Raw genomic sequence first — 55,243 nt, 5'->3', positions numbered from 1 at the left:
GCTTGTGGCGCCGGCCGCTTCGGTCTAACCGTCCTCCCCTCGCGGGCGCCCCGTGCTGCCCGCCAACCCCCGACAACCCGGCCGGACGAGAGCCATGGTCGCCCATACCCGCGCCGATTCGGCGCCGAAGCCTCAGGACCCGGCGCTCGCCGGGGCCCGCATCCTCGTGGTCGAGGCGCGCTACTACGACGTCATCGCCGATGAGCTCCTGGCCGGTGCCCGCGCGGCGATCGAGGCGGCCGGCGCGCACGCGACCGTGGTGACGGTGGCCGGAGCCCTGGAGATCCCCGCCACCGTGGCGATCCTGCTCGACGCGCACGCCTACGACGCCGTGGTGGCTTTGGGCTGCGTGATCCGCGGCGAGACCGGCCATTATGACATCGTGGCCGGCGAGAGCGCCCGGGCGCTGATGGATCTCTCGGTCGACCGCCGGATCCCCCTCGGCAACGGCATCCTCACCGTCGAGACCGAGGCGCAGGCGCTGGCCCGTGCCCGGGTGGCCGAGATGAACAAGGGTGGCGGCGCGGCCGAGGCGGCGCTCGGCGTGCTCGCCCTCAAGCGCGCCGCCGAGGCCGCCCGCTCGCGATGACGGATAGCCAGATGACCGGGACCCCCGATACGAAGCCCGAGACCAGCGCCGAGCCGGCCGCCAAGGCGATCAGCCTGCGCACCGGGGCGCGCCTCGCCGTCGTGCAGGCGCTCTACGAGATGGATGTCTCCGGCAAGGGCGTCCTCGATGCGCTGGCCGAGTTCGAGGCCTTCTGGATCGGCCAGGAGGTCGACGGGATCGAACATCCCCAGGTCGAGACCGCCTTCTTCCGCGACCTCCTGCGCGGCACCGTCGAGGAGCAGCGGGCGATCGACCCGAAGCTCGATCAGGCTTTGGCCCAGGGCTGGCCGCTGCGGCGGATCGAGATCGTGCTCCGGGCGATCCTGCGGGCCGGCGCCTACGAGCTGATGTTCCGGAAGGACGTGCCGGCAGCGGCCGCCATCTCGGAATATGTCGACGTGGCCCACAGCTTCTATCCCGGCGACGAGCCAGGCCTCGTGAACGCGGTGCTCGACCGGCTCGCCCGGGAGGTTCGCCCCGGCGAGGTCGGGGCGCCCAAGGGCTCGAACAAGCCGGGTTCGTCCAAGCCGCTCCCCAACAAGCCGGCGCCCGGTAAGGCCTGACCCATGGCCGGGCCGGTCCGCGCCTCCGAGGAGGGGCTGATCGCCCGCTACTTCGCCCCGCTCGCCGGTCCCGGCGCCGACGGGCTCCGGGACGACGCCGCGACCCTCACGCCCTCGCCCGGCCACGACCTCGTCCTCACCACCGACGCCATCGTGGCGGGGGTGCACTACTTCCCGGACGATCCGCCGGCCTCGATCGCCCGCAAGGCGCTCGGCGTGAATCTGTCCGACATCGCCGCCAAGGGCGCGGTGCCGCGCGGTTTTCTTTTGACCCTGGCGCTGCCCGACGACTGGACCGAGGACTGGCTCGCCGGTTTCTCGTCTGGGCTCGGCGCGGCCGCCGCGGAGGCTTCCTGCCCGCTGCTCGGCGGCGACACGGTGCGCTCCGGCGGGCCGGCGCTGATCGGCGTGACGCTGATGGGCGAGGTGCCGGCCGGCGCGATCGTCCGCCGCAACACCGCGCGGATCGGCGACCGGATCTGTGTAACCGGCACGATCGGCGATGCGGCGCTCGGCTTGCGGCTGCGCCTTGAACCTGACGCCTCCTGGGCGGGCGGCCTCGATCCGGCTTTGCGGGCCGTGCTGGCCGACCGCTACCTGCACCCGCGTCCGCGCCTCGCCGCAGCCCCCGCGGTGCGCCGCCATGCGACCGCGTCTATGGATGTGTCGGATGGGCTCGCGGGCGATCTTGCCAAGATGCTGGGCGCGGGCCGCTCCGCCCGGATCGACGTGGCGGCCGTACCGCTCTCGGAGGCCGCGCGGCGTGCCTGCGCGGCGGAGCCGGGCCTGATCGAGGCGGTGCTGACCGGCGGCGACGATTACGAGATTCTCTGCACGGTAGCGCCGGAAGCGTTCGAGGCTTTTCGGACTGAGGCGGAGGCGGCCGGGGTGCCGCTGACCGCCATCGGCACCGTCACCGCAGGCGACGCGCCGCCGTGCTTCGCAATGACTGACGGCACAACCCACGTGTTCGTCGCTGGGGCCTTCAGCCACTTCTAAGGCGGTTTCCGGTTGAGACGTTCAGCCCGTCCGCCTGTGCGAGCTGCGCTGCGCTCGCTGCCGCAGCGGGGCGCCATTCAAACGGCCCCGCGCGACTGATCGCCGACACAGCTGTGCAGCCTTTGGAGCGACAGCAGGCCCGCTTCGTTACACGACCATTGAAGGTCAAAATCATGCATAATAATGCGTGATTTTGCTTTGCTACTCATTCCGCGCCGCAATGTATTCGCGCCGCATCGCAAGCGCACGAAAACGCGGCGTTTGCGCTCACCGGCGAAGTTTGGCAATCAAGGTGTTGTTCTGGGAAGGAAAGCCCCGAATCCGAGCACCGCGTCCCATGGCCGTTTCCCGACGGCCAAGCTCGGCAAGCATAAGCCCACGCCAGGCACGATAATAACAAGGACGGTCGCATGATTCCCCTGATTCTGATCATCGTGGGCGGGCTCTGCGCCGTCGCCTACGGCATCGTGACGATCCTCGACGTGATGCGGCGCGACGCCGGCACGCAGCGCATGCAGGAGATCGCCGCCGCGATCGCGGAGGGCGCGCAGGCCTATCTGCGGCGGCAATACACCACCATCGGCCTCGTCGGCGTGGTGCTGTTCGTGTTGCTCGCCGTGTTCCTCGGCATCAAGGTCGCCATCGGCTTCCTGATCGGCGCCGTGCTGTCGGGCGCCGCCGGCTTCATCGGCATGAATGTCTCGGTCCGGGCCAACGTGCGCACCGCCCAGGCCGCCTCGACCTCGCTCGGCGGGGGCCTCGACGTGGCCTTCCGGTCAGGGGCGGTGACCGGGATGCTAGTGGCGGGCCTCGCGCTGCTCGGCGTCGCCCTCTACTACCTCTTCCTCACCCGCGGCGCCCATCTCGACCCGTCGAGCCGCGAGGTGATCGACGCGCTGGTGGCTTTGGGCTTCGGCGCCTCGCTGATCTCGATCTTCGCCCGGCTGGGCGGCGGCATCTTCACCAAGGGGGCGGATGTCGGCGGCGACCTCGTCGGCAAGGTCGAGGCCGGCATCCCGGAGGATGATCCGCGCAACCCCGCCACCATCGCCGACAACGTCGGCGACAATGTCGGCGATTGCGCCGGCATGGCGGCCGACCTGTTCGAGACCTACGCGGTCACGATCGTCGCCACCATGGTGCTGGCCGCGATCTTCTTCTCCGGCCCCACCGGCAGCGGCCGGGACGTGCTGGAGCCGATGATGCTCTATCCGCTCGCCATCGGGGCGGCCTGCATCGTCACCTCGATCGCCGGCACCTACGCGGTGCGGCTCGGCGCCAACCAGTCGATCATGGGGGCGCTCTACAAGGGCCTGATCGCCGCCGGTGTGCTGTCGATCGCGGCGATCGCCATCGTCAACATGACGCTGCTCGGCGGATTCTCGACCACCTTCACCACCTCGACCGGCGTCACCTTCACTTCGGCCGGTCTGTTCGGCTGCGCGGTGATCGGGCTCGCCATCACGGCGCTGATCGTGGTGATCACCGAGTATTACACCGGCACCAATTTCCGTCCGGTGAAGTCGATCGCCGATTCGTCGGTCACCGGCCACGGCACCAACGTAATCCAGGGGCTGGCGATCTCGCTGGAATCGACGGCGCTCCCCGCCATCGTGATCGTGGCCGGCATCATCAGCACCTACGCGCTGGCCGGTCTGTTCGGCATCGCCATCGCGGTCACCGCCATGCTGGCGCTCGCGGGCTTCATCGTGGCGCTGGATGCCTTCGGGCCGGTCACCGACAATGCGGGCGGCATCGCCGAGATGGCGGGGCTGCCCTCGGAGGTGCGCAAGTCGACCGACGCCCTCGACGCGGTCGGCAACACCACCAAGGCGGTGACCAAGGGCTACGCGATCGGCTCGGCGGGCCTCGGCGCGCTGGTTCTGTTTGCCGCCTACACGTCGGACCTGAACTACTTCGTCGCTAATGCGAGCCCGACGCAGTACCGCTTCTTCCAAGGCGTCAGCGTCGATTTCTCGCTCTCCAACCCCTACGTGGTGGTGGGCCTCTTGCTCGGCGGCCTGATCCCGTTCCTGTTCGCCGGCATCGCCATGACGGCGGTGGGGCGCGCGGCGGGGGCGGTGGTGGAGGAGGTGCGGCGCCAGTTCCGGGAGAAGCCCGGGATTATGCAGGGCACCGACCGGCCCGATTACGGCCGGGCGGTCGACATGCTGACCCGCGCGGCCATCAAGGAGATGATCGTCCCCTCGCTGCTGCCGGTGCTGTCGCCGGTGGTGCTGTTCTTCGTCATCCAGCTGATCGCGGGCAAGAGCCAAGCCTTCGCCACGGTGGGGGCGAGCCTGCTGGGGGTGATCCTGACCGGCCTCTACGTGGCGATCTCGATGACCTCGGGCGGCGGCGCCTGGGACAACGCCAAGAAGTACATCGAGGACGGCCACCACGGCGGCAAGGGCTCGGACGCCCACAAGGCGGCGGTGACCGGCGACACGGTGGGCGACCCCTACAAGGACACGGCGGGCCCCGCCGTGAACCCGGCGATCAAGATCACCAACATCATCGCCCTGCTGTTGCTGGCGGTGCTGGCGCATAGCTGAGGGACAGGAGCCGCCGGGATCCGATCCAGGACCCCGACGTTCCGCGCCTCGGTAAATCAAGACGGCGAAGGCCGCCCGCCGGTCGGGCGGCCTATCGCGCGCGCAGGGTCCGTCGCGCCACGAGGCCGAGGGTGGAGCCCTGGACCACGATGGTGAACAGCACCACCGCGTAGGTCGCCGCGAGGATGGCGGGCTTGGCCTCGCTCTCCGGGATCGAGAGCGCCAGCGCCACCGAGATGCCGCCGCGCACGCCCGCCCAAGTCAGGAACGGCACGTTGCCGAGGGAGAGGTTGCCGCCCCACCGGAACAGCAGGACCGGCGCCGAGACCGCGACGAGGCGGGCGACGAGCACGATGGGGACGGCGCACGCGGCCAGCGCCAGGCCGGAGACCTGGAAGCGCAGGACGAGCACCTCCAGGCCGATCAGGAGGAACAGGACCGAGTTCAGCACCTCGTCCACGAGCGTCCACAGGGCGGAGACGTATTTCTGCGTGGTGTCGCTCATGGCGTAGCGCGGCGCGCGCTCACCGATCAGCAGCCCGGCGGCCACCACCGCGAGCGGACCGCTCGCCCCGAGCTTCTGCGCGAGGGCGTAAGTCCCGGTGACGAGGGCCAGCGTGATCAGCACCTCGACGGGGAAATCGTCGATGGCCTTCATCGCGCGATAGGCGATGTAGCCGGTCACGATGCCCAACAGAACGCCGCCCCCGGCCTCGTGGAGGAGAAGCGTCGCCACCCCGCCCGCGCTCGTCGCCGCGCCACCCTTGCCGGCCGCGAAGGCGACGAGCACCGTGAACAGCACGATGCCGATGCCGTCGTTGAACAGCGCCTCGCCCTGCATCTCGACTTCGAGGGCCTCCGGCACCTTCACGTTCTTCAGGGTGGCCAGCACCGCGACCGGGTCGGTCGGGCTGATCAGCGCGCCGAACACGAGGGCCCAGGCCAGAGGCACCGGGCTGCCGAGCGCCTGTCCCGCCGCCCAGAACGCCCCGCCGACCACGGCCGTCGACACGAGCGTCCCGAGCAGCGCCAGGGTCGCCACCGCGACGGCCCGGTCGCGTAGGGCACGGAGGTCGAGGTTCAGGGCGCCGGCGAACAGCAGGAAGGCCAGCATGCCGTTCATCACCACGCCGGTGAAGTCGACTTGGTCGAGGACGCGGGTCAGATCCTCGTAGAGGTGCTGGCCGGGGAAGACGACGTCGGCGAGCACCAGCGCGAGCGAGGCGAGGAGGCCCATCACGAGGAGCCCGATGCTGTGCGGCATCCGCAGGAAGCGGCGGTTCAGCCAACCGAACAGAGCCGACAGCGTCAGCAGCAGGGCAGCAAGGTCGAAGATCGAGATCAAAGGCTGTCCTTCCCGCCCGCGGCCGACCGAACCGCGCCCGGCGGGCCGCCGCGTTCGATGGGCCACGACCGGAACGCCCCTCCATGCCGATCGTTGCCGGCCTCGGGGGTGTCGGTTCGGAACGATGAGCGCGCGCGTCAAAGCCTGGCTGGAGACCCTCGGCGACCTGTTCTGGCTCCGCCCGGCCCTCGTCGTCCTCGGCTGCATCCTGCTGGCGCAGTTCGGAATCTGGCTGGAGATGGCCCACGTCGCCGGCTACGACGCCTCGTCGCCGGATGCGAACTGGGGCTATTCCGGCGGCGCCGAGGGCGCGCGGGCGCTGCTCAGCGCCATCGCCTCCTCGAACATCGGGGTCGCGGGCACGACCTTCTCCATCACGATCGCGGCCCTGACCCTGGCCTCCGGCCAGATGGGTCCCCGCCTCCTGCGCAACTTCATCCGCAATGGCCGAAACCAGACGGTGCTCGGCATCTTCCTCGGGACCTTCGCGTACGCGCTGATGGTCCTGCGCACGGTGCGCACGGTGGAGGAGAACCCGTTCGTCCCGCACCTCGCCATCACCGGCGCCCTCGTCCTGGCGCTGGTCGCGGTCGGCACCCTGGTCTGGTTCGTCCACCACATCGCCACGAGCATCAACATCGAGACCGTGGTCGACGCCGTCCAGCAGGACCTGTGCCGGGCCATCGCGGCCTATACCCGAGACGAACCGGGCGCGGCCCGCCCCGACGATGCGCCGACCGGAAGGGCCCTGGCGGCGACGGGCGGTGGCTACGTGCAGGCCATCGACGAGGATACGCTGGCGGACTGGGCCCAGGCACACCGCATCCGGGTGACCCTGCGGGTGCGGCCGGGCGACTACGTGCCGAGCGGCTTCCCCATCGCGCACCTGTCGATGCACGCCGATGGGGCCGAGGCGGCGATCCGCGATGCGGTGACGCTGGGGCGGCGCCCCGCCGCGCTTCAGGACCCGGAATACTCGATCCGGCAGCTGGTCGAGATCGCGGTCCGGGCGCTCTCGCCGGGCATCAACGACCCGTTCACCGCCGGCAGCGTCGTCGACCATCTCGGCGATGCCCTGTGCCGGATCGCCCCGCGACACCTGCCGGCCGGCGTGGTGCTGCGCGCCGGTCGCCCCGTGCTGGTCCATCCGGTGACGGATTACGACGGGTTGTGCGACGCCATGTTCCACATGATCCGGCAAAACGCGGCCGGGTCGGTCCATGTCCTGGGCCGGATGCTCGACGTGCTCGCCCGTGTTGCCGAGGTCGAGAGGCGGTCGGACCGGGCGGCGGAACTCGCCCGGCACGCCGCTCTCGTCATCGCCGCCGCCCGGCGCGATGTGGCGGACCCGTCCGACCTCGCCGACCTGGAGGACCGCTACCGGCGGTTCCACGACCGCGCGTCGAGCCGCGCGTAGGCAGCCGAGGCCGTGAGAGCTGGCCCCGATCCGAGGGGGCGGCTCAGGCCGGAACGCCGCTGCGGCACGCGCTTTGCCGGCGCCCTGCGGTGTCGCCGGCCGCCATGTGTGCCCCCGCACGCCGCAATCGTTCCGGTTGCGCCGCACCTTGGCATCGCCGCGCCGCAGCGCCACCTCGGCCACGGATTAAACCGGACGCGGCGCCGCCGCCCAGCACGAGGTACCCCATGCCGTCCCTGCTCGACCCGATCCGCATCGGCGCCATCGAGGCGAAGAACCGGATCTTCATGGCCCCGCTCACCCGCGGCCGCGGGACTCGCGAGCACGTGCCGACCCCGATCATGGCCGAGTACTACGCCCAGCGCGCCGGCGCCGGCCTGATCCTCAGCGAGGCCACCGGCATCTCGCAGGAGGGCCTCGGCTGGCCCTACGCGCCGGGCATCTGGTCCGACGCCCAGGTCGACGCATGGCGGCCGATCGTGAAGGCGGTCCACGACAAGGGCGGCAAGATCGTCTGCCAGATCTGGCACATGGGCCGGATGGTCCATCCGGACTTCCTCGGCGGCGCGAAGCCGATCTCGGCCTCCGCCACCACGGCGCCCGATCAGGCCCACACCTACACGGGCAAGAAGCCCTACGGCGAGGCCCGCGCCCTGGAACTCGCCGAGATCCCGCGCCTGCTCGCCGATTACGAGCGCGCCACCGCCAACGCCCTGGCGGCCGGGTTCGACGGCGTGCAGATCCACGCGGCGAACGGCTACCTGATCGACGAGTTCCTGCGCGACGGCACCAACCACCGCACCGACCAGTACGGCGGCGCGATCGAGAACCGCGTGCGGCTGCTGCGCGAGGTGACCGAGGCGGTGGCGAAGGTCGCAGGAGCCGAGCGCACCGGCGTGCGCCTCTCGCCGAACGGCGCGATCCAGGGCTGCAACGATTCGAACCCCGAGCCGCTGTTCGTGGCTGCCGCTCAGGCGCTGGCCGATCTCGACATCGCCTTCCTGGAGATGCGCGAGCCGGGTCCGAACGGGACCTTCGGCAAGGCCGATCATCCGCCGATCGCCCCGGCGATGCGGCGCGTGTTCCGCAACCCGATGATCCTCAACGCCGATTATGACGGGGTCAGCGGACAGAAGGCGCTGGATGCCGGCGCGGCCGACGCCATCGCGTTCGGGCGGACCTTCATCGCCAATCCCGACCTGCCCGAGCGGATCGCCAAGGGTGCGCCGCTCAACAAGGACGATGCGCAGACTTGGTACAGCCAGGGGCCGGAGGGCTACATCGACTATCCGACCCTCGGAGAGGCCCGCGCCGCGTAGGGCTGCGGCTCGATCGGCTGCCGCGCCCGTCGTGGGCGCGGCTTCCTCGCGGGCGCGACCACATGGGGTTGCGCCAAACCCGGGTCGAACCCCTTAGCCGCAACCCTAAGTCCTTACAGTTCCGCAATCTCCGATCCGAATCGGTGTCCACGTCCGCACTGAGCGCCCTAGGCAGCGGAACCCAACAGGCCTATGTGACGGCCGAACCATGGATGTGCCGGCACCTCACGCGCTCGCGGCTTCCGAACCGACCGGCGGCCCCTGGAGCACCGCAGCCCGGATCGCGGAACTGCGCGACCTCGCGATCCTCGATACCGAGTCCGAGCCGCTCTACGACGACCTCGTGCGGGTCGCGGCCTATGTCTGCCGCGCGCCCGTCGCCCTTGTCAGCCTCGTGGATGCCGAGCGGCAATGGTTCAAGTCGGAGGTCGGCCTCGGCAAGCGCGAATTGCCGATCAGCTGCTCGGTCTGCGCCCACACGATCGAAGCGGGGGCGCTGCTCGTCATCCCCGACCTGACCGCGGATCCCCGGACGATCGAGAACCCGCTGGTGAGCGGGCCCGAGGGCTTCCGCTTCTACGCAGGGGCGGTGATCCGGGGCGGACAGGGCATCCCGCTCGGCGCCCTCTGCGTGCTCGACCGGACGCCGCGGCCGGAGGGACTCGATTCGGAGCAGGAGGCCACCCTCCTCGCCCTGGCGCGCCAGATCTCCAGCCTGCTGGAACACCGCCGGACCCTGGCGCAGGTGGCGAGCCGCGAGGCGGAGCTCGCCGCGAGCGAGCGCCGCTTCCGGGTGATGACCGCGGCGATGCCCCAGATGGTCTGGACCACCCGGCCGGACGGGTTCCACGACTACTACAACGACCGCTGGTACGAGTTCACCGGCGTGCCCTACGGCTCCACCGACGGGGAGGGCTGGAACGACATGTTCCATCCCGACGACCAGGAGCGGGCCTGGGCGCGCTGGCGCCACTCCCTGGCCACCGGCGAGCCCTACGAGATCGAATACCGCCTGCGCCACAACAGCGGCGCGTATCGCTGGACGCTGGGCCGCGCCATGCCGATCCGCGATGCCGCGGGGCGGATCGAGCGCTGGTTCGGCACCTGCACCGACATCGACGACCTGAAGCAGGCCGAGACCGAGGCGCGCAAGCTCGCCGCCATCGTGGAGACCTCGAAGGACTTCATCGGCCTCTGTACCCTCGACGGCGCCATCACCCATCTCAACGAAGCCGCGCTGACGCTGGTCGGCCTGCCCGACCTCGCCGCCGCCCGCCGGCACCGGATCCCCGACTTCTTCACCGACGACAGCCGCCGGATCCTGGAGGAGACCGCGATGCCGGCGATGCGCCGGGACGGGTTCTGGGAGGGCGAATTGGCCTTCCGGCACTTCGTCACGGGCGAGCCGGTCGCGGTGCTCTACAACATCTTCCCGGTACGGGATCCGACCGGGGCCGAGATCGGCTACGCCACCGTCACCCGCGACCTGCGGGAGGTCAAGCGCGCCGAGGAGGCCCGCGACCTGCTGATCCGCGAGCTGTCGCACCGGATCAAGAACATCTTCGCGGTGGTCGGCGGTTTGGCAGCGCTCACCGCCCGGAGCGACCCCGCGGCCCAGCCCTTCGCCAAGGCGTTCCGCGAGCGGCTCGGCGCCCTGGCGCGGGCCCACGAATATGTCCGGCCGCATTCCCCCGACAGCGCCCCCGCGGTGGCGGGGCAGACCGTGCTGGGCCTGATGCGCCTGATCATGGCGGCCTACGAGGAGGGCGGGCAGGCTCGGGTCGCGATCTCGGGGGATGATGCCGAGATCGGCGAGCGTACCGCGACTGCGCTGGCGCTGATCATGCACGAGCAGGCCACCAACGCCATGAAGTATGGCGGTCTCTCCACCAAGGAGGGCGGCGTCTCCTTGAGCGGTCTGCGTGAGGCGGGGCGCTACACCCTGACCTGGCAGGAGGCCGGCGGCCCACCGGTCACTGGGACACCGTCGCGGAAGGGATTCGGCACGGTGCTAGCGGAGCGCAGCGTCGCCGGCCAGCTCGACGGCGTGCTGGAGCACGACTGGGCGCCCGGCGGCCTCCTGATGCGGCTCAGCGTACCGATCGAGAATCTCCGGGCCTGAGATGGTCCGTCAGACGGACGGCACCGGGCCGCGCCTCGTCGTGCTCGATTTCGACGGGACCCTCGCCGACAGCTTCGATTGGTTCTGCTCGGTGATGAACGGCGTCGCCGCGCGCTACCGCTTCCGTCAGGTCGAGGCGCATGAGGTCGAAGGCTTACGCCTCCAGGGTGCCCGCGCCATCGTGGCCTATCTCGGCATCCCGCGTTGGAAGCTGCCGTTGATCGCCCGCCATATGCATCGGCTTGCGGCCCGCGACGCGGCGCAGATTGCGCTGTTTCCGGGCGTGCCCGAGATGCTGGCCGGCATCAGGCAGGCCGGCGTACCGATGGCGGTCCTGTCGTCGAATCGCGCCGATACGGTGCGGCGTGTGCTCGGGCCGGACAATGCCGCCCATATCGACGCCTATGCCTGCGGGGCCTCGCTGTTCGGCAAGGCACGGCGCTTGCGGAAGCTTCTGGCGCGCCGGGGTGTGGCGCCGGCGCAGGCCTTGTGCGTCGGCGACGAGATCCGCGACCTGGAAGCGGCGCGAGCCGTGGGCTGCCCGTTCGGCGCGGTGGCCTGGGGCTACACTGACCCGCAGGCGCTGGCGGCGCAGGGCCCCGAGCACCTGTTCTCGAAGCCGCAGGAGATCGCCCGCCTGCTGGCGGGCGCCCCGGCTCACATGCCGCGGTTGGCGCCCGGCACGACGCTGGCGCCGTTGCCGCTGCCGAACGGCTCGTAGCGGGTCAGGCCGCGGAACAGCTGGCTGATGAAGGCCCGGTCGGCGCCGCTCGTCGGCGTGGTGCGCTCGATGAAATCGAACACGCGCCCGTCCTGCAGACCGTAGAGCGCCACACGCTCGACCTTGAAGGCGGGGGTGAAGTAGACGGCCGTGACCTTCTGGTCCTCGACCTGCTCGCCCATGAACATGATCGTGCGGCGGGTGTTCTGGGAGATGTAGTACCAGGACTTGTTGCCGACCGTGGACACCGTGGAGGGCGTGCCGAGGATCTGCAGCACCTGCTCGGGGCTCATGCCGGGCTTGATCGTGGCGAGCGCCGCCTGATCGACTTGATAGCCGTGGCGCAATTCCTCGCCGACGCAGGCGGACAGGCCGACTCCCGCGAGGCCGAGCAGGGCGAGGCGCGCGAAGGACTGGACGAGACGGCGCCGCATCGGGCCCCCAGGAAACGTGTGGACGGACGGGACGCAACCGATGCCGCCGGCACGGATTTCCGGCGACGCTTGCGCCCTGGGCGTGGGTTGCCGTACCGCGGGGTTATGGCTTTGACAAGGCAAGCTTGGCCACACTTCCCGGCGGCTTGGCACCGATGGGCGTGGCACCAATGATCGCGGGACTGTTCCGACGGGCGAATGCGCGGCGGCAGGCCGTCGAGGGCTTGCACGTGGCGCTCAGCATGGCGGCCCGCCGCCCGGGCCTCTACACGCGGCTCGGCGTGCCCGACACCGTGGAGGGCCGGTTCGAGGCCCTGTGCCTGCATGCCATCCTGGTCCTGCGCCGGCTGAACCGTCTGCCGGCCCCGGCCGCCGAGGTGGCGCAGGATCTTGTAAATTCCGTCTTCACCCAGCTCGATGCGTCCCTGCGCGAGCTGGGCGTCGGCGACATGGGCGTGGGGAAGCGGATGAAGAAGCTCGGCGCCGCCTTCTACGGCCGGGCCACCGGCTACGACGCCGCCCTGGACGCGGGCGACACGGAGGCCCTGCGCGCGGTGCTCGTCCGCAACGTGCTCGGTGGCGAGGGGGACGGGGCAGGGCTCGCCGCCTACGTGCAGGTCTCCGACGCGGCGCTCGCGAGCGCGGATCTCGATGCGCTGCTCGGGGCCGGGCCGCCCTTTCCGGAGCCGGACGGCTTCACGCCGATCAGAGAAGAAGGAGCCATCGCATGAGTCGGGACAGCCGCCGGGAGAACCCGCAGGACAGCGGCCCGCTCACGCGCTGGGTCAGTGTCGATCGCCTGCCCCAGGGGCGGGGTGCCGTCACCGTTGAGGCGAGCCCTGCCGAATGCGCGGCTTTGGCCGCCGACTTCAAGATTCCCGGCATCCGCGATCTGGTGGGCCACTTCGCCATTTCGGGCCCCACCAGCCGCCTCACCGTGACCGGCACCGTGGAGGCGCTGGTGACGCAGGTCTGCACCGTCAGCCTCGAACCGTTCGAGGCGCCGGTCCGCGAGCCGGTGGAGGTGGTGTTCACCGACACCGACCAGCTCGCCGGCACCGACGCCGAGGATGCCGATATCCCCGATCCGCTGGTCGGCGGGCGCCTCGATTTCGGCGCGCTCACCGCCGAGTTCCTAGCGCTGGGCCTCGACCCCTATCCGCGCAAGCCCGGCATCGCCTTTGAGCCGGTGGTGGCGGGCGACGATGCGGGTCCGCTCGCCGCGCTGGCCAAGCTGCGCGACGGCGAGGGCTGACCTTTCGCGGGTGTGGCGCGCCGGCCTTTTCCCGGGCGCATGCAGCGCGGAATGGACCCGGGATCCAGCGCACAATGAAGCGAAGCGCCTCTGTGGAGCGATCTGTGCCGCTTGCGCGGCGCTCCGTGTGCTGGATCCCGGATCAGGTTCCGCTAACGCTTCACCTGTCCGGGAAAAGGGTGTGTTTGTGGCAATCGCGCGGCGAGCGTGCGTGACGCCCGCAGCCGAACACCCCGGAAAAGCTGCTTTCACCCCCCTCCGGCGCAGAACGGAACCGTCCCGCGCCCGATTTCATTTGCCCGCCGGGCCGGTATCGCTATGGTCCGCCGCGCCCGGCGGGACCCCTTCCGCCATATCCCCCGCCGAGATCCACGACCCGCTACCGACATGTCCCAACGCGTGTGCATCTCGCTCGACGCCATGGGCGGCGACCACGGGCCCTCCACGGTCGTGCCCGGCGCCGCCCTGGCCCGCGAGCGCCATCCCGACACCACCTTCCTGATGTTCGGCGACGAGGCGGTGATCGCCCCGCTCGTCGCCAAGGAGCCCCGGCTCAAGGATTGCGTCGAGATCCGCCACACCACCGTGGCGGTCGCCATGGACGACAAGCCGAGCCAGGCGGTGCGCCAGGGGCGGGGCAAGTCGTCCATGTGGCAGGCCGTCCAGGCGGTGCGCGACGGGCAGGCCCAGGCCTGCGTGTCGGCCGGCAACACCGGCGCCCTGATGGCCATGTCGAAGATCTGCCTCAAGACCATGTCGGGCATCGAGCGGCCGGCCATCGCCTGCCTGTGGCCGACCGTGCGCGGCGAGAGCATCGTGCTCGATGTCGGTGCCACCATCGGCACCGATGCCGAGCACCTCGTGGAGATGGCCGTGATGGGCTCCGCCATGGCGCGGATCGTGTTCGACCTCGACCGGCCGACCGTCGGTCTGCTCAACGTCGGCACCGAGGAGATGAAGGGCAACGAGGCGGTCAAGGAGGCCGCCCGGATGCTGCGCGAGATGGAGAGCCCGGGGCTGACCTATCACGGCTTCGTCGAGGGCACGGATCTCGGCCGCGGCACGGTCGACGTGGTGGTGACCGAGGGTTTCACGGGCAACATCGCCCTCAAAACCGCCGAGGGCACCGCCAAGCAGATCGGCACCTATCTGCGCGCGGCCATGACCCGGACACTGTCCGCCAAGATCGGCGCGTTCTTCGCCCGGCAGGCCTTCCGGGCGCTCAGGGACAAGATGAACCCGAGCCGGGCCAATGGCGGCGTGTTCCTCGGTCTGGAGGGCATCGTCATCAAGAGCCACGGCTCCGAGAACGCGCAGGGCTTCGCGGCGGCGGTCGATCTGGCGCACGACATGGCCCGCCACGACATGATCCGCACGATCCGCGAGATGCTCGATCAGACGGCGGCCCTGGCGCCGGCGTAACGCCGTTCAGGATGGAAACGGACTGCTCCAGCGCCACACCTGAAGGGGGTGATGTTGGCGCAGTCCGGGAAGGACACAGATGGCAACCCTCCGCACTGACCCCGACCAGAGCCGGCGCGTGCCTCCGTTGCGCTCGGTGGTGGTCGGGACCGGCTCGTGCCTGCCCGAACAGGTGGTGACCAACGCCGATCTCGCCGAGCGGGTCGATACCTCCGACGAATGGATCGTCCAGCGCACGGGAATCCGCCAGCGCCACATCGCGGCGCCCGGCGAGACCACCTCGGTGCTCGGAGCCCGCGCCGCCCGGGCGGCGCTCGACGATGCTGGGCTGACCGGGGACGACATCGACCTCGTGATCTGCGCGACCTCGACGCCGGACCACACCTTCCCGGCGACCGCCACGCAGATCCAGGCGGCCCTCGGCATCGGCCAGGGGGCGGCCTTCGACCTGCAGGCGGTCTGCGCCGGCTTCGTCTTCGGGGTCTCCACCGCCGACAAGTTCCTGACCACCGGGGCGGCCCGCCGGGCGCTGGTGATCGGGGCGGAGACGTTCTCCCGGATCCTCGACTGGGAGGATCGCACCACCTGCGTGCTGTTCGGCGACGGGGCCGGGGCGATCGTGCTGGAGGCGCGGGACGACGCGGAGGGCCAGGGCGTGCTCAGCAGCAGCCTGCGCTCGGACGGGCGGCACCGCGAGAAGCTGTACGTCAACGGCGGCCCGGGCTCCACCGGCACCGTGGGGCACCTGCGCATGGAGGGGCGCGACGTGTTCCGCTTCGCCGTGGGGCAGGTCACCGACGTGATTGTCGAGGCCTTCGCGCAGGCGGGGCTGACGGCCGACGACCTGACGTGGTTCGTGCCCCATCAGGCCAACCGGCGGATCATCGAGGCCTCGGCCGACAAGCTCGGGATCGCCCGCGAGAAGATCGTGCTGACGGTGGATCGCCACGGCAACACCTCGGCGGCCTCGATCCCGCTGGCCCTCGATGTAGCCCGCCGGGACGGGCGCATCCGGAAGGGCGATCTGGTGATGATCGAGGCGATCGGCGGCGGCTTCAGCTGGGGCGCGGCGCTGATCCGCTGGTAACAGGCCCGAAACAATTCGTTGCGCCCGCGCGGTTGACCGGGGACCCAGCGCCGATTAGCGTGCCGGATCATAGGGATACGTCTTCAGCATCCGGTGCGGCCACGTTCGCCGCGCCCGATGCCATGGGACGAGAGACGTGGGCGAGGGGAGACGGCATGGCAGGCAAGACGGTGACGCGCGCCGACTTGAGCGAGGCCGTCTACCATCAGGTGGGCCTGTCACGGACCGAGTCAGCCGCCCTCGTCGAGACGGTGCTGTCGGAGATCTGCAGCTGTCTGGCGAGCGGCGAGACGGTGAAGCTGTCCTCGTTCGGCTCCTTCGTGGTGCGCAGCAAGGGCAAGCGCGTCGGCCGCAATCCCAAGACCGGCGTCGAGGTGGCGATCGAGCCGCGACAGGTGATGGTGTTCAAGCCCTCGAACGTGCTCAAGGCCAAGATCAACGGCCTCAACGGCGCGGACAGCCACGACGACGAGTGAGGGCTGTTTTCGACACGCTGCGACATTCCTGCGCCGGCAAGGCTTGAGCCCGGCCCCGCGACCCGGCAAGATCGCGCCGTCTCGAACCGATCCGCCGGACCATCATGTCGTCAGCCCTCGCCGTCGAACAGCCCGCCGAGACCGGTGAGAAGAGCGCCCACGCGTTCCGGACGATCAGCGAGGTCGCCGAGGAACTCGATGTCCCTCAGCACGTGCTGCGCTTCTGGGAGACCCGGTTCGGTCAGATCCGTCCGGTGAAGCGGGCAGGGGGCCGCCGCTACTACCGGCCGCAGGATGTGGAGCTCGTCGCCGGCATCCGGCAACTCCTGCACGTGCAGCGCTACACGATCGCGGGGGCGCAGCGGGTGCTCAAGGAGAACGGCGTCCGCTTCGTCCAGGCGGTGGGCCGCGGCGAGGCCGTGGCGGCCGCCCCCCTCGCCCAGGAGGGGGAGCCGGAATCCGTCGCCTTCGGGGATCCGGACCGCGCCGCCCTGGCGGCGGCCCTGGCGGAGATGCGCGCCTGCCGCGCCCTGCTGGACAGCCTCAGCGTTCCCCCCGAGCCGGAAGCCTGACGCGCGGGGCCCGGGCGCGCGGCAAAACCCTTGCAAGGGGCAGGCGAACTTTTCGTCCGGACCCCGCGTTGTCGCCCGCATGGCCACGTCCCGATCCAAGCTGTCGCCCAGCCAGGAACTGATGGCCCGTATCATGCGGATCGTCCGCACCTGCCCGGATGCGGCTGGCGAGATCCTCGAACTCATGTTCCTCGTCAGCCAGATCGAGGCCGCCACCACCGTCGATCGCGAATACCGCGACGCGAAGCGCGTCATCAGCCGTCTGCGCAATCCTCTCTGGGACATGGGGCCCGCCGACCGGGAGAAGCTGCTCTCGGCCGCGGAGGCGATTCGCCGGGTCTGCCGCCTCGCCGAGGATGAGATCCCGCCCGTCCCCATTGCCGATGCCGGGGAGCGCGCCCGCGTGGAGGCACGCCTGAGTGCCGCCCTGGCGGGCGAGTTCGACGATGCGCAGATCGCCCGCGTCACCGGGATCGTGGCGGCGGTGCTTCAGAATTAAACACCACCCCATCCGTGTCGCTTGGCCCTCGACGCCTGCGTCGGGCGTCCCCACATGCATTGCACCGACGGAAGGGGCACCCGGAGCGGCCTCCGGAGATCGCGCCCGCCTCGGCACCGGAGAGACGCTGTCATGATCGCCCTTCGTCCGCTCGCCGCGCTGCTCGCAGGGAGTCTGGCCTTGGCCGGGCCGGCGCTGGCCGAAAGTCCGGCGAGCCGATCCAAGACCGTTGCCCCCGGCAAGACGGTGCGGCTTGAGATCGCCCCCAATCTCAAGAAGGATTGCTCGCCCGGCCCGATGCCCGAGTTCAAGATCTCCGGGCCGCCGAAGAACGGCTCGGTGATCACCAAGGTCGGCAAGCTGAAGACCCCGGCAAGCTACCGCTGCCCCAACAAGGAGGCCGCGGTTCAGGCGTTGTTCTACCAGCCCAATGCCGGCTTTACCGGCACCGATGAAGTCACCTTCGAGGTGAAGGCCTCCGACGGGCAAGTCCAGACGCAGACCGTCAAAATCACGGTTGGTGGAAGCGGTGCCAAATCCGGAGACGATGCCAAGAAAGAGGGCACCGATTTGTGAGTCGCGGCGAACATCCGCGGCGTCTGCGCAGTTTTGCAGCTCTCGACATGTGTCTGAGGGCGGCACAGATTCTCGTCTGTGCCGCCCTCAGACGTGGGGAGTGTTGCATGCAATCGACATGCCGGGCGACATGCTCGCCGCACTGCGACAAAAGCGGGCCTGTCGGTTGCATCCAAGCCGAGACAGGATGAAGCTGTCACGGTCTGAGAGGGTTATCGAATGCCGATGCATGCGACGAACGACCTTTTCCAGAGCTTCGCCCGAGGCTATGAGGCTCGCCGCGACACGGAGATGACGCTCTCCGAGTATCTCGAGGCCTGTCGCGACGAACCGCTGATGTACGCCTCGGCTGCCGAGCGCATCCTGGCGGCGATCGGCGAGCCCGAATTCGTCGACACATCCAAGGATTCGCGCCTCGGCCGGATCTTCATGAACCGGACGATCCGGACTTATCCCGCCTTCCGCGAATTCTACGGGATGGAGGAGACGATCGAGCGGATCGTCTCGTTCTTCCGCCACGCCGCGCAGGGCTTGGAGGAACGCAAGCAGATCCTCTATCTGCTCGGCCCCGTGGGCGGCGGCAAGTCGTCGCTCGCCGAGCGGCTGAAGCTCCTGATGGAGGTCCACCCGGTCTACGTCCTGAAGGCCGGGGACGAGGTCTCGCCGGTCTTCGAGAGCCCGCTCGGGTTGTTCGACCCCGACACGATGGGTGAGGAGATCCAGAAGCGCTACGGTGTCCCACGCCGGCGGCTCACCGGCCTGATGAGCCCCTGGGCGCTCAAGCGCCTCGACGAGTTCAACGGCGACATCTCGCGCTTCAAGGTGATCAAGGTCCGGCCTTCGCGCCTGCGCCAGATCGCCATCGCCAAGACCGAGCCGGGCGATGAGAACAACCAGGACATCTCCTCGCTCGTCGGCAAGGTCGATATCCGCCGGCTGGAGACCCTGTCGCAGGCCGATCCCGACGCCTACTCGTATTCGGGCGGCCTGAACCGGGCGAACCAGGGCATCCTCGAATTCGTCGAGATGTTCAAGGCGCCGATCAAGATGCTGCACCCCCTGCTCACTGCGACGCAGGAGGGCAACTACGTCGGCACCGAGAATATCGGCGCGATTCCCTTCACCGGCGTGATCCTGGCCCACTCGAACGAGGCCGAGTGGCAGTCGTTCAAGACCAACAAGAACAACGAGGCCTTCATCGACCGGATCTACGTGATCAAGGTCCCGTACTGCCTGCGCGTCACCGAGGAGCAGCGGATCTACGAGAAGCTGATCTCCGGCTCGGAACTGTCGGATGCGGCTTGCGCGCCCGGCACGCTGGAGATGCTGGCGCGGTTCTCCGTGCTCTCCCGCCTGCGCGAGCACGCGAACTCCAACGCGTTCTCGAAGATGCGGGTCTATGACGGGGAGAGCTTGCGCGAGGTCGATCCCCGCGCCCGCTCGATGCAGGAATACAAGGACACGGCCGGCGTCGATGAGGGCATGGACGGGATCTCGACCCGCTTCGCCTTCAAGGTCCTGGCCGCGACCTTCAACCACGACACCACCGAGGTCTCGGCCGACCCGGTGCACCTGATGTACGTGCTGGAGCAGTCGCTCAAGCGCGAGCAGCTGCCGCCGGAGACCGAGAAGAAGTACCTGGAATTCATCAAGACCGAACTGGCCCCGCGCTACGCGGAGTTCATCGGTCACGAAATCCAGAAGGCCTATCTCGAATCGTACCACGATTACGGGCAGAACCTGTTCGACCGGTACATCGACTACGCCGATGCCTGGATCGAGGATCAGGACTTCAAGGACGCCGAGACCGGCCAGCTCATGAACCGCGAGCTCCTGAACCAGGAGCTGACCAAGATCGAGAAGCCGGCCGGCATCGCCAACCCGAAGGACTTCCGCAACGAGGTGGTGAAGTTCGCCCTGCGCTCCCGGGCGCAGCACGGCGGGCGCAACCCGAGCTGGACCTCCTACGAGAAGCTGCGCGAGGTGATCGAGCGGCGGATGTTCTCCCAGGTGGAGGAACTGCTGCCGGTGATCTCCTTCGGCTCCAAGAAGGACGGCGACACTGAGAAGAAGCACGGCGAGTTCGTCGAGCGCATGGTGGCGCGCGGCTACACCGAGCGGCAGGTCCGCCGCCTGGTGGAATGGTACATGCGGGTGAAGCAGGCCGGCTGAGGGGCGACGGGGTCCGGTTTAACCGGGCCCCGTTCCGACCCTCCGCCGCCACAGTTTCGGACGACCGGCCGGTGAGCATATCGGCCTTGCTGCACAGGAGGGATCCATTCCTTCCGCAACAGCATGGTACGACAAGGGTCGGGACCCGGCCGGCACACGCGGACGAGGGTTTTCGCAGCGGATGCACATCGTCGACCGACGTTTGAACCCGGGCGGCAAGAGCCTCCCCAACCGCCAGCGCTTCCTGCGCCGCGTCAAGGACGTGGCCCAGCGGGCGGTGCGCGAATCCGCCCGCGAGAAGGACATCAAGGATCTAGGCAAGGACGGCCGCGTGACCGTGCCGGCCGACGGCGTGCGCGAGCCGCGCTTCTCCCGCCAGCCCGGCACCGGCCTGCAGGACCACATCCTGCCCGGCAACAAGACCTACGTGGAGGGCGACACGATCGAGCGTCCGCCGGGCGGCGGCGGTGGGCGCGGCTCCGGCGAGGGCGGGGAGGGGGGCGAGAACAGCGAGGACGCGTTCCGCTTCGTGCTCACCCGCGAGGAGTTTCTGGAGCTGTTCCTCGAGGATCTGGAACTGCCGGATCTGGCCAAGCGGCGGCTGGCGGTGGTGGAGACGGAAGGGCTGCGCCGGGCCGGCTACACGGTGACGGGCTCGCCCGCGAACCTCGCGCTCACCCGGACCTTACGCAACTCGATGTCCCGGCGCATCGCCCTCAAACGGCCGAAGCCCGACGAGGTGGCGGCCCTGGAGACCCAGCTCGCGGCGCTGGAGGAGGGGGATCCCGCGCGGCTCGATCTGGAGCAGGCGCTGCTGAAGCTGCGCGAGCGCGCGAAGCGCATCCCCTATGTCGATCCGATCGACCTGCGCTTCCGCCGGTTCGAGCCCTATCCGCGGCCGATCGCGCAGGCCGTGATGTTCTGCCTGATGGACGTGTCCGGCTCGATGACCGAGCACATGAAGGACCTCGCCAAGCGGTTCTACATCCTGCTGCACATCTTCCTGACGCGCCGCTACCGGCACGTCGAGATCGTGTTCATCCGCCATACCGATCGGGCGACCGAGGTGGACGAGGAGACCTTCTTCGGCTCCCGGGAGACCGGTGGCACGCTGGTGTCGTCGGCCCTGGTCGAGATGAAGCGCATCATCGCCGAGCGCTACGATCCGAACGACTGGAACATCTACGCCGCCCAGGCCTCGGACGGCGACAACGTCTCCTCGGACGGGCCGACCTCGACGGAGCTCCTGCGCTCGCACATCCTGCCGGCCTGCCAACACTTCGCCTATCTGGAGGTGGGCGACGAGAACGGCCCGCGCGCCGGCTTCGTGGAGCACCGCACCACCCTGTGGCGGACCTACGAGGCGATCGCCAAGGCGGGTGGGCCTATCGCGATGCGTAAGGTCAATCACCGTCGGGAGATCTATCCGGTCTTCCGCGAGCTGTTCGGCCGCAAGGACGCGCGCGCCGAGGCGGAGGCGTGACGATGACCCGCGCCGCTTCTCCCTCCCCCCTCTGCGGGGGAGGGTACCCTGCGCAGCAGGGGGGGAGAGGGGAACCTGGCTTCCGGAAGGGGCGCGGCCTGCATGGGGCCCTGAGCCTGTTTCTGCACCGTCGCTCCCCTCTCCCGACCCTCGCTAATGCGAGGCCCCCCCTCCCCCGCAGAGGGGGGAGGGGGGTCCCGTCCCGCGGGGATACGCCATACGCTTCGGTCGATCGGGAGGCCGCATGACGCTCGTCAAGGCACGCACACCCCAGATCATCTCCGGCAACCAGAAACCCCTGTTCACCGGCAACGACTGGGATTTCGACACGATCCGCCGCATCCACGACGCCTGCGAGGCGGTGGCGGGGCCGCAGCTCGGCCTGTCGTGGTATCCGAACCAGATCGAGATCATCACGGCCGAGCAGATGCTCGACGCCTACGCGTCGATTGGCATGCCGCTGTTCTACAAGCATTGGTCGTTCGGCAAGCACTTCGCCCAGCACGAGGCCGGCTACCGCCGCGGCCTGATGGGGCTCGCCTACGAGATCGTCATCAACTCCGACCCGTGCATCTCCTACGTGATGGAGGAGAACACGGCGACCATGCAGACGCTGGTCATCGCGCACGCCGCCTTCGGCCACAACCACTTCTTCAAGAACAACTACCTGTTCCGGCAGTGGACCGACGCCGAAGGCATTCTGGACTACCTGGATTTTGCGAAAGGCTTCATCGCCCGCTGCGAGGAGCGCTACGGCCATCAGGCGGTGGAGCAGGTGCTCGACGCCGCCCACGCCCTGATGAGCCAGGGCGTCCACCGCTACCCCCGCAAGAAGCGGCCGGATCTCGCCTCCGAGCAGCGGCGCGAGCGCGAACGGATCGAGCACGGCGAGCAGATCTACAACGACCTCTGGCGCACCCTGCCGCAGAAGACCGGTGCGGCGCGTCCGGATGCGGCCGTCGAGCGGCGCAAGGCCCTGCTCGAACTGCCGCAGGAGAATATCCTGTACTTCCTGGAGAAAGCAGCGCCCCGTCTGCGCCCCTGGCAGCGGGAAATCCTGCGCATCGTCCGCTTGGTGGCGCAGTATTTCTACCCGCAGCGCCAGACCAAGGTGATGAATGAGGGCTGCGCCACCTACTGCCACTACCGGATCATGAACGCCCTGTCGGAATCCGGGCAGATCACCGAGGCGGCCTATCTCGAATTCCTGCAATCGCACACCAACGTCATCCGGCAGCCGAACTACGACGACCGCTCCTATGGTGGCCATAACCCCTACGCGATCGGCTTCGCGATGATGCAGGACATCGCCCGCATCGTGGAGAAGCCGAGCGATGAGGACCGCGCGTGGTTCCCGGAGATTGCCGGCACCGGCGACGCCATGGCGGTGCTGCGCGACTGCTGGGAGAATTATCGGGACGAGAGCTTCATCCAACAATTCCTGTCGCCCAAACTGATGCGCGACCTGCGCCTGTTCCACGTCATCGACGACCCCGAGGAGCCGGAATTGCGGGTCGAGGCAATCCACGACGAGCGCGGCTATCGCAAGCTCCGCCGGGCCTTCGCGCGGCAGTACGATGTGGCGTGGCTCGATCCCGACATCGAAGTCGTGGACGTGGACCTGGAGGGCGATCGGCGCCTGATCCTGCACCACAAGGCGATCAACAAGATCACCCTGCAGAAGGACGACGCCAAGCGGGTGCTCCAGCACCTCGCCGACCTCTGGGGTTACGACGTGATCCTCAAGGAGATCGAGCCGGCCACCGGCACGGTGCTCGGCGAGATCACCGCCAGCGCGCGGCCGATCTTTTTCTGAGCGGGGCGGTGAGACGATCTTCCAACCCACGCCCCTCATCGTGAGGTACCCGCGTCAGCGGGCCTCGGGAGGGCTCCAGAAGACGCGCGATCTCTGGCGGGCTCCTTCGAGGCCTGCGCTGCGGTCCGGCACCTCAGGATGAGGTGGAGGGTGGGATCAGCGTGGTTGCCCCACGGCGTCGATCCTGTTGCAAGCACGCATGACCACGACAGTTCTGACCCTCGCCGAAACGCAGGACTTCCTCGATCGCGAATTCCCGCAGATGCAGGCGGGCGGCCGCGCCTATCATCTTGAGGAGGTCGGTCCGCTCTCGGCGCGGATGCGGCTCGAAGCCCATGAGCGCTTCCTGCGCCCCGGCGCGACCGTCTCGGGGCCGGCCATGATGGCGCTCGCCGACTACGCCCTCTACGCAGCGATCCTCGCCAATATCGGCCCGGTGGCGCTCGCCGTGACCACGAGCCTGACCTTCAACTTCCTGCGCAAGCCCGCCTCGGGCGATCTCCTGGCGGAGTGCCGGCTCTTCAAGCTCGGTCGGCGGCTCGCGGTGGGCGAGGTGCTGATCACCGCTGCGGGCAGCCCGGATCTCGTCTGCCATGCCACCGGGACCTACTCGATCCCGCCGCGCTGAGCGCGATCAGGCCCGCGCCTCGGCGAGCCGGGCGGCGTAGCGGGCGATCAGATCGACCTCCAGGTTGAGCCGGTCCCCCTGTCGCCGCTCGCCCCAGGTGGTGACCTGCAGCGTGTGCGGGATCAGCAGCACCGAGAACAGGTCGTCCTCGACCGCATTCACGGTGAGCGAGGTGCCATCGAGGCAGACCGAGCCCTTCTCGGCGATGAATTTTTTCAGTGCGGACGGCGCCCGCAGGGTGAAGCGCTCGCTGGCGCCCCAGGCATCCGCCGTGACGCTCGTGCGCTCCACGATCTCGGCGAGGCCGTCGACGTGACCGGTCACCAGATGGCCGCCGAGTTCGTCGCCGATCTTGAGCGAGCGTTCGAGGTTGATCCGCGTGCCGGTCGTCCACGCGCCGACTGTGGTGCGCGCCAGGGTCTCGGCGGCGGCATCCACCGCGAAGACGCAGCCATCCTCGGCCGGCTCGATCGACACCGCCGTGAGGCACGGACCGGAACAGGCGATCGAGGCGCCGAGCGCGATGCTGGCGGGATCGTAGGAGGCGCGAATGGCGATCCGGCGCAGATCGCCGTCCCCCGCGACTGAGACCACCGTACCGACGTCGCTGACCAACCCCGTGAACATCGCTCAGATCCTGTTGCGTTCGTAGGTCACAGCCTCGTCGGGGCCGAGCTGCGACCGCTCGGCCTCACGGAAGCGATCACCCGCCAGGGCTTGCATCAGGGCTGGCCCCAGCGCCGGAAGGCCACCCGCCGATCCCAGTTCGACCGGCCCGGTGACCAGCGTGCAGGTATCGATCAGATCGGCCTGCGCTAGCGCCTCTGCAAGGCGGGGGCCGCCCTCGCTGCACAGGCGGGTCAGGCCGCGCTCGCCCAGATGCGCCAGGGCGGCGGGCAGATCGATGCTGCCGGCCGCATCCACCGGAACGGTCGCGACCTCGACGCCCAAGGCCTCCAGGGCCCGGCGGGCATGGGCCGGGGCGGAGCGGGTGGTGAGCACCAGGGTCGGCGTGTCGCGGGCGGTCCGGGCCAGCACGCTGGCGGGCGAGAGCCGCAGATGCGTGTCGAGCACGATCCGCAGGGGCGAACGGCCGGAGAGCCCCGGCAGCCGCACCGTCAGCGACGGATCGTCGGCCCGGGCGGTGCCGATGCCGATCAGGATCGCGTCGGCATGGGCGCGCCAGAGATGGACCGCCCCGTCCGCCACCGGTCCGGTGATCCGCAGGCGCTCCGGGCCGGCGGACGCGCAGAAGCCGTCGCGGGTGCGGGCGAGCTTGAGGTGGACGGCCGGGCGGCCCCGGGTCACCCGGGTGACGTGGCCAATATGGTCGCGCGCCGCCTGATCCTGCAGCAGCCCGGTCTCGACTGCCACGCCCCCCTGGCGCAGCAGATCGTAGCCGCGGCCGGCCACCCGTGGGTCGGGATCCTCCAGGGCGCTAACCACCCGGGCGATCCCGGCCGCCAGGATCGCGTTGGTGCAGGGCGGCGTCCGGCCGTGATGCGAGCAGGGTTCGAGCGTGACGTAGAGGGTCGCGCCCCGGGCAGCCTCCCCGGCGGCGGCGAGCGCCAGGGGCTCCCCGTGCGGACGGCCGCCGGGCGCTGTCGCCCCGGTCCCGAGGATGCGCCCCGTGCCGGGCTCGACCACGACGGCGCCCACCGATGGGTTCGGCCAGGTGGTGCCGAGGCCCCGCCGGCCCAGCGCCAAAGCGAGGCGCATGAAATTCGGGTCGTCGCTCATGCGCGTCCGGCGCGGCGGCGTGGTGGCTCGGGCTCCGGCTCGCCCTCCGGATCCGGTGTGGCCGCCGTCAGCAGGGGGCCCTCGCCGAGGGTCCCGAGCAGGTCCTCGAAATCCTTGGCCTCACGGAAATTCTTGTAGACCGAGGCGAAGCGCACATAGGCGACGTCGTCGAGGCCCTTGAGCGCCGCCATCACCAGCTCGCCGATCGCCTCGGAGGTCACCTCCGGCTCACCCGCGCTCTCGAGCTGCCGGGTGATGCCGCTGATCAGCCGCTCGACCCGTTCCGGATCGACGGAGCGCTTGCGCAGGGCCACGTCGATCGAGCGCTGGAGCTTGTCCCGGTCGAAGGGCACGCGCTTGCCCGAGCGCTTGAGCACCACGACCTCGCGCAGCTGCACCCGCTCGAAGGTGGTGAAGCGTCCGGCACAGTCCGGGCAGACCCGGCGGCGCCGGATCGCGGCGCCGTCCTCGGAGGGCCGCGAGTCCTTCACCTGGGTCTCGGAGCCGCCGCAATAGGGACACCGCATGGTTGGGGTACTCGGACATGGAAACGGCCGCGGATCGATCCGCGGCCGTTTCCTAGACTACGCATGGCCGGGCCGGAAGGCCGGCCCCTTCAGGTCTCAGCCGTAGATCGGGAACCGGTCGGTCAGCGCGTGGACGCGGGTCTTGACGTCGGCCTCGACTGCGCTGTCGCCCGCCTCTCCCTTGGCCACGAGCCCGTCCAGCACCTCGACGATGAAGCCGCCGATCTGCTTGAACTCGGCGACGCCGAAGCCGCGCGACGTGCCGGCCGGGGTGCCGAGCCGGATGCCCGACGTGATGGTCGGCTTCTGCGTGTCGAACGGCACGCCGTTCTTGTTGCAGGTGATGTCGGCCCGCGAAAGCGCGGCTTCCGCCGCCTTGCCGGTCAGGCCCTTCCGCTGGAGATCGACCAGCATCAGGTGGTTGTCGGTGCCGCCCGAGGTGATGTCGTAGCCGCCCGACATCAGCGTGTCGGCGAGCGCCTTGGCGTTCTCTACCACCTGACGGGCGTAGATCTTGAACTCGGGCTTCAGCGCCTCGCCGAAGGCCACGGCCTTGCCGGCGATGACGTGCATCAGCGGGCCACCCTGGAGGCCGGGGAAGATCGCCGAGTTGAACTTCTTGGCGAGCGCCTCGTCGTTGGTGAGGATCATGCCGCCGCGCGGGCCGCGGAGCGTCTTGTGCGTCGTGGTGGTCACGACATGGGCGTGCGGGAACGGCGACGGATGCACGCCGGCCGCGATCAGCCCGGCGAAGTGGGCGGCATCGACCATGAAGTAGGCGCCGACCGAGTCGGCGATCTCCCGGAACTTGGCGAAGTCCCAGTGGCGCGGGTAGCCCGAGCCGCCGGCGATGATCACCTTCGGCTTGTGCTCCTGTGCGAGCTGGGCGACCTGCTCCATGTCGATCCGCTGGTCGTCGCGGCGCACCGTGTAGGAGACCGGCTTGAACCACTTGCCCGAGACGTTCGGCGGGGCGCCGTGCGTCAGGTGGCCGCCGGCCGCGAGGTCGAGGCCGAGGAAGGTGTCGCCGGGCTGCATCAGGGCCAGGAACACGCCCTGGTTGGCCTGGGAGCCGGAATTCGGCTGCACGTTGGCGAAGCCGCAATCGAACAGGCGCTTGGCGCGCTCGATGGCGAGATCCTCGGCGATGTCCACGAACTGGCAGCCGCCGTAGTAGCGCCGGCCCGGATAACCCTCGGCGTACTTGTTGGTCAGCACCGAGCCCTGGGCCTCCAGCACGGCGCGGGAGACGATGTTCTCCGAGGCGATCAGCTCGATCTCGTGCTGCTGCCGGCCGAGCTCCTTGGCCACCGCCTCGGCGATCTCGGGATCGGCCTCGGTCAGCGGGGCGGCGAAGAAGCTGTTGGAGAAGTGCTTGTCGGCGGCGGTACCGGCGCTCATGGTCTGCCTCTGTTCTGGTAGGGGCGATGCCCGGCCTTTCGTCGGCGTGCACGGGCGGGCGTTCGAACGCGGATTTCTACACGGGCCTAACCCTCAGGCCAAGCGCAGGCATTTTGGACCGCGCCCAAGAATAATTTGTCGCAGGTCAGAGGCCTGAAGCCGCCGGCTGATGATCGGCTGATCGTCCTAGCAACGTGCCGAATCGCTTGACATAAGGAAAAAAATCATAAAATAAAAGGTGAACAAAATGGTCGGCGAGGCTGCTATGCCCAGTCATGATCGCGATCTGGCTTTGAACTACGCTATTGCCGAAGTCAGGCTTAGTCTCGCCTTCATTGCTTTGCGCTTTTTGGAGATCAAGGCTGGGTTCAGGCAGGATCAGCCACGGGGCTGTGATGGCCGGTGGTGCGGCGGCAGTGGAAGTGTCGTCGTTACCCAGAAGGATCAGACGGGCGATCCGCGGGTCGATGGCAAGACTGAAGAGATTCTCGATGTTTTAAAAGAAGTTATCGAGAGCAGTGATTCTGGTCGGGGTGCCCTCTACGGAATCGAGATTCACGCAAAGGTTGCTGCACGGTTACGTGAACTAGACCTGCCCGGCATTGGAAAGCACGGCATTGAGCAAAGTTTCAGCGCTGGGGACCTCGTACGCTACGGTCTGGATGGCAGCGTTCGCACTGACGTGATCCTGCGTGACGGCCGGACAGCTGCCGCGCCCATTAGAGCAATTTGGGATATCAAAACCGGCAATGCACGATTGACGCCTGCCCGTACGCGCGAGTTACGCGAAGCGGCTGGCGTAGACGATAGTGTTCCAGTGATAGAAATTCACGTGAGTCGTGGAATTTCGGTGAAAAACTTTCACAGATTAATGGTCACTCTTAAGGTTGTTGTCCCATGACAATGGAAGCTTACGCACTTTGTGGGCGGCAGATGTCGGACCTCGCCGAATGGCAGGCCGCCATCAACGCGCTCGGTTTCGCTCTGACGCTCGAAGCCGAACAAATTCCACCGGCTACGCAGGGTTACCTGCCGGCGACCTGGCAGGGCCGCCAAGCGGGTTTCGAGTGCTCGGTGATCCCACTCTCGGATCTGACAGAAACTTACCCCGAGATAGAGTTCGGCGGTCCATGGGCGTGCGTCTACGCGTTCTACTTTGCCACGTTTGCAGGTTGCGCCGGGACTTGGATGGCGGTTGCTGCGTGTGCAAAGCAATTGGAGGGCATCGCCTACGACCCACAGGAAGGCAACCTACTCGCCGCCGAGGACGCGGTCCGCTACGCTCACGATACACTGGCCAGCGTCGCGAGGCTGGAGGCGTCATTAGGTGGCCCGTCGGTCGGCTGAGTCCGGTCGTGTAGACCTCTTTCAGCTCCGCGCCACGAAATTCGTCTCAATCAAAACGGTCTCCGTCTCGAATGCGGCGGCGTGCCACGCCCCGGCCGGGAAGTGAAAAACGCTACCGGCGGTGAACGGTTTGCGGCCCTGCTCGGTCTCGAGCATCCCGGAGCCTGAGATCACCTGCACGAACTGCTCGTGCTCGTGGCTATGGCGCGATGCCGAGACGCCCGCCGGCACCACGACACGCACGAGGCTCGCGCCTGAGCCCGGGATCGCGCGCTTGGTGACGCCGTTGGCTGCGACGCTCTCCTCCCGGTCATCCCAGGAGGTCAGGTGGTCGGTCATCGCTGTCTTTCCCGGCAGCAGGACGAGGGCGGTCGGATGTCGGTGACGAGAAATGCGCCCCGGATTCGCCGGGTCAACGGAGGCGGGGGCTTCGTCCCTGCGTCACCCGGTCCCGCCCTGAGGCGGCCGCCCGCCGCGCTTGGCCCGCGCGGCCTGCGGCTCGTGCGGCGGCGCGGCAGCCTGCGCCCCCCGAGGACCGTCAGGGGGCGTCCCTTTCGTCGGCCAGAAAGTCTCGAACAGATCCTGCATCGCCCGAATGTTGTTGCCCTGTACCTCGGCCCCGGTGCGCAGCATCTGCTGGAGCATGTCCGAGCCGGCCTCGCCCGGCTTCGCCTGCGTCGGTTTGGGTGCTGGTTTGGGCGCGGGCGGCTCGGCGGGCAGGAACGCCTTGGCCATCTCGGCCCAGGCCGGACCGAAGGGGAAGGGCACCGGCGGGGGCGGCGCGCTCGCCCGCGTCGGGGCGGGCGCGGCCTGCGGCTGGTTCAGCAAGACGTGGACGATGCTGGCCACCACGGCGCCCGCCATCATCGGCAGCATCTGGCGCAGCACCTGCGCGCCGACGCCGCTCGTGGCCGAGGCCTGCTGCAGCACCCCCTGCAGCAACTGGGCCGAGCCGAACATCTGGCTGAGGGCATCGAGCCCCTGCGGCGCCGCGGGGCGCGCCGCGTCGGGCAGGCCGAACATCCGGGAGAGGCCGCTCGGATCCATGCCGACGCTGCGCTGGAGGCCGAGGGTCAGGGCCGGCATGAGGGCCTCGAAGGCGCGGGCCGTCTGCTCGGTCGTCAGGCCGAATTGCTGACCCAAAGCCTGGAACCCGGCTTCGCCCTGGGCCTGGAACATCTCGAGCGGGTTGAACATGACGCCTTGATCCTGGCCCGGTCGGACCGGCCGGGGCGGACATCGTGACCCGTCGCGCGGCGAAATACCAGTTCCCACCCGTTTTACTTGTGCTCGGTGCCGCCCGACCGTCGCCCTCAGCTCGCCGGGCCGGGATGGGCGTGGCCCACCGGCAGGGGCGCGGCGCGGTGGGGCGCCTCCGGCGTGCCCGGGGTCGGCAGGAGGTTCGGTCCGGCGCCCTCAAGCCGATCGACGGTGCGGCGCGCGAGCAGGAATCCCAGCGCTCCGAACACCAGCGAGCCGAAGCCCATGCCGGCGACGACCCCCCGCGGGCCGTAGAGCGCTGCCCCGATCAGGCCGGGTGGGATCGTGCCGAGCGTCGCCCGCCCCCAGTTCAGCAGCGTCGAACGTAGGGGGAAACCGAGGTTGTTGAAGGCGGCGTTGCCCAGGAACAGAAGGCCGTTGCAGAACCAGATCGCGCCGCCGACCTGGCAGAAGAAGCCGAACAGATCGGCCGCGACCCCGTGCAGCCCGAACAGGGCGGCGATCGGGCCGCGGGCGAGCGCCAGGACGAGCCAGACCAGACTCACGTAGGCGAGCGTCACCCCGGCGGCGGCGCGCAGGACGCCGCGCATCCGGTCGAACCGGCCCGCCCCCCAGTTCTGCGCGAGGATCGGCCCGATCGCCCCCGACAGGGCGAACAGGCCGCAGAAGGCCACCGGCGTCAGGCGGTCGATCACCGAGGCGGCCGCGACAGCCTCGGTGCCGTATCCAGCAAACAGGCGCGCCAGGAAGGCGCTCGCCGCCGAGGGTGCGAGGTTGGTGAGGATGGCGGGTCCGGCGACCACCGCTAGGGCGACCGCGTCGGCCCGGAGGTCGGCGCGACGCGGCGGGCCGAGCAGGCCGCTCTGGAGGACGCCGCGCAGGCCCACCGCCACGAAGGTCAGCCGCGCCACGCAGACGGTGATGGCCGCGCCCTCCACGCCGAGCCCGGCCGCGAAGATCAGCAGCGGATCGAGGATTGCGGTGACGATCGCGCCGGCCAGCGTGACCAGCATGGCCTGCCGCGCTGCGCCAACCGCCCGGAGCAGGCCGGTGAACAGCATGCCGGCGGCGAGCAGCGGGTTCGACAGCAGGGTGATGTGCAGGAACAGCGCGCCCACCCGCAGGGCTTCGCCGCGTGCGCCGATCAGGGTCAGCAGCGGGTTGGCCAGCAGCGCGATCAGCAGCGCGATCAGGGCGGATACGAGCGTGCCGAGCGTCAGCGCCGAAGTCGCGAGGCGTCGTGCCGAGGCCCGGTCGCGCGCACCCGCGGCCCGGCCAACCAGGGCGCCGGCGGCAATCATCAGGCCGATATTCACCGCCGTGGCGAAGAACTGCACGATCCCCGCGAAGCCGACCGCCGCGGTGAGGTTCGGGTCGCCGAGCGTCGAGACGTAGAGCAGCGACAGCAGGTCGACGGCGAAGATCGCCATCAACCCCACCGAGCCCGTGGCCGCCATCACCACCACGTGCCGGAGGATCGAGCCCGTGACGAAGCGGCCCGTCTCCGGTGGGCTTGCGGATTTACGCATCTCGGGTGCGGAGTACAGGCGCGAACGGCCCGCGTCTCCCCCTCCCCCCGCAGAGGGGGGAAGGGAGGGCGTGGCGGTCATGCATCCCGGATGCCGCCTTCCGTCTCCAGTTCCGCCTCCGGATCGCCCTCGACCTCTGCGGCGTCCACCTCCTGTGGGGCGAGCGCCGGCTTCTCGAGCACGCGCTCGGCCGCCTCGCGCCGGTCGCTGCCCACGAGGTCGCGGGTCTCCGTGCTGAGCGCCCGGGCGGGCCGGATCGGGACGGTCAGAGGCTCGGGCTTCAGGCCCGCCGCGGCGCCGCGCATCCAGCTGGACCCGTCCGGCAGAGCGCCCGCCTGCTGGAGGACGAGGCGGGCGATGTCGCGCTTGCGCACGTCCTCGGTCCGCGCGGCCGCGGCCTCCGGCGACAGGCCGAGCGCCTCCAGCGCCGCGCGCCCGAAGGCGAGCGCCGATTCCGCGGTCTCGCGGATCTGGAAGTCGACATCCCGGTTCATCAGCTCCACCGCGTGCAGGCGGTCGTAGGCGCGCACGAAGGTGCGCACCTCGGAGAATTCCTCGTGCACGATGTCGACGATCTTGAGGGCGCCTTCCCGATCGTCGACGCAGATGCAGACCAGCTCGACCCGGCCGATCCCGGCGGCGCGCAGCACGTCGAGCCGCGTGCCGTCGCCGTAATAGATGCGGAAGCCGAAGCGCGAGGCGGCGCGCAGCTGTTCCACGTCCTTGTCGATCACCGTGGCGTTGATGCCCTCGGCGAGCAGCACCTGCGTCAGGAGCTGCCCGAACCGGCCGAAGCCGATCACCAGGACCCGGGCGTCGCCGCTCTCGGACAGCTCGGCGGAGGGCTCCTCAAGCGCCAGAGTGCTGCGGGCGTTGCGCCGCTCCACGAGCTTGTCGAGGCCCTTGGCGGCGATCGGCCCGATCAGCATGGTCAGCGCGGCAAGCGCCACCGCGAAGCGCGTCGCGGTGGCGCCGGTGAGGCCGAGATCCGCCGCCTGCGGCAGCAGCACGAAGGCGAACTCGCCCGCCGGCGCCAGGACGGCCGCGCCGCGCAGGGCTCCCAGCGTGTCGGAGCCGAACAGCCGGAACAGGCCGGCCACCAGGGCGACCTTCACAAGGATGGCGGCGAGCGTCGCCCCGAACAGGGCCGGCCAGACCTCGCGCACGAGATTGCCGTCGATCGACATGCCGACGCTCATGAAGAACAGGCCGAGCAGCATGCCGCGGAACGGCTCGATATCGGCCTCCAGCTGGTGGCGGAAATTCGACTCGGCGAGCAGGATCCCGGCGAGGAATGCGCCCATCGCCATCGAGAGGCCGACCTGCTCCATCAGCAGGGCGGTGCCGAGCACGACGAGGAGCGCCGCCGCGGTCATCACCTCGCGGGCACCGCTCGCCGCCAGCAGCCGGAAGAACGGGTTCAGGCCGTAGCGTCCGACGAGGACCACGGCCAGGATCGCGGCGAGCGCCTTGCTGGTGGAGGTCGCCGCCTCCCCGAGCCAGGACGCGTCGCTCCCCCCGCCCGCCGAGGCCAGCAGCGGCATCAGGGCTAGGATGCCCACCACCGAGAGATCCTGAAAGAGCAGCACCGCGAAGGCGCGCGCCCCGTAGGCGCTGTTGAGGTCGCCCCGCTCCTCCAGCAGTTGCAGCGCCACCGCGGTGGCCGAGAGGGCGAGCGCGAGGCCGATCACCGCGGCCGCGCCGAAGCTCAGGCCGGCCAGCATGCCGGCGCCGCCGAGCACCAGGGCGCAGACGACGAGCTGCGCGGTGCCCAGGCCGAAGATGTCGCGCCGCATCGAGACGAGCTGCGACAGGTGCAGCTCCAGCCCGACGATGAACAGCAGCAGCACCACGCCGATCTCGGCAACGCTGGCGGCGGTCTCGGGCTCGGCGATCAGCGACAGGCCGGAGGGCCCGATCAGCACCCCGGCCACGAGGTAGCCCAGCACGGCGCTCTGGCCGATCAGCCGGAAGATCGGCACGCCGATCACCGCCGCCGACAGGAAGGTCAGGACCGGCGGCAGGAAGCTCGCATGTTCGACGGGGCTCGCCATGAAGATCGTCCCGGCGCTTCGTCTACGGTTCGCACGCGCAGCATCCGCTTAGCGCGAGCGGCGCCGGGATGCGAGCCGGAACCGGGTGCCGTTCGGCACCGCGGGGGGCCTTGCCGGCCGGATCAGCGCAGCAGCCGAGGCCGGGCGGGGCGCGAGCCGTCGATGAATTCCAGGCCGCCCGCCGCGCTCAGCATGTGCAGGCGGGAGCCCGGCCAGGCCGCCCCGGGGCCGAGGCGGGTCTCGACCCGCTGGGCGTAGCCCTCCTCGTCGAGCCGCAGGATCCGGGCGAGGCCGAGCGCCGCGCCGTAGCCGCCGCGGCAATCCTGCACTGGCCGGATCAGGGCGCCGCCCCGCGCCACGACCGGCCCGGCGGCCCGGGCCGAGCCGACATCGATCAGCACCGGGTTGCGCCGGTGCGGCGTCCAGGGTCCCCGGAAATGCGGGGCGTGCCAGAGGTGCAGGGTGTCGGAGTAGCTCCCGCCGCCCGTCCGGACCGTGGCGAACAGCCACCAGCGGCCGTTATGCTGCAGCAGCGTCGCGTCGCTCGCCACGACGCCATCGACCAGCACCGCCTCGTGGACCCAGCCGCGCGGGAAGGCGGTGGCGCGGTACAGGTCGATCGTCCCGGAGGCGTGGGATTCCGGGATCATCCAGGCTTGCCCATCCGCCTCGAAGACGAACGGGTAGGAGAGGTGGGTCTCAAGCTCCAAAACCGGCTCCGGCCGGCCCCGGGGACCGCCGGCCTCGAAGCCGACCGCCGAGATCACGCCCTTGCCCCGGCGATAGTCGAACTCCTCGACGAACAGGGTCACGGCGCCGTCCCGGGCGATGGCGAAGGGGTCGGCGTAGAAGCGGCGCCCGTCGTCCGGCAGGTCGTTCCAGCCGCCTTCGGGATGACGGCGCAGGTCGATCAGGTCCGGGCCGACGACCTGCCGCCAGCCCACCCGCCATTGCGGCCCCTGGAAGCACAGGGCGTAGAGCCGGCGGGCGACCTGCCGGGCGAGCCCCCCGGCGGCGCGCCGCCCGGCCCCAAACCCGTCGAGGTCGAAGGTCCGGCCCGGCTGCAGCGGCGCCTCGGCACCGTCCGGCAGCGTCGGCGACCCGGCCCCGTCGAGGGCGGCGGCGATCAGCGTGATGGTCCGGGCGAGGTAATCCTCGAAGGCGGCGAGCATCACGGTGTGGGACTCCGCGCCGAGGCGGCCCACCGCAACCGGCGCCCCATCCGGGCCGCGCAGGGCCGCCACCGGCGCCCGGCGGGCGAACAGGGCGGCGAGCAGGCCCGCCTCCCCGGGCACACCGTCAAAATCGAGCCGCCAGACCGGTGCGGCGGCCGGGGCAGCGGGGGCGCCCGAGACGTCGAGGATTATGTCGTCTCCGGTCTGCACAGTCTCGTCCGGCCGGGCCTCGTAGGGCGCGAGGGCGACCGGCTCGGCCGCTGTGGCGAGGCCGGGTCGGGGCAGCCCGTGGATCGCCGCCTCCAGGCGGAACAGCACTTCCGCATTGCCGGGCAGGCCGCTTCCTTGCGTAACCCAGGCGATCCGGACGCGGCGGTCGGGACGCTGCCCGAGCTGGTCGAGCAGGCGGATATGCCAGCCGCGCAGGGACCGGCGGTCGAGGCGCACGGTGACGGACCGCGCAACGGCGCCCTGGCCGGGAGCCTGGGGGCCGGGACAAGCCGGAACCCGGCCGCCGACCGCCGACCGGTCCGAACCGCCGATCACGCGCTCCATCAGCCGAACGGCCTCGCGCTCGGCCTATCGTATTGCGTCACGAGGTGCACGGTGAGGAGCCCTGAAAAGCGCCCTCAGACGGCCGTCAATACGGTCGATGCGGGCTTGGAAGCTGTTGCTTGGCGGTACGATCCAGCAAGACTGGTTGGTTGTCCACCAGAACAATCCGGCCGTGCCGGGCCATTTCTGCCGGTGTCATCAAAAATTGATGCGTTTCGTCCGGCATCGTAAATCTCGCTGCGGGGCCGTGATACCGTGTCACGCGGTTGATCCGGGGCTCGTCCGGGAACCCTCCGTTCGGCTGAGCTGTTCGCCCAGTCAAAGGTTTTGGAGACAGGACATGACGCGCAAGACGCTGACGATGCCGCTCGCCGCGATGCTCCTCGTGGCCATCCCGGGGGCGGCCTTCGCGTTCGGCGGCGGTGGTGGTGGGGGCGACAGCGGCAGTGGGCTCTCGCCCTACGCGGCGCTCAGCGGCAACGATCGGTCGGCCGGCGTGAACAACGGCAATTACCGCGATCCCGCCCTCGATCCCTACATCCGGACCTACGATCCGGAGGCCGCCGCCCGCTATGTCGCCCCGCCGGCGGCCCAGCCGCGCCTGCGCATGCGGCCCTATTACGGCCATCCCTACTGAGATCGCCTGCCGCCGGCCCCGCCCCGGGGCCGGCCTCGATCAGGAGCGTTCGGACCCGGTCGCGGCCCGGATGCGCGTGAGCGTCCAGGCGCCGCCCGAGGGCTTGCAGCCGGTGCCGCGCACGAAGCGGCTGCGCTGTGGCCCGACGACGGAGGCCAGGAAATTGCGGCAGATCAGGTCATCGGCCACATAGGGAAGGCCGGTCGGATTGACGGTGCCATGCAGGCCCGTCTCGGGGTTGTCCCACTTCACGGGGCGTCCGTTGCCCTGCGGATCGAGCGCGACCGTCAGAGCCGCCCGGGCCCGCCGCCAATCCTCTTCGGCAAGGTCGTTCCCGAAGCTCAGGGGCCGCTTCTCGATGCTGCCGGTGACGGTCGGCTCCGCGACCACACGCGGCGCCTCGTCCTCCCCGCGGAAGACGAGCAGCGGCTGGCTGCAGCTGCACAGGACCAGCATCATCGCGAGCGACAGCGCGGTCGTGCCGAAGCGTGACCGCCGCCGTGACCCTTTACACGCGCATCGCCGCATTACACCTGACTCACGACGGGCTTTCCGCTCGACCGAACATGCCGATGTCGGTGCCCCCTCAGGCCCCTGGACGCGGCAAGCAGGAGTCTTGGCGTGGATCAGTTAAGGACCGATGACCCGCGAGGAGCGGACTTCACTCAGAGCGATGATCCAGTGGCTCTGTTTGCCGCCTGGATGAAGGAGGCGGAGGCCGCCGAGCCCGAGGACCCGAACGCGATGGCGCTCGCCACCGCCGGGTCCGACGGGCTGCCCGATGTCCGCGTGGTGCTCCTGAAGGGCTTCGATGCGCGCGGCTTCGTGTTCTACACCAATGCTCAATCCGCCAAGGGCGAGGAGCTGGCGCAGAACCCGCAGGCCGCTCTGGTGCTGCATTGGAAGAGCCTGCGGCGGCAGGTGCGCGCCCGGGGCCAGGTCTCCCCGGTGACTCCGGAGGAGGCGGATGCCTATTTCGCGAGCCGCCACCCGGAGAGCCGCCTCGGCGCGATCGCCAGCCAGCAATCCCGCCCGCTCGCCGATCGTGCCACGCTGATGAGCGCGGTGGCGGAGCTTGCCGAGCGCTACGGTGACGGTCCGATTCCCCGGCCCGTACACTGGACCGGCTTCCGCATCGCGCCGGTGAGCATCGAGTTCTGGCAGAACGGCGATTACCGGCTGCACGACCGGGTGCGCTTCACCCGGGCGGGCGACGGCTGGAGCCGGGCGCGGCTCTATCCCTGAGTTCCTGGCCCTGAAACGAAGAGAGCCCCGGCCAAGGCCGGGGCTCTCGATCGTGTTGAATGGTCGAACGAGGCTCAGGCCTCCTCGCCGTCCTTCTTCTCGTCCTCGGAGGCCTCGGCCTCGGCCTTCTCCTCGGCGGCCTCGGTCGACTGCGCCTCGGCGATGGCGGCCTCCTCGGCTTCCACCTCGGCGCCGAGCACGGTCGGCGGCACGATGTTGGCCACCGGGTCGGTCGCCTCACCGGTGTAGGTGCCGGCCGGGATCTTGATGTCGGAGACGTGGATCACGTCGCCGATGGCGCGGCCGGTCAGGTCGACCTCGATCGCATCCGGGATCTGGTCGGGGGCGACGTCGAGGCTCAGGGTGTGGGCCACGATGTTGAGGGTGCCGCCGAGCTTCTTGATGCCGGGGGCCTCGTCCTCGTTGACGAAGTGCACCGGCACCTCGACCGTGACGGTCTGGCCCGAGACGACGCGCAGGAAGTCGACGTGCAGCGGCACGCCGGTCACCGGGTCGAGCTGGAAGTCGCGCGGGATCGCGCGGATCTTCTTGCCGCCGGCGTTGATCTCGAACAGCGTGGTCTTGAAGCCGCCGGCGTAGATCAGGGTACGGGTGCGGACGAGGTCGACCGCGATGGATTGCGGCGGCTGGCCGCCCCCGTAGATGACGGCGGGAACTTGGCCCTGGCGACGAACGGCCCGGGCGGCCCCCTTGCCGACCCGGTCGCGTGCCACGGCCTCAAGCGTCTTCACAGCGCTCATGGCGTGATCCTTTTGATGGCTGGAGCCGGAACGCGAAAAAGCCGCCCGCTACGGACGGCTGCCGACCTTCCCGGCGCGCCCCTGCCTCCAAGGGTGTCTCGGGGGCGCGGGGTGCGCTTACACCGGTGGGGGCGGATTGGCAATGTCGAGGCACCGTGGACCGATGGCGGGCTGGCCGACCGGCATCCATCATAGGCCCGCCAGCGCCCGCCGCGCGCGGCGCTTCTGCAGCCACAGGGTCAGACCGAGCGCGGTCCCGATCACCAAGCCTGAGACCGCCGTGGTCACCGTGCCGAGCGCGTAGATCTCCGGCGTCGTCACCGTCGTGGTCAGGCCCTGCAATTCCAGCGGCAGGGTGTTGCGGCCGCCGATCGCCTGGCTGGTGCGGGCGAGCTCGTCGAACGACAGGGTGAAGCCGAACAGCGCGACGCCGACGAGGGCGGGCACGAGGATCGGTACCACCACATGGCGCAGCGTCTGCGGGCCGCTGGCGCCGAGGTCGCGGGCGGCCTCCTCGTAGGCCGGGTCGAACCGGTTGAACACCGCGAACATGATCAGCAGGCCGAAGGGCAGCGTCCAGGTGAGATGCGCCCCGAGCGCCGACGTGTAGAGGCCCATCAGCGTGCCGTGATCCTGCAGGAACCCCCAGCCCGTGGCGGCGGCCAGCGCCTTGATGGCGTCGTCGAGGAGCCGGAACTCCAGCCCGATACCCAGCGAGACCACGATCGAGGGCACGATCAGGCTCGACACCGCCAGGGCGAAGACGAGGCCCGCCCCCCAAAACCCCTTCCGGAAGGCGAGGCCGGCGTAGAACGCGATTCCCACAGTGAGCGCCATCACCACGAGGCCGAGCGCCAGGGAGCGCCGCAACGCCGCCCAGATGTCGACCACGCCGACGCCCTCCCACAGCTTGGCGAACCAGTGGGTCGAGAGCCCGTTCATCGGGAAGGTCAGGCCGCCGGAGGGGCCCTGGAAGCTGAGCGCCAGGATCGTCAGCGTCGGCCCGTAGAGGAACACGACGTAGAGGGCGAAGACCGCCGCCAGCAGGTAGAAGGCGCGGCCGCGGGGCTGGTCCATCGCTACAGCTCCCGCCGGAGGTCGATCATCCGGGTGAGCCCCAGGATCATCAGCAGCACGGCGGCGAGCAGCACCATGGCGTTGGCGGCGGCGGCCGGGAATTGCAGGTAGGCCATCTGCACCTGGATCACCTTGCCGACGCTGGCGATCTGCTGGCCGCCCATCACGCCGACGGTGACGAAGTCGCCCATCACCAGGGTCGTCACGAAGATGGTGCCGATGGCGATGCCCGGCTTGGTGAGCGGCAGGATCACGTTCCAGAGGATCTGCGCGCCGGACGCGCCAGCATCGCGCGCCGCCTCGATCAGGCGCCGGTCGATCCGGGCGAGGCTGTTGAAGATCGGCACGATCATGAACACCGTGTCGAGGTGCACGAAGGCCAGCACCACCGCGAAGTCGGAATAGAGCAGGCCCTCGATCGGCTGCCGGATCAGCCCGAGGGCGCGAAGCGTATCGTTGATGAGGCCGTTGCGGCCGAGCAGCGGGATCCACGAGATCATGCGGATCACGTTCGAGGTCCAGAACGGAATCGTGCAGAGCAGGAACAGGCCCATCCGCACCGTGCCGGAGCGGATGTGGAAGGCTAGGAAGTAGGCGATCGCGAAGCCGAGCGGCAGGGTGATCGCCAGCGTCAGCACGACGAACTTCACCGTCGAGAGATAGGTGCGCAAAGTCGTGCAGAGGTCTGCCGACAGGCAGCCGTCGAACAGGTCTGCGTAGTTCTGAAGGGTGAGCGCCGGGATGATGGCGTACTCGTTATACTCCCAGAGCGAGACGATCCCGGTGAGCACCAGCGGGATCACGAGGAAGATCAGGAAGACGAGCGCCAGCGGCGCGGCTTGGAGGTAGGCGAGGCTGCGGCGGGGCCGAAAGGGCGCGACGCGACTCTCCTCCTCCTTGTGGGGAGGAGCCGGAGGTGGGGGTGGGTCAGGATCGAGCGGTGCGGTGCCGTCTGCACCACCCCCACCCCTGCCCCTCCCCACAGGGGGGAGGGGAAAGGTGAGCCCGCTCACGCCGCGATGAACTCGTTCCACTTGCGCACCATGTAGGTGTTCTCGTCCATCACGGCGTTCCAGCAGGCCACCGAACCCATCCGCTGCTCGAAGGAGCCGCCGTCGCGGGTGGCGCCCGCCTTCTCGATCAGGGTGCCGTCGGGGCCCAGAATGTCCTTCTCGGCGGGCTTGCCCTCCATCCAGAAGGCCCACTCGTAGGGCTGCATGTGCTCCTTGGCGGTCTCCAGCACCGCCGAGTAGTAGCCCTGCCGGTTCAGGTAGGCCCCGGCCCAACCCGACAGGAACCAGTTGATGAAGTCGTAGGCGGCGTCGAGCTTCTTGCCGCTCAGGGTCTTCGGGACGCCGAAACCCTGCGCCCAGGCCCGGTAGCCCTCCTTGAGCGGCTGGTAGACGCACGGCACCCCTTGAGCCCGCACCTTCGTGACGGCCGGCGACCACATCGACTGGATCACCGTCTCGCCCGAGGCCATCAGGTTCACGGATTCGTTGAAGTCCTGCCAGAAGGCCCGGAACTGGCCGGCGCGCTTGGCCTCGATCAGCACCTTGATGGTGCGATCGATCTCGGCGCGCGTCATGTTGCCCTTGTCGCCGTAGGTGTAGTCGCCGCTGGCCTCCACCACCATGGCGGCGTCCATGATGCCGATCGACGGGATGTTGAGGATCGAGGCCTTGCCCTTGAAGTCGGGGCTGAGCAGGTCCTTCCAGCTCTCCACCGGCCGCTTGATCAGGTCCGGCCGGATGCCGAGCGTGTCGGCGTTGTAGGTGGTGGGGATCAGGGTCAGCCACTCGGTCGGAGCGGACGCGAAGGTCTTGGCGTTCTGGCCCTCGAGGTAGAACACCTTACGCGGCGCGGTGCCCTGGTCGCCGATCTTTTTGCCGTTGACCTCACCCTTCGTGAACACGCCGGTGATCTTGTCGGCGAGCTTGATCCGCTTGGCGTCCAGGCCGCTCAGATTGCCCGAGGGCAGGATCTTCTTGAGGCTGAAATACTCGGTGTCGATCAGGTCGAACGAGTTCGGCTGGGTCACCGCCCGCTTCGTCACCTCGTCGGTCACGACGGGAATGTACTCCAGGATGATGCCGAGATCCTCCTTCACCTTCTTGGCGATGTCGGAGGACTGGCTCACCGCGGTGCCGAGGTAGCGCAGGGTCACGGGCTCGGCGGCATGTACGGCCGGGAAGCCGGTCACTGGGGTGGCGGCCAAAGCGGCGGCGCCCTTCAGGAGCGTGCGCCGGCTCGGGGAAAGGTCCATCATCGTCTCCGTACGGTTACGCATCGAGGCGGTGGGCGGCGGAAGCGTCCCAGCCGACCGGGATCGTGTCGCCCAGGCCGACCGGGCGGGCAGCGAAATCGGCGTCGCTGAGGATGGCGGTCAGCGCGGCCGGACTCTCGGGCGAGCGCTCCAGCCCGTCGGCGTCGAGGCCGACATGCACGCTGGTGCCCTGGTACTCGACCGCGACCACCCGGGCCGGCAGGGCGGCGGGCCCGGCCTCGGCGCCGAGCCGCATCCGGTCCGCCCGCACGGCGACGAGCCCGTCGGGCACGCGGATCACGTTGTGGCCGCCGATGAACCGGGCCACGAAGGCGGTGGCCGGGCGCTCGAACACAGTGCGGGGATCGGCGGCCTGCTCGATCCGGCCGGCCTGCATCACCACCACGAGGTCGGAGAGCGCCATTGCCTCCTCCTGGCTGTGGGTGACGTGGATGAAGGTGAGCCCGAGCTCGGTCTGAATCCGCTTCAGCTCCACCCGCATCCGCACCCGCAGGAACGGGTCGAGGGCGGAGAGCGGCTCGTCGAGCAGCAGCACCTTCGGGCCGGTGACGAGGGCGCGGGCCAGCGCCATGCGCTGCTGCTGGCCGCCGGACAGCTGGGACGGCAGGCGCCCAGCGAGGTGGCTCATCTGCACGAGATCGAGCATCGCCATCGCCTTGGCGCGGCGCTCCGCCTTGCCGATTCCGCGCATCTTCAGGCTGAAGGCGACGTTGTCGCGCGCGTCGAGATGCGGGAACAGGGCGTAGCTCTGGAACATCATGGCGGTGCCGCGCTCCGCCGGGGCCGCATCGCCCACCGCCTTGGGGCCGATCACCACGTCGCCCGCGCTGGCGCGCTCGTGGCCGCCGATCATCCGCAGCGTCGTGGTCTTGCCGCAGCCCGAGGGCCCAAGCAGGCAGCAATAGGCGCCGGATGGTACCTTCAGGTCGATGCCATCGACCGCAATGGCCGCGCCGTAGCGCTTGGTCAGGCCGATCAGCTCGACATCCATGTGAGGCTCCCCCAGGAGATCACGCAAACGGCGGGCCAGCGCGGCCGTCAGGCCTCCCGCCGCTCCGCCGGATCGACCGCCCGGTCGAGCACCCGCCCGCGGCCCGGTTCGGACAAGACCTTCCCATCCTCGGCGATCACCGCGCCGCCCGCGATGGTCATCACCGGCCAGCCAGTCACCGAAAAACCCTCCCAGGGCGTGTAGTCGGAGCCGTGGTGGAGGATGTCCTGGCGGATGGTCTCGCGCCTGTTGGGGTCCCACAGGGTGAGGTCGGCGTCGAAGCCCGGGGCGATCGAGCCTTTGCGCGGATACAGCCCGTAGAGCTTCGCGTGGTTCGTGGCGGTGAGCGCGGCGAACTGGTTGAGGCTGATCCGCCCCTTCGAGACGCCCTCGGAAAAGAACACCGGCAGCCGCGTCTCGATGCCCGGGATGCCGTTCGGGATCCAGCGGAACGAGGTCTTGCCGCGTGGGTTCAGCTTGCCCTGTGGGTCGTCGTAGCGGAATGGGGAGTGGTCGGAGGAGACCACATCGAAGATCCCGCGCCGGATGCCGGACCACACCGCCTCCTGGCTCTCCTCGTCCCGCGGCGGCGGCGAGCAGACGTATTTCGCCCCGGCCATCGGATCGATGGGGCCGTCATCGAGCCCGAGCCCCTTCATGTGCTCGGCCGTGAGGGTGAGGTATTGCGGGCAGGTCTCGGCCCGGATCTTCAGACCCCGCGCTTGCGCCCAGGCGATCTGCTCGGTGGCCTCGCGGCCCGAGACGTGGACGATCACGATGGGCAGGTCGATCAGCTCGGCATGGCTGATCGCCCGGTGGGCCGCCTCGCGCTCCACCACCTCGGGACGGGACAGGGCGTGACCGTAGGGCCTGGTCTCGCCGGCCCGCTCCAGCCGGTCGCTGAGATAGCGGATCGCGTCGTAGCCCTCGGCGTGGACCATCACCCGGGCGCCCTGCCGCCGCGCCACATGGAACACGTCGAGGAGCTGGCGGTCGTTCAACACGAGGTCGTCGTAGGTCATGAAGACCTTGAACGAGGTGTAGCCGTCGGCCACCAAAGCCGGCAGCTCTTGGCCAAGCACGGCTTCCGTCGGGTCCGAGATGATCATGTGGATCGCCACATCGACGTGGCACTGGCCCTCGGCCTTGGCCCGGTAGGCATCGACGGCTTGGCGCAGCGAGCCGCCCCGGGGCTGGACCGCGAAGGGCATGACGCAGGTGTTGCCACCCGCCGCCGCGGCCCGGGTGGCGCTGGCGAAATCGTCCGCCATGACGATGCCGGGGCCGGGATCCTGGGCGATGTGGACGTGGCTGTCGATCCCGCCGGGCAGGACCAGCAGGCCGGAGGCGTCGATCACCCGGGCGGCATCCGCGATGCCCTCGGCCACCGCGACGATGCGGCCGCCGCGCACGCCGATATCGGCCCGCACCGTGTCGCTCGCCGTGACGACGGTGCCGCCGCGGATCGCCAGATCGAATTCGGGCATGCGGTTCCTCCTCTGTGCGGCCGAGCCGATGCATGGTCCGCGCCGATTCGGGCGATCGTCATCGCGGCGGCAGGAGGTCATAGCCGGTTGTCGGGGTCCAGCGGCTCCCCGTCATGGGTTTCCAAGGGGCGTGCCCTTTGGCGGGGGATCGGGGCAGAGCCCCGATCTTGGCCTTTGCCCGAGCCCATCAGAGCTCCGCCCTGAACCCGCGAAAGGGCACGCCCTTTCGGATCCGGAACTTTGGCGCGGAGCCTCGACGGCGCCGTCGCGTGGAACTGCGCCCACACCCGCCGCATGTGGCGGGCCGAGGCGAAACCCGCCCGTTCGGCGACCTGTTCGAGGCCGAGATCCGTCTGCGCGATCAGGTCCCCCGCCCGCGCGATCCGGACGCGGTTGACCGCCTCCGTCACGGTCATTCCGGCATGGAGCCGGAACAGCCGCGCGAGATTGCGCGGGCTCGCCCCGACCAGCGTGCCGAGCGTGGCGGGCGACCAGTCCTGCACCGGGTCGGCCACGATCGCGTCCTGCGCCCGGTGGACCACCGGATGCAGGTGGCTGCGGCCCTCCAACCAGGGGGAGAGCTGCGGATCGTCGGGGCCGCGGCGCATGTAGACGACCAGGGTGCGGGCCACCGCGACCGCCGTTGCCGGGTCGGCCCATTCGGCCACAAGATGCAGCATCAAATCGATGCCGGCGGTGACGCCGGCGCTGCTGAACCGGTCACGGTCCTGCACGAACAGCCGGTTCTCCAGCACGTTCGCCCGGGGCGCCGCCGCCCGGAGGCGGGCGCAGCTGCCGTGATGGGTGGTGCAGGCGTAGCCGTCGAGCAGGCCGGCCCGCGCCGCCAGCAACGCGCCCTCGCAGACCGTCACGACCGTGTGGCCGGGCCGGATCGCCGCGCGCAGCCACGCCACGATTTCCGCCTCCGCGGCAGTCTCCGCGGCCCGGTCCCGGTCGGGGCCCAGCGGGTGCTCGGTCGCGCCGGGCAGGAGCACCACCGTCCCGGGCGCGATCTCCGGCGGCAGCGGGCCGGCGCCGCCGAGATCGAGCCCGATCGAGCTGCGGATCGATCCCTGCGGCGCCGCGTAGCGCAGATCGAAGGCGATCCGGTCCTGCACCGCCCCGGCGATCCGCAGCACCTCCATCGGGCCGGCGAGATCGAGCAGCAGCGCCCGGGGCGGCAGCACCACCAGGACCGGGATGCGGCGCCCCGGTCCGGTCATGCGGCGGCGGCCAGCGTCCGGCCGGCCAGGGCCTGCTCGACCGTGGCGATGCGGGCGAAGCGGTCGGTGAGCACCAGCTCGGTGCGGGCCTTGATGTCGTCGGCCTCGAAGCGGCGGCCATCCGGATGGGTCATAGCGAAGGTCAGGGTCGCCTCGGTAACGAAATCCACCTGCCAGCCGCTGTCGGAGGCGTGACGGGTGGTAGTCTCACAGCATTGCTCGGTCCGGATCCCCGACACCATCAGGCGGCGGATGCCGTGCTGCGTCAGCCAGCCCGCAAGGCCGCTATCGACCAGGGCGCTGTGCCGGCGCTTGTGGAACACGGCCGCGGGCGCGATCACGATGGGAGCGAGGGTGCGGACATGGCCCGATTCCAGGGAGAAGGGCCCGGTCTCGGCGAGGTGGAGCACCTGCAGCACCGGGATGCCGCGCGCCACGGTGCCGTCGATGAGCGCCTGCTGACGCTCTACGAAACGCGGGATATCGGCCTCGGTCCAGAAGGGCCTGTGCCGGAAGGATTCCTGGACATCGATGACGAGCAGCGCAACATCGGACATTTCCTGCCTCCGCAAGGGTGGATGCAGGGCCAGCATCCGTCTCCCGGCCTGCGCGCGAAAGCAACCGCGTGGCCAACGTGCGGACATTTCCGGCCATCCGGAGCACAGGCATGACGCGGCATCCTGAAACAATCTTCGTGCTGACCGGGGCCGGCGTCTCGGCCGAGAGCGGGCTCGGCACGTTCCGGGACCGCGGCGGGATCTGGGCGCGGTTCGATCCCATGAAGCTCGCCACCCCGGAGGCCTACGCGGCCGACCCCGACACGGTGCTCGACTTCTACGACCATCGCCGCCGGGGCGTGATCGCGGCCGAGCCGAACGCCGCCCACGTCGCCCTGGCGCAGGCCGAAGCCCGGCTCGCCGGGCGGGGCGGGCGGCTGTTCCTGTGCACGCAGAACGTCGATGACCTGCACGAGCGGGCGGGCTCCCAGGCGGTCACCCATATGCACGGCGAATTGCTCAAGGCCCGCTGCTGTGCCTGCGGGACGGTCACGCCCTGGCGCGCGGATCTTACGCGTGCGGATGCCTGCCCGGCCTGTGGCGCCGAGGGCCGGATGCGGCCGGACGTGGTCTGGTTCGGCGAGATGCCGATGCACCTCGACGCGATCGAGGCTGCGCTGGCCGAGGCCGACCTGTTCGTGGCGGTGGGCACGTCCGGGGCGGTCTACCCGGCGGCCGGCTATGTGCGGCAGGCCCGGGCCCTCGGAATTCCGACCTGCGAGATCAACCTCGAACCCTGCGATAACGCCGACGCGTTCGACGCGGCGCGGTATGGGCCGGCCAGCGAGGCGCTGCCGCGCTATTTGGCTGATCTGGGGTTGTGACCGGACCGAAGCCGGCAACGCACTGAGAAGCCTGTGTATTCCAGTCTAAAAGGCGTTGCGACGACCAAGGATCTATGTCCTAATTTTAGCGAATCACATTCTTGCGAGCTGTCAAGAACTGTTCGGATCGTTGCTGAGCGGTTACAACGGTCAAGCTTGGGCTCGGCGTCGCGGCCCTCCCGAGCGTTCGTTGAAGCCACAGGGGAAGCTACGACCCATGCAGCACTTCACCGTAACCGACCGCGAGCGTGACACCGTCCTGGCGGCGTTGCGCTATTATCAATTCTACCGGATGCAGGGACATCCCTTCGACCCGCGCCAGGACCACCTGATCGACACGATCGCCGGCCAGACCGGCGAAGCCCTGAACCTCACGGAGATCGACGATCTCTGCGCCGGCCTGAACGGCCACCGCCACGCCCTGGCGGCCGCCGCGGCCTAAAGCTGCACCACGGGGCGGCTGGTCCGCCTCGGTTATCCCGCGCGCGGGACAAGAGCGGGACGATCCCCTCCGAGATGAGCGCAAGCGTCGCCGGAGCCGGATCCTTCCCGGTTCGGGAGGCTTCCGATGCCTCCCGCCTCCCCCGAAAGGCCGGTTTCACCGTGCCTGGAAACATGCCCTAACGATCCCGCGGGGCCCTCCGGCCCCGTGAGGTCCGGGGATACCCATGCCGAGCATGCGGACGGGTTCGGGATGGCTGTGCCGCGGCGCGCTGCGGGCGGCCGCCTTGATCCTCGGCTTGAGCCCCGCCGTCGCGGCCGAGAGCGTTGCCACCGCGCTGGTAGTCTCCGTCGATGTCTCGCAATCCGTCGATGACACCCGGTTCCGGCTGCAGATGGAGGGCATCGCCGAGGCCCTGGAGGATTCCTCTGTCGTCGGCGCCATCACCGGCAATCCGGGCGGCATCCTGTTCGCGATGGTCACCTGGGCGGACCGGGCCGATCTCGTGGTCGGCTGGCGGCGGATCGCCAGCCGGGCCGACGCCGTCGCCACCGCCGCGCTGGTGCGCGCCACGCCCCGACAGGCGGGCGAGTTCACCTGCCTCGGCCAGATGTTCCGCACGGTGACCGCGGGGGTGCTGCCGGCGCTGCCGGTTCCGGCCGAGCGGGTGGTGGTCGATGTCTCGGGTGACGGCATCGACAACTGCACCGACGCCGAGAGCCTGAATGGTGCCCATGAGGCGCTGCTCGCCACCGGCGCGACGGTCAACGGCCTGCCGATCCTGGTTCCAGGCGAGAATGACGTGGTCGGGGCTGGGGCCTATCGGGCGCCCGGCTACGGCCTACTGCCGACCCCGCTGCCGCAGGAGCGCACGAGCCTGGAGCAATGGTACCGCGCCCACGTCATCGGCGGCCCGGGCGCGTTCCTGCTGGCGGCGGAGGGCTACGGCGACTTCTCGCGGGCCCTGCGGCGGAAATTCGTGATCGAGATCAGTGCGCTGGGCCGGTGAGTCGCTGATCTGACGGGGTTTCCAAAGGGCGTGCCCTTTGGCAGGGTCCAGGGGCGGAGCCCCTGGGTCTTTCGCAGGGCTCTGCCCTGCACCCGCAAACGGTCTCGGACCTTTTGAAACCCTGACTTCGGGTCAGGGAGCCTTCTTCAGCTGCTGCTCGGCCCGGGACACGGCGGCCTCGCAGCCCTTGGCGTCGCCCTTGGAATCCGCCGTGCGCGCCTCGTCCAGGGCGACCTTGGCCTGCTGGGCGGCGTCCGCACCCTGGCCGGCCTGGGCCGACTTCGCCGGCGGGGCCTCCGGTGATTCCTTGGCCCGCTGACCCTCCGTGCCGGTGACGCCTTCGCCGGCGCGCTTGGCGGCGTTGCCCTGGCCGCTGGTATTCGCCGAGATCGACTGGCTGACCTCGGACTGGACGCGCTTCGAGAGGCTGTCGATCCGGTCGCCGCACGGTGAGGCGAGGGCGGGGGCCGCCGTCAGGATCAGGCAGGCGGTCAGGGCGCAACGCATCATCGGATCGGGTCTCTTTCCAAAAAGAAGGGGCCGCGGGTTCCCCCACGGCCCCAACGCCTCGCGACGGGTGACGGTTCAGGCGCTCAGCTGATCGCGGATCGGCAATTGCCGGACCCGCCGGCCGGTGGCCGCGAAGATCGCGTTGGCGATCGCCGGTGCCACCGGCGGCACGCCGGGCTCGCCGACGCCGCCGAGCGGCCCGTCATAGGTGCCGGTCGGCACGAGGTGCACGCGAACAACCTTCGGAGCGGCGTCGATCCGGATGATCTCGTAGCCGTCGAAATTGTTCTGCACCGCCCGGCCCTGCTTGAAGGTGATCTCGGAGGTGAGGGCGAGCCCCATCCCCATGACCACTGCGCCCTCCATCTGCGAGCGGATGCGCTCCGGGTTCACCTGCGGCCCGCAATCGACCGCGATGTCGATCGCCTTCACCTGAACCTGGCCCTTGTCGTCGACCTCCACCTCGGCCGCCACCGCCGTGTAGGTGACGAAGCTGTAGTGGCCGGCGATGCCGAGGCCGCGACCCTTGGGCATCTCGCGACCCCAGCCCGCACCCTTGGCGGCTGCCTCGATCACGCCGCGCAGGCGGCCGGTCTCGATCGGGTAGCGCTTCGGGTCCTCGCCGTAGTTCCAGACGTCGCCGATCTCGGTCGGGCTGATCTTCCGGTCGGGGCCGATCAGCTCCAGCAGGTACTCCTTCGGCTCGCGGCCGGCGGCGTGCGCCAGCTCCGACACGAAGGACTGGATCGCGAAGGCGTGCGGGATGTTCGACACCGAGCGGAACCAGCCGACGCGGACATGGGCGGCGGCCTCGGGGTTCTCCAGCCGCATGTTCGGGATGTTGAGCGGCGTGTTGACCAGCCCCATCCCGAGCTCGAACGGCAGCTCGTGCTTCGGATCAGGCGCGAAGATCGAGCCGATCGTCGGCGCCACCGAGCGGTGCAGCCACGCCACCGGCATGCCCTTCTCGTCGAGGCCCGCCTCCAAATGCTCCACCGAGATCGTGTGGTAGAAGCCGTGGTGGATGTCGTCCTCGCGGGTCCAGGCGAGCTTCACCGGCGCGCCGCCGACGGCCTGCGAGCAGAGCGCCGCCTCGACCACGTAATCGGGCTTGGACTTGCGTCCGAACCCGCCGCCGAGCAGCGTGACGTTCACCTTCACCTTGTCGTCGGGCAGCTTGAGCGCCTTCATCAGGCGATCGTTGGCCGCCTGCGGACCCTGGACGCAGGCCCAGGCCTCGCAGAACCCGTCCTTTACCCGGGCGACCGCCGCCGGGGGCTCCATCGGCGCCTGAGCGAGGTGGGGCACGAAGTACTCGGCCTGCACCTTGGTCTTGGCCTTGGCGAGCGCGCCATCGACGTCGCCCTGCGTGCGCACGACCTTGCCGGGCTTGCGCGCGGCGGCCTCCAGTTCCTTGCGGAATGCGTCGGTGTCGTAACCGGCGTTCGGGCCGTCATCCCAGGTGATCTTGAGGGCGTCGCGCGCCTTCAAGGCCGCCCAGGTGTTCTTGGCGACCACCGCCACGCCGCCGAGCGGCATGAACTCCGTGGGAATCGGGGTGGCGTCGATCTTGAAGATCTTCACGACGCCCGGGACCTTCTTGGCCTCGCTGTCGTCGAAGGACTTCACCGTGCCGCCATAGACCGGCGGGCGCGCGACGACCGCGTAGAGCATCCCGTCGAGCTTGGTGTCGAGGCCGTAGATCGCCTTGCCGGTGGTGATGTCGAAATTGTCGATCAGCCCGATCTTGCCGGTGCCGATGTAGCGGAAGTCCTTGGGGTCCTTCAGCGTCACATCGGTGGGCACCGGCAATTCGGCGGCGGCCTGGGCCACCGCGCCGTAGCCAAGGGTGCGGCCCGACTTGGCATGGGTCAGGGTGTGGTTGACGGCCGTGACCTCGGAGGCCGGCACGCCCCATTGCTTGGCCGCGGCCTGGATCAGCATCAGCCGCGCGGCGGCGCCGGCGTGGCGGAAGTGCTGGAAGAAGTGGCGGGTCGAGCGCGAGCCGTCGGTGTCCTGGTTGCCGAAGCGAGTCTCGTCGCCCCAGGCCTGGACCACCTTCACCTTCGACCAGTCGGCCTCCAGCTCGTCGGCAACCGTGAAGGCCACCGAGGTGCGGATGCCCTGGCCCATGTCGGAGCGGTGGTTGGTCACCGTGACGGTGCCGTCCGGCGCGATCGCGATGAAGACCTTGGGGTCATCGCGCCAGCCGTGCGGCATGCCGTCGGCGCCGAACTTCTGCTCCTTCTGCTCCTTGGTCTGGGTCTCGTCGGCCCGGGCGGGGCGCAGCGAGAGGGCCAGCACCAGGGCGCCGGCGCCGCCGAGGATGCCGCGGCGGCTGACGTTGTCGAGGGCCGGCTTGGTGCCGGCGGCGAGCTCAGCGCTCAGCTTGGCGTCGTGGATCACAGGCGCTCTCCCTTGCTGGCGGGCGCCGTCTGGCCGGCGGCCTGATGGATCGCGGCGCGGATGCGCGGATAGGTGCCGCAGCGGCAGATGTTGCCGCTCATCGTGGTGTCGATGTCCTCATCGGAGGGCTTCGGCGTGTCCTTCAGGAGGGCGGCGGCCTGCATGATCTGGCCGCACTGGCAGAAGCCGCACTGGGCGACGTTCTGGTCGCGCCACGCCACCTGCACGGGGTGGTTGCCGTCCGGCGACAGCCCCTCGATGGTGACGACCTCCTGGCCCGCCGCCGCCGAGACCGGCGTGATGCAGGCGCGGGTCGCCGCGCCGCCGAGATGGATCGTGCAGGCCCCGCAGAGCGAGACACCGCAGCCGAACTTGGTGCCGGTGAGCCCGAGTTCGTCCCGCAGGTACCACAGCAGCGGCATGTCGGGGTCGCCGTCGAAGCTGCGCGCAGCCCCGTTCACGGTGAGTTTGATCATCGTTGCGTCCTGTCTGGCGGCGCCGGAGCGGCGTTCAGTCGGGTCCGAGCCGGGCCTTGAAGCCGATGCCAGCCTTGCTGGCTAACGCGTGCCGATGCGGGGAGATCGCCGGGCAAACGCTCAAGCTCAGAATAATAAATATTCTAAAGCAGGCGTTGGGCGGGGCGCAACGCAGAGAAAGGGCGGGTCATCCCGCCGTGGTTGCGTTCCGGGTATGCCACGTGCGGTGGCGCACGTGAATCGAGCAGACGAGCGACGCGCGGTGATCGTGCTCTGGCTGACGGCGCCCGCTGGCCCACCACGCCGCGACGCGGTATAAAACGAGCCCCGTGGTTCTAACCTCGGATCTCGACAGATGGACACGATCAGCCTCGCGGATGCGGAGACACAGCTCAGCGCTCTGATCGAGCGCGTCGCGATCGGCGATTCCGTCGCGATCACCCGTGACGGTCGTCCGGTTGCGCTTCTGACCCGCACCGACAGCCCGTTGCAGCCCATCAGTCTCGACGTCCTTCGCGCGGTGACCGCCGCCATGCCGGAGCAGGGTGAGAGTGCTGGGTCCTTCATCCGCACCATGCGGGATGAAGACCGCTATTGAGATCCTATGTCGACACCTCGGTCTTGGTCTCAGCGCTGACCAAAGAGACCCGGACTGCGGATGTGCAAGCCTGGATGGCGCGTCAGAATCCAGGCGACTTGGCGATCAGTTCTTGGGTCATGACGGAGTTCTCAGCCGCTCTCTCGCTGAAGATCCGCTCCGGCCAGCTCAGGCTCGAACATCGAGCAGCGGCCCTGTCCGCCTTCTCTCGGATCACGGCGGAGTCGTTCCACGTGCTCGCGGTCTCCGATCGGCATTACCAGGTTGCAGCTCGGTTCGCCGACCAAGCTCCCCTCGGAGTGCGAGCCGGCGACGCGCTACACCTTGCCATCGCGTTCGAGGCCGGATTGAGTATCGCAACCCTCGATCGCAAGCTCGTCGAGGCGGGGAGTGCTCTGGGTGTGCCGATGGAGCTGTTGTGACTTTAGGCGCGCCCCTCCTGGAGGCGCCCCTACCAACTTGATGATCGCGATGAACGGATCCTGCCGGCCGCTCACCCCTCGAAAGTCTTGTCCGCACCTACCAAGAGATAGCGACCGTTCTTCGGCATGGGAAAGCCGTATCCGTCGCCAGGCTTCTCGAACACTAAGATGCCCGCTTTGTGATAAGCGCTGCCGTAAAGCTCAACGCCGATTTTCTGCAGGGCCAGATGAATAGCCTGCACAGAATCTACGCCTGCACCAAAACTATCCCAAGCGGCATCTGGCCACCCAATAGTGTAGCGGCAGATCCACATGCCATCGGAAAATTCTGGAGCGCTTATAGATATTTTACACTCCTTAGATTCTGGGCCCGTTCGAATTGATAGTAATCGCTCTGCAATAATCATGGTCTCACCATCAAAAATTCAATGGAGGAATTGGGTGACCGTTCTCACATGCGACAAACCTGACCATTGCCTGCGCATAGCAGGGCCTAAGACCAGTAAATTTGCAAACAATCAAATCGCGTCGATTCATTTCTGCGCATTCCTCTAGCCGCCTTGATGAGGCGTAGAGTTGTTTCTTAAATCGATCAGTTTTTATAATATCTATTTTTTTAGTGCTCCCGTCTCTTGTCCAGCGCCCTGCGCCAGTTTGATGAGCAGGAATGCGGGGTTGATTAGGGTCGTATTCCTTTGTCTGTAGCGCAATTCTGAGCTCGTCGACAACGTCCTGGAGATAATCCAGTTCTGCGCGTCGCGCAGCAATTGTACTGCCGATTCCAGGGCCAGTCCGCATTGCGTCCTCCTACGGGCCCAACCCTTTATAGGTCTTTTGTCAAAGATGCAATGAAAAAAAGCCTATCTTTTGTCATGTGTGCTAGAGGGCAGCTTTGAGAAAATCAGAATAACGCTCCGAATGGGCGATAGAATGATATGCGGATAAAATTATAAGTTTAGTGATTGAACCTTAAATGAAGCGAATCCAGTAAATCCATATCATTTCTTATACTGTCACCTGCGTGCCAACCTCCACGACCCGCCCCGTGGGAATCTGGAAGAAGTCCGTCGCATCGTTGGCGTTCTTCGCCAGTGTAATAAAGATCCGGTCCTGCCAGAGCGGCATGCCGGAATGGGCCGCCGGCCGGATCGAGCGGCGCGACAGGAAGAACGACGTCGCCATGATGTCGAACTTAAAGCCCTGGCGGCGCAACAGCACCAGGGTCTTCGGGATGTTCGGCGTCTCCATGTAGCCGAACTTCATCACGACCCGGTAGAAATGCGGGCCCACCGGCTCGATCCGCACCTTGTCGGCCTCGTTCGAGCGGGGCGTGTCCACCGTCTCGACGGTCAGGATCACGTTCTTCTCGTGCAGCACCTTGTTGTGCTTGAGGTTGTGCAGGAGCGCCGCCGGGGCGATCTCGGGATCGCTCGTCAGGAACACCGCGGTGCCGCGCACGTGGTGCGGTGGGCTCTTCTCCAGCATGCCGACCAGTTCCACGAGCGGCACGTCGGTCTTGCGGGTCTTGTTGAACAGGATCGTGACCCCGCGCACCCAGGTCCACATCACGATGACGAGGGCGCCGGCCAGCAGCAGCGGCACGTAGCCTCCCTCCACCACCTTGATCAGGTTGGAGAGCAGGAACAGGAATTCCAGCACGATGAAGGGCAGCATCACCGCCGCCGCCGCCACCGGCGACCACTTCCACATCCGCCACATCACCAGGAAGGTCAGCGAGGCGGTGAGCAGCATCGTCCCGGTCACCGCGATGCCGTAGGCCGAGGCGAGCGACGAGGAGGTCTTGAACAGCACCGCCAGCAGCACGACGCCGATCATCAGGAGCGAATTGATCTGCGGCAGGTAGATCTGCCCGGCATGCGATTCGGAGGTGTGGCGGATCTCCAGCCGCGGCAGCAGGCCGAGCTGGATCGCCTGACGGGACAGCGAGAAGGCGCCGGTGATCACCGCCTGGCTCGCCACCACGGTGGCGATCGTGGCGAGCAGCACCATCGGCAGCAGGCCCCAGGCGGGCACGAGCTGGAAGAACGGATCGGCCGTGTCGGGCTTCTCCAGCACCAGGGCCGCCTGCCCGAGATAGTTGAGGGCGAGCGCCGGGAAGACGAGGCCGATCCAGGCCACTTGGATCGGCTTGCGGCCGAAATGCCCGAGATCGGCGAACAGGGCCTCGGCCCCGGTCACCGCCAGGAACACGGCGCCCAGCGCCACCAGCGCCCCGGTGCCGTGGCCGAGCAGGTACATCACGGCGTGGACCGGGTTGAGCGCCCGGAACACCTCCGGGTGCAGGCCGATATGCGGCAGCGCCGCCAGCGCCATCGCGACGAACCACACGATGGTGACCGGCCCGAAGAAGGCCGCGACCTTTCCGGTCCCGCGGTTCTGCACGAGGAACAGAACGACGATGATCACCACGGTGATCGGCAGGACGTAATCGTCGAGGGTGGGCGTGACGAGCTTCAGGCCCTCCACCGCCGAGAGGACCGAGATGGCCGGGGTGATCACCGCGTCGCCGTAGAACAGCGAGGCGCCGAGCAGCCCCAGCATGAACACGATGCGCGAGCCGCCGAGCGCTTTCCGGGCCAGCGCCATCAGCGAGAGGATGCCGCCCTCGCCGTTGTTGTCCATGCGCAGCAGGATCGCGACGTATTTCACG

At 69.1% G+C, this 55,243-nt stretch carries 55 protein-coding genes (1 of these 55 running past the window's edge); 29 read left to right on the top strand and 26 right to left on the bottom strand.

The features are described from left to right. Positions 1–94 precede the first annotated feature (94 nt). The 4 genes from ribH to BLQ49_RS22895 all read left to right on the top strand — a co-directional run bounded on the left by ribH (position 95) and on the right by BLQ49_RS22895 (position 4,727). The gene (gene ribH, locus BLQ49_RS22910) at positions 95–589 is read left to right on the top strand and encodes a 6,7-dimethyl-8-ribityllumazine synthase (RefSeq protein ID WP_091720145.1); all 495 of its coding nucleotides are present in this window, start codon (positions 95–97) and stop codon (positions 587–589) included. A gap of 11 nt (positions 590–600) precedes the next feature. After that, positions 601–1,173, top strand: coding sequence for a transcription antitermination factor NusB (nusB, locus tag BLQ49_RS22905; protein WP_091720142.1), 573 nt, complete (start codon positions 601–603; stop codon positions 1,171–1,173). A 3-nt stretch (positions 1,174–1,176) separates the two neighbouring features. After that, positions 1,177–2,172, top strand: a complete 996-nt coding sequence (gene thiL, locus BLQ49_RS22900) for a thiamine-phosphate kinase (protein ID WP_091720140.1) — start codon at positions 1,177–1,179, stop codon at positions 2,170–2,172. A gap of 410 nt (positions 2,173–2,582) precedes the next feature. Continuing rightward, on the top strand, positions 2,583–4,727 hold the full coding sequence (locus tag BLQ49_RS22895) for a sodium-translocating pyrophosphatase (RefSeq protein WP_091720137.1): 2,145 nt from the start codon (positions 2,583–2,585) through the stop codon (positions 4,725–4,727). Between the two features lie 91 nt (positions 4,728–4,818). On the opposite strand, the gene BLQ49_RS22890 is transcribed toward BLQ49_RS22895, so the two are convergent. Continuing rightward, on the bottom strand, positions 4,819–6,072 hold the full coding sequence (locus BLQ49_RS22890; RefSeq protein WP_091720133.1) for a cation:proton antiporter: 1,254 nt from the start codon (positions 6,070–6,072) through the stop codon (positions 4,819–4,821). A gap of 124 nt (positions 6,073–6,196) precedes the next feature. Here BLQ49_RS22890 and BLQ49_RS22885 point away from each other — a divergent pair, with 124 nt between their 5' ends. The 4 genes from BLQ49_RS22885 to BLQ49_RS22870 all read left to right on the top strand — a co-directional run bounded on the left by BLQ49_RS22885 (position 6,197) and on the right by BLQ49_RS22870 (position 11,651). After that, positions 6,197–7,489, top strand: a complete 1,293-nt coding sequence (locus BLQ49_RS22885; RefSeq protein ID WP_091720125.1) for a DUF2254 domain-containing protein — start codon at positions 6,197–6,199, stop codon at positions 7,487–7,489. 227 nt (positions 7,490–7,716) lie between these two features. Beyond that, positions 7,717–8,808: an alkene reductase gene (locus BLQ49_RS22880; RefSeq protein WP_091720124.1), complete on the top strand. Its 1,092-nt coding sequence runs from the start codon at positions 7,717–7,719 to the stop codon at positions 8,806–8,808. 208 nt (positions 8,809–9,016) lie between these two features. Then, entirely contained in the window at positions 9,017–10,930 is a 1,914-nt protein-coding gene (locus BLQ49_RS22875; protein WP_091720122.1) for a PAS domain S-box protein, read from the top strand. A 1-nt stretch (position 10,931) separates the two neighbouring features. Beyond that, positions 10,932–11,651 (top strand): HAD hydrolase-like protein, encoded by a 720-nt coding sequence (locus BLQ49_RS22870; protein WP_091720119.1) that lies wholly within the window; start codon positions 10,932–10,934, stop codon positions 11,649–11,651. On the opposite strand, the gene BLQ49_RS22865 is transcribed toward BLQ49_RS22870, so the two are convergent. Beyond that, entirely contained in the window at positions 11,588–12,085 is a 498-nt protein-coding gene (locus tag BLQ49_RS22865; RefSeq protein ID WP_091720117.1) for an outer membrane protein assembly factor BamE, read from the bottom strand. The two genes, BLQ49_RS22870 and BLQ49_RS22865, sit on opposite strands and share 64 nt — an antisense overlap. A 170-nt stretch (positions 12,086–12,255) precedes the next feature. On the opposite strand from BLQ49_RS22865, the gene BLQ49_RS22860 reads away from it, so the two are divergent. From BLQ49_RS22860 to BLQ49_RS22800, 12 genes are all read left to right on the top strand, one after another. Next, positions 12,256–12,816: a ubiquinol-cytochrome C chaperone family protein gene (locus BLQ49_RS22860; RefSeq protein ID WP_091720110.1), complete on the top strand. Its 561-nt coding sequence runs from the start codon at positions 12,256–12,258 to the stop codon at positions 12,814–12,816. Then, entirely contained in the window at positions 12,813–13,340 is a 528-nt protein-coding gene (locus BLQ49_RS22855) for a YceD family protein (protein ID WP_091720108.1), read from the top strand. Before BLQ49_RS22860 ends, BLQ49_RS22855 begins: the two co-directional genes overlap by 4 nt. Before the next feature lie 387 nt (positions 13,341–13,727). Beyond that, on the top strand, positions 13,728–14,762 hold the full coding sequence (plsX, locus tag BLQ49_RS22850) for a phosphate acyltransferase PlsX (RefSeq protein WP_091720106.1): 1,035 nt from the start codon (positions 13,728–13,730) through the stop codon (positions 14,760–14,762). A gap of 79 nt (positions 14,763–14,841) precedes the next feature. Further along, positions 14,842–15,849 carry a beta-ketoacyl-ACP synthase III gene (locus BLQ49_RS22845; protein ID WP_208859097.1) on the top strand — a complete coding sequence of 336 codons (1,008 nt, stop codon included), beginning with the start codon at positions 14,842–14,844 and terminating at the stop codon, positions 15,847–15,849. A gap of 155 nt (positions 15,850–16,004) precedes the next feature. After that, the gene (locus tag BLQ49_RS22840; protein ID WP_091720104.1) at positions 16,005–16,325 is read left to right on the top strand and encodes an integration host factor subunit alpha; all 321 of its coding nucleotides are present in this window, start codon (positions 16,005–16,007) and stop codon (positions 16,323–16,325) included. A 104-nt stretch (positions 16,326–16,429) separates the two neighbouring features. After that, positions 16,430–16,897: a MerR family transcriptional regulator gene (locus BLQ49_RS22835; protein WP_091720103.1), complete on the top strand. Its 468-nt coding sequence runs from the start codon at positions 16,430–16,432 to the stop codon at positions 16,895–16,897. A 79-nt stretch (positions 16,898–16,976) separates the two neighbouring features. Then, positions 16,977–17,396, top strand: coding sequence for a hypothetical protein (locus BLQ49_RS22830; protein WP_091720102.1), 420 nt, complete (start codon positions 16,977–16,979; stop codon positions 17,394–17,396). Positions 17,397–17,528: 132 nt separating this feature from the next. Continuing rightward, positions 17,529–17,972, top strand: coding sequence for an Ig-like domain-containing protein (locus tag BLQ49_RS22825; protein WP_091720099.1), 444 nt, complete (start codon positions 17,529–17,531; stop codon positions 17,970–17,972). Between the two features lie 219 nt (positions 17,973–18,191). Then, positions 18,192–20,144: a PrkA family serine protein kinase gene (locus tag BLQ49_RS22820; protein ID WP_091720097.1), complete on the top strand. Its 1,953-nt coding sequence runs from the start codon at positions 18,192–18,194 to the stop codon at positions 20,142–20,144. 181 nt (positions 20,145–20,325) lie between these two features. Further along, complete coding sequence (locus BLQ49_RS22815) at positions 20,326–21,627, top strand: YeaH/YhbH family protein (RefSeq protein ID WP_091720094.1); 1,302 nt, start codon at positions 20,326–20,328, stop codon at positions 21,625–21,627. Between the two features lie 244 nt (positions 21,628–21,871). Continuing rightward, complete coding sequence (locus BLQ49_RS22805) at positions 21,872–23,443, top strand: SpoVR family protein (protein WP_091720089.1); 1,572 nt, start codon at positions 21,872–21,874, stop codon at positions 23,441–23,443. A 199-nt stretch (positions 23,444–23,642) separates the two neighbouring features. Beyond that, on the top strand, positions 23,643–24,071 hold the full coding sequence (locus BLQ49_RS22800; protein ID WP_091720087.1) for a PaaI family thioesterase: 429 nt from the start codon (positions 23,643–23,645) through the stop codon (positions 24,069–24,071). 6 nt (positions 24,072–24,077) lie between these two features. Here the strand turns inward: BLQ49_RS22800 and BLQ49_RS22795 are convergent, their stop codons facing one another. The 4 genes from BLQ49_RS22795 to glyA form a co-directional block, all read right to left on the bottom strand. Continuing rightward, positions 24,078–24,698: a riboflavin synthase gene (locus tag BLQ49_RS22795; RefSeq protein WP_091720084.1), complete on the bottom strand. Its 621-nt coding sequence runs from the start codon at positions 24,696–24,698 to the stop codon at positions 24,078–24,080. 3 nt (positions 24,699–24,701) lie between these two features. Next, positions 24,702–25,811, bottom strand: a complete 1,110-nt coding sequence (ribD, locus tag BLQ49_RS22790) for a bifunctional diaminohydroxyphosphoribosylaminopyrimidine deaminase/5-amino-6-(5-phosphoribosylamino)uracil reductase RibD (RefSeq protein WP_091720082.1) — start codon at positions 25,809–25,811, stop codon at positions 24,702–24,704. Next, positions 25,808–26,338: a transcriptional regulator NrdR gene (gene nrdR / locus BLQ49_RS22785; RefSeq protein ID WP_091720079.1), complete on the bottom strand. Its 531-nt coding sequence runs from the start codon at positions 26,336–26,338 to the stop codon at positions 25,808–25,810. Before nrdR ends, ribD begins: the two co-directional genes overlap by 4 nt. 96 nt (positions 26,339–26,434) lie before the next feature. After that, positions 26,435–27,739 (bottom strand): serine hydroxymethyltransferase, encoded by a 1,305-nt coding sequence (gene glyA, locus BLQ49_RS22780; RefSeq protein WP_091720077.1) that lies wholly within the window; start codon positions 27,737–27,739, stop codon positions 26,435–26,437. A gap of 247 nt (positions 27,740–27,986) precedes the next feature. Here glyA and BLQ49_RS29155 point away from each other — a divergent pair, with 247 nt between their 5' ends. Then, entirely contained in the window at positions 27,987–28,640 is a 654-nt protein-coding gene (locus BLQ49_RS29155; protein WP_143012296.1) for a hypothetical protein, read from the top strand. 32 nt (positions 28,641–28,672) lie between these two features. Beyond that, positions 28,673–29,086 carry a hypothetical protein gene (locus tag BLQ49_RS22775; protein ID WP_244507725.1) on the top strand — a complete coding sequence of 138 codons (414 nt, stop codon included), beginning with the start codon at positions 28,673–28,675 and terminating at the stop codon, positions 29,084–29,086. Positions 29,087–29,107: 21 nt separating this feature from the next. On the opposite strand, the gene BLQ49_RS22770 is transcribed toward BLQ49_RS22775, so the two are convergent. From BLQ49_RS22770 to BLQ49_RS29830, 6 genes are all read right to left on the bottom strand, one after another. Then, a complete protein-coding gene (locus BLQ49_RS22770; protein WP_091720070.1) occupies positions 29,108–29,425 on the bottom strand; it encodes a cupin domain-containing protein in 318 nt (105 codons plus the stop codon). 102 nt (positions 29,426–29,527) lie between these two features. Beyond that, entirely contained in the window at positions 29,528–30,283 is a 756-nt protein-coding gene (locus tag BLQ49_RS22765; RefSeq protein WP_091720068.1) for a DUF937 domain-containing protein, read from the bottom strand. 116 nt (positions 30,284–30,399) lie between these two features. Beyond that, positions 30,400–31,836, bottom strand: coding sequence for an MATE family efflux transporter (locus tag BLQ49_RS22760; RefSeq protein ID WP_091720065.1), 1,437 nt, complete (start codon positions 31,834–31,836; stop codon positions 30,400–30,402). 77 nt (positions 31,837–31,913) lie between these two features. Next, positions 31,914–33,890, bottom strand: a complete 1,977-nt coding sequence (locus tag BLQ49_RS22755; RefSeq protein WP_091720061.1) for a monovalent cation:proton antiporter-2 (CPA2) family protein — start codon at positions 33,888–33,890, stop codon at positions 31,914–31,916. Positions 33,891–34,012: 122 nt separating this feature from the next. After that, positions 34,013–35,620 (bottom strand): glucosamine inositolphosphorylceramide transferase family protein, encoded by a 1,608-nt coding sequence (locus BLQ49_RS22750; RefSeq protein ID WP_091720041.1) that lies wholly within the window; start codon positions 35,618–35,620, stop codon positions 34,013–34,015. Between the two features lie 85 nt (positions 35,621–35,705). Next, a complete protein-coding gene (locus BLQ49_RS29830; protein ID WP_167627762.1) occupies positions 35,706–35,846 on the bottom strand; it encodes a hypothetical protein in 141 nt (46 codons plus the stop codon). Between the two features lie 114 nt (positions 35,847–35,960). On the opposite strand from BLQ49_RS29830, the gene BLQ49_RS22745 reads away from it, so the two are divergent. Next, entirely contained in the window at positions 35,961–36,257 is a 297-nt protein-coding gene (locus tag BLQ49_RS22745) for a hypothetical protein (protein WP_091720039.1), read from the top strand. 39 nt (positions 36,258–36,296) lie between these two features. On the opposite strand, the gene BLQ49_RS22740 is transcribed toward BLQ49_RS22745, so the two are convergent. Next, positions 36,297–36,785: an RT0821/Lpp0805 family surface protein gene (locus BLQ49_RS22740; protein WP_091720038.1), complete on the bottom strand. Its 489-nt coding sequence runs from the start codon at positions 36,783–36,785 to the stop codon at positions 36,297–36,299. A 93-nt stretch (positions 36,786–36,878) separates the two neighbouring features. Between BLQ49_RS22740 and pdxH the strand changes: the two genes are divergently transcribed. Continuing rightward, positions 36,879–37,502, top strand: a complete 624-nt coding sequence (gene pdxH, locus BLQ49_RS22735) for a pyridoxamine 5'-phosphate oxidase (RefSeq protein ID WP_091720035.1) — start codon at positions 36,879–36,881, stop codon at positions 37,500–37,502. 74 nt (positions 37,503–37,576) lie between these two features. On the opposite strand, the gene BLQ49_RS22730 is transcribed toward pdxH, so the two are convergent. The 8 genes from BLQ49_RS22730 to BLQ49_RS22695 all read right to left on the bottom strand — a co-directional run bounded on the left by BLQ49_RS22730 (position 37,577) and on the right by BLQ49_RS22695 (position 45,885). After that, the gene (locus tag BLQ49_RS22730) at positions 37,577–38,263 is read right to left on the bottom strand and encodes a 50S ribosomal protein L25/general stress protein Ctc (RefSeq protein ID WP_091720032.1); all 687 of its coding nucleotides are present in this window, start codon (positions 38,261–38,263) and stop codon (positions 37,577–37,579) included. Positions 38,264–38,452: 189 nt separating this feature from the next. Next, the gene (locus BLQ49_RS22725) at positions 38,453–39,340 is read right to left on the bottom strand and encodes an ABC transporter permease (protein WP_091720029.1); all 888 of its coding nucleotides are present in this window, start codon (positions 39,338–39,340) and stop codon (positions 38,453–38,455) included. A gap of 2 nt (positions 39,341–39,342) precedes the next feature. Next, on the bottom strand, positions 39,343–40,353 hold the full coding sequence (locus BLQ49_RS22720; protein WP_091720025.1) for an ABC transporter permease: 1,011 nt from the start codon (positions 40,351–40,353) through the stop codon (positions 39,343–39,345). After that, positions 40,350–41,606: an ABC transporter substrate-binding protein gene (locus BLQ49_RS22715; RefSeq protein WP_091720016.1), complete on the bottom strand. Its 1,257-nt coding sequence runs from the start codon at positions 41,604–41,606 to the stop codon at positions 40,350–40,352. Before BLQ49_RS22715 ends, BLQ49_RS22720 begins: the two co-directional genes overlap by 4 nt. A 16-nt stretch (positions 41,607–41,622) precedes the next feature. Next, positions 41,623–42,618 carry an ABC transporter ATP-binding protein gene (locus BLQ49_RS22710; protein WP_091720012.1) on the bottom strand — a complete coding sequence of 332 codons (996 nt, stop codon included), beginning with the start codon at positions 42,616–42,618 and terminating at the stop codon, positions 41,623–41,625. A gap of 47 nt (positions 42,619–42,665) precedes the next feature. Further along, complete coding sequence (hydA, locus tag BLQ49_RS22705) at positions 42,666–44,105, bottom strand: dihydropyrimidinase (protein ID WP_091720010.1); 1,440 nt, start codon at positions 44,103–44,105, stop codon at positions 42,666–42,668. A 77-nt stretch (positions 44,106–44,182) separates the two neighbouring features. Beyond that, positions 44,183–45,328 (bottom strand): GlxA family transcriptional regulator, encoded by a 1,146-nt coding sequence (locus BLQ49_RS22700; protein WP_091720009.1) that lies wholly within the window; start codon positions 45,326–45,328, stop codon positions 44,183–44,185. Further along, positions 45,325–45,885, bottom strand: a complete 561-nt coding sequence (locus BLQ49_RS22695) for an isochorismatase family protein (protein ID WP_091720008.1) — start codon at positions 45,883–45,885, stop codon at positions 45,325–45,327. Before BLQ49_RS22695 ends, BLQ49_RS22700 begins: the two co-directional genes overlap by 4 nt. Before the next feature lie 110 nt (positions 45,886–45,995). On the opposite strand from BLQ49_RS22695, the gene BLQ49_RS22690 reads away from it, so the two are divergent. The 3 genes from BLQ49_RS22690 to BLQ49_RS22680 all read left to right on the top strand — a co-directional run bounded on the left by BLQ49_RS22690 (position 45,996) and on the right by BLQ49_RS22680 (position 48,160). Continuing rightward, a complete protein-coding gene (locus tag BLQ49_RS22690; protein WP_091720007.1) occupies positions 45,996–46,709 on the top strand; it encodes an SIR2 family NAD-dependent protein deacylase in 714 nt (237 codons plus the stop codon). Between the two features lie 217 nt (positions 46,710–46,926). After that, positions 46,927–47,151: a hypothetical protein gene (locus tag BLQ49_RS22685; protein WP_091720005.1), complete on the top strand. Its 225-nt coding sequence runs from the start codon at positions 46,927–46,929 to the stop codon at positions 47,149–47,151. Positions 47,152–47,386: 235 nt separating this feature from the next. Continuing rightward, the gene (locus BLQ49_RS22680) at positions 47,387–48,160 is read left to right on the top strand and encodes a DUF1194 domain-containing protein (RefSeq protein WP_091720208.1); all 774 of its coding nucleotides are present in this window, start codon (positions 47,387–47,389) and stop codon (positions 48,158–48,160) included. Between the two features lie 132 nt (positions 48,161–48,292). On the opposite strand, the gene BLQ49_RS22675 is transcribed toward BLQ49_RS22680, so the two are convergent. The 3 genes from BLQ49_RS22675 to BLQ49_RS22665 all read right to left on the bottom strand — a co-directional run bounded on the left by BLQ49_RS22675 (position 48,293) and on the right by BLQ49_RS22665 (position 51,552). Then, positions 48,293–48,670 carry a hypothetical protein gene (locus tag BLQ49_RS22675; protein ID WP_091720004.1) on the bottom strand — a complete coding sequence of 126 codons (378 nt, stop codon included), beginning with the start codon at positions 48,668–48,670 and terminating at the stop codon, positions 48,293–48,295. A gap of 75 nt (positions 48,671–48,745) precedes the next feature. Next, complete coding sequence (locus BLQ49_RS22670; RefSeq protein ID WP_091720002.1) at positions 48,746–51,076, bottom strand: xanthine dehydrogenase family protein molybdopterin-binding subunit; 2,331 nt, start codon at positions 51,074–51,076, stop codon at positions 48,746–48,748. Further along, the gene (locus BLQ49_RS22665; protein ID WP_091720000.1) at positions 51,073–51,552 is read right to left on the bottom strand and encodes a (2Fe-2S)-binding protein; all 480 of its coding nucleotides are present in this window, start codon (positions 51,550–51,552) and stop codon (positions 51,073–51,075) included. Before BLQ49_RS22665 ends, BLQ49_RS22670 begins: the two co-directional genes overlap by 4 nt. A 355-nt stretch (positions 51,553–51,907) precedes the next feature. Between BLQ49_RS22665 and BLQ49_RS22660 the strand changes: the two genes are divergently transcribed. Beyond that, on the top strand, positions 51,908–52,150 hold the full coding sequence (locus BLQ49_RS22660) for a type II toxin-antitoxin system Phd/YefM family antitoxin (protein ID WP_091719998.1): 243 nt from the start codon (positions 51,908–51,910) through the stop codon (positions 52,148–52,150). After that, positions 52,147–52,572, top strand: a complete 426-nt coding sequence (locus BLQ49_RS22655; protein ID WP_091719997.1) for a type II toxin-antitoxin system VapC family toxin — start codon at positions 52,147–52,149, stop codon at positions 52,570–52,572. The genes BLQ49_RS22660 and BLQ49_RS22655 overlap by 4 nt, the downstream gene beginning before the upstream one ends. Before the next feature lie 71 nt (positions 52,573–52,643). Here BLQ49_RS22655 and BLQ49_RS29150 read toward each other — a convergent pair whose 3' ends face one another. Both BLQ49_RS29150 and BLQ49_RS22650 read right to left on the bottom strand, forming a co-directional pair. Continuing rightward, positions 52,644–52,979 carry a DUF6968 family protein gene (locus BLQ49_RS29150; protein ID WP_143012295.1) on the bottom strand — a complete coding sequence of 112 codons (336 nt, stop codon included), beginning with the start codon at positions 52,977–52,979 and terminating at the stop codon, positions 52,644–52,646. 598 nt (positions 52,980–53,577) lie between these two features. Beyond that, positions 53,578–55,243, bottom strand: the 3' portion of a protein-coding gene (locus tag BLQ49_RS22650; protein ID WP_091719994.1) for a potassium transporter Kup. The gene runs 344 nt beyond the window's last position; the window shows 1,666 of its 2,010 coding nt (coding positions 345–2,010); its start codon lies beyond the right edge, outside the window — the gene reads right to left on this strand; its stop codon occupies positions 53,578–53,580.

Source organism: Methylobacterium phyllostachyos (assembly GCF_900103445.1).
Lineage (GTDB): Bacteria > Pseudomonadota > Alphaproteobacteria > Rhizobiales > Beijerinckiaceae > Methylobacterium > Methylobacterium phyllostachyos.
Note: the sequence above shows the minus strand (reverse complement) of the source record. Positions and strands in the feature narration are given on the sequence as shown.

Bases quoted from the DNA above. Each gene is read 5' to 3' on its own strand.
- ribH (WP_091720145.1), top strand. From the start codon at position 95: ATGGTCGCCCATACCCGCGCCGATTCGGCGCCGAAGCCTCAGGACCCG.
- nusB (WP_091720142.1), top strand. From the start codon at position 601: ATGACCGGGACCCCCGATACGAAGCCCGAGACCAGCGCCGAGCCGGCC.
- thiL (WP_091720140.1), top strand. From the start codon at position 1,177: ATGGCCGGGCCGGTCCGCGCCTCCGAGGAGGGGCTGATCGCCCGCTAC.
- BLQ49_RS22895 (WP_091720137.1), top strand. From the start codon at position 2,583: ATGATTCCCCTGATTCTGATCATCGTGGGCGGGCTCTGCGCCGTCGCC.
- BLQ49_RS22885 (WP_091720125.1), top strand. From the start codon at position 6,197: ATGAGCGCGCGCGTCAAAGCCTGGCTGGAGACCCTCGGCGACCTGTTC.
- BLQ49_RS22880 (WP_091720124.1), top strand. From the start codon at position 7,717: ATGCCGTCCCTGCTCGACCCGATCCGCATCGGCGCCATCGAGGCGAAG.
- BLQ49_RS22875 (WP_091720122.1), top strand. From the start codon at position 9,017: ATGGATGTGCCGGCACCTCACGCGCTCGCGGCTTCCGAACCGACCGGC.
- BLQ49_RS22870 (WP_091720119.1), top strand. From the start codon at position 10,932: ATGGTCCGTCAGACGGACGGCACCGGGCCGCGCCTCGTCGTGCTCGAT.
- BLQ49_RS22865 (WP_091720117.1), bottom strand. From the start codon at position 12,085: ATGCGGCGCCGTCTCGTCCAGTCCTTCGCGCGCCTCGCCCTGCTCGGC.
- BLQ49_RS22860 (WP_091720110.1), top strand. From the start codon at position 12,256: ATGATCGCGGGACTGTTCCGACGGGCGAATGCGCGGCGGCAGGCCGTC.
- BLQ49_RS22855 (WP_091720108.1), top strand. From the start codon at position 12,813: ATGAGTCGGGACAGCCGCCGGGAGAACCCGCAGGACAGCGGCCCGCTC.
- plsX (WP_091720106.1), top strand. From the start codon at position 13,728: ATGTCCCAACGCGTGTGCATCTCGCTCGACGCCATGGGCGGCGACCAC.
- BLQ49_RS22845 (WP_208859097.1), top strand. From the start codon at position 14,842: ATGGCAACCCTCCGCACTGACCCCGACCAGAGCCGGCGCGTGCCTCCG.
- BLQ49_RS22840 (WP_091720104.1), top strand. From the start codon at position 16,005: ATGGCAGGCAAGACGGTGACGCGCGCCGACTTGAGCGAGGCCGTCTAC.
- BLQ49_RS22835 (WP_091720103.1), top strand. From the start codon at position 16,430: ATGTCGTCAGCCCTCGCCGTCGAACAGCCCGCCGAGACCGGTGAGAAG.
- BLQ49_RS22830 (WP_091720102.1), top strand. From the start codon at position 16,977: ATGGCCACGTCCCGATCCAAGCTGTCGCCCAGCCAGGAACTGATGGCC.
- BLQ49_RS22825 (WP_091720099.1), top strand. From the start codon at position 17,529: ATGATCGCCCTTCGTCCGCTCGCCGCGCTGCTCGCAGGGAGTCTGGCC.
- BLQ49_RS22820 (WP_091720097.1), top strand. From the start codon at position 18,192: ATGCCGATGCATGCGACGAACGACCTTTTCCAGAGCTTCGCCCGAGGC.
- BLQ49_RS22815 (WP_091720094.1), top strand. From the start codon at position 20,326: ATGCACATCGTCGACCGACGTTTGAACCCGGGCGGCAAGAGCCTCCCC.
- BLQ49_RS22805 (WP_091720089.1), top strand. From the start codon at position 21,872: ATGACGCTCGTCAAGGCACGCACACCCCAGATCATCTCCGGCAACCAG.
- BLQ49_RS22800 (WP_091720087.1), top strand. From the start codon at position 23,643: ATGACCACGACAGTTCTGACCCTCGCCGAAACGCAGGACTTCCTCGAT.
- BLQ49_RS22795 (WP_091720084.1), bottom strand. From the start codon at position 24,698: ATGTTCACGGGGTTGGTCAGCGACGTCGGTACGGTGGTCTCAGTCGCG.
- ribD (WP_091720082.1), bottom strand. From the start codon at position 25,811: ATGAGCGACGACCCGAATTTCATGCGCCTCGCTTTGGCGCTGGGCCGG.
- nrdR (WP_091720079.1), bottom strand. From the start codon at position 26,338: ATGCGGTGTCCCTATTGCGGCGGCTCCGAGACCCAGGTGAAGGACTCG.
- glyA (WP_091720077.1), bottom strand. From the start codon at position 27,739: ATGAGCGCCGGTACCGCCGCCGACAAGCACTTCTCCAACAGCTTCTTC.
- BLQ49_RS29155 (WP_143012296.1), top strand. From the start codon at position 27,987: ATGGTCGGCGAGGCTGCTATGCCCAGTCATGATCGCGATCTGGCTTTG.
- BLQ49_RS22775 (WP_244507725.1), top strand. From the start codon at position 28,673: ATGTCGGACCTCGCCGAATGGCAGGCCGCCATCAACGCGCTCGGTTTC.
- BLQ49_RS22770 (WP_091720070.1), bottom strand. From the start codon at position 29,425: ATGACCGACCACCTGACCTCCTGGGATGACCGGGAGGAGAGCGTCGCA.
- BLQ49_RS22765 (WP_091720068.1), bottom strand. From the start codon at position 30,283: ATGTTCAACCCGCTCGAGATGTTCCAGGCCCAGGGCGAAGCCGGGTTC.
- BLQ49_RS22760 (WP_091720065.1), bottom strand. From the start codon at position 31,836: ATGCGTAAATCCGCAAGCCCACCGGAGACGGGCCGCTTCGTCACGGGC.
- BLQ49_RS22755 (WP_091720061.1), bottom strand. From the start codon at position 33,890: ATGGCGAGCCCCGTCGAACATGCGAGCTTCCTGCCGCCGGTCCTGACC.
- BLQ49_RS22750 (WP_091720041.1), bottom strand. From the start codon at position 35,620: ATGGAGCGCGTGATCGGCGGTTCGGACCGGTCGGCGGTCGGCGGCCGG.
- BLQ49_RS29830 (WP_167627762.1), bottom strand. From the start codon at position 35,846: ATGCCGGACGAAACGCATCAATTTTTGATGACACCGGCAGAAATGGCC.
- BLQ49_RS22745 (WP_091720039.1), top strand. From the start codon at position 35,961: ATGACGCGCAAGACGCTGACGATGCCGCTCGCCGCGATGCTCCTCGTG.
- BLQ49_RS22740 (WP_091720038.1), bottom strand. From the start codon at position 36,785: ATGCGGCGATGCGCGTGTAAAGGGTCACGGCGGCGGTCACGCTTCGGC.
- BLQ49_RS22730 (WP_091720032.1), bottom strand. From the start codon at position 38,263: ATGAGCGCTGTGAAGACGCTTGAGGCCGTGGCACGCGACCGGGTCGGC.
- BLQ49_RS22725 (WP_091720029.1), bottom strand. From the start codon at position 39,340: ATGGACCAGCCCCGCGGCCGCGCCTTCTACCTGCTGGCGGCGGTCTTC.
- BLQ49_RS22715 (WP_091720016.1), bottom strand. From the start codon at position 41,606: ATGGACCTTTCCCCGAGCCGGCGCACGCTCCTGAAGGGCGCCGCCGCT.
- BLQ49_RS22710 (WP_091720012.1), bottom strand. From the start codon at position 42,618: ATGGATGTCGAGCTGATCGGCCTGACCAAGCGCTACGGCGCGGCCATT.
- hydA (WP_091720010.1), bottom strand. From the start codon at position 44,105: ATGCCCGAATTCGATCTGGCGATCCGCGGCGGCACCGTCGTCACGGCG.
- BLQ49_RS22700 (WP_091720009.1), bottom strand. From the start codon at position 45,328: ATGACCGGACCGGGGCGCCGCATCCCGGTCCTGGTGGTGCTGCCGCCC.
- BLQ49_RS22695 (WP_091720008.1), bottom strand. From the start codon at position 45,885: ATGTCCGATGTTGCGCTGCTCGTCATCGATGTCCAGGAATCCTTCCGG.
- BLQ49_RS22690 (WP_091720007.1), top strand. From the start codon at position 45,996: ATGACGCGGCATCCTGAAACAATCTTCGTGCTGACCGGGGCCGGCGTC.
- BLQ49_RS22685 (WP_091720005.1), top strand. From the start codon at position 46,927: ATGCAGCACTTCACCGTAACCGACCGCGAGCGTGACACCGTCCTGGCG.
- BLQ49_RS22680 (WP_091720208.1), top strand. From the start codon at position 47,387: ATGCGGACGGGTTCGGGATGGCTGTGCCGCGGCGCGCTGCGGGCGGCC.
- BLQ49_RS22675 (WP_091720004.1), bottom strand. From the start codon at position 48,670: ATGATGCGTTGCGCCCTGACCGCCTGCCTGATCCTGACGGCGGCCCCC.
- BLQ49_RS22665 (WP_091720000.1), bottom strand. From the start codon at position 51,552: ATGATCAAACTCACCGTGAACGGGGCTGCGCGCAGCTTCGACGGCGAC.
- BLQ49_RS22660 (WP_091719998.1), top strand. From the start codon at position 51,908: ATGGACACGATCAGCCTCGCGGATGCGGAGACACAGCTCAGCGCTCTG.
- BLQ49_RS29150 (WP_143012295.1), bottom strand. From the start codon at position 52,979: ATGATTATTGCAGAGCGATTACTATCAATTCGAACGGGCCCAGAATCT.